Source organism: Leptothrix toolikensis (SeqCode) (assembly GCF_057922285.1).
On the sequence record NZ_JBYSVC010000006.1, the window covers coordinates 1 to 56,354 of the forward strand.

Below are 56,354 nucleotides of genomic sequence, written 5' to 3' on the forward strand. Positions count from 1 at the left end.
GTAGTGCCTGAGCCGAATCTCCTGACGCACCCGGTCAAGCAAACGCACGGGCTTAAATCGCCACCTATCACGCTCACACCATCCCCAAAAAGTTGGCCCCCGGGGGGCTTTTCAGAGGTCTTTCAATCACTTACGATGCCACCTCAGGGAGCATCACCAGCGTGATAGGCCTCATCCCGCAGGCCCGCAGGTGATGTCTAAATGTAGTTATAGGTTTATATGACACAGGGTACTTGCAAGGTTTTGATGGTCATTCTGTTTGGGATTATCTGCGCCACCGGAGCTACAGGCGGAGGTCTTCTTTTCGGCCTTTCTATTCTTGGTCTAGTTGGGTGCTTTGCAATCATTGATCAACTACCGAAAGACGATTGATATGCACACTCCGACTCTCGGGTACGAGGACGACACGCGAATAAGCAAGAGCGAAATTGCGCAAACGCAACTCAAGGAGGCCATCGCGTTGTTCTTGGAACATAAGTTCTTATGCGCCATCACGCTTGCTGGCGCAGCGGAGGAAGTTCTTGCGCGCCTGCTGAATGCGCGTGGCGAGCAATCAGTAGTCGAAGAGTCCGTCGGAACAATTCAAGAGCTTCGAGAAAAAACTGGCCTTCCTCTCATGGGGAACCGGCCGAAGAAGGAAATATTCAATCATTGGAACAATGCTCGAAACACGATCAAACATCACGGCGACAAAGACCAAGAAACGGTAACGGTCAATCTCTTTGACGAAGCGTACTGGATGATAAAGCGTGCGCTTGTAAACGCATCAAGACTCGGCGTACCAATTTCCAACGGAATGGATTTTGAAAACTGGTGCATTCTTGAACTCCACCTCTAACTCTGCGGTCCACCGGACGCTGCGCGATAAAGCCGCGCAGCGCCGGTGACCTCCACGTTAGGCGTCAGAATTCGATCTTCTACCTCCCACCAATATAGCCAAATTCATGCCCTCCACCGCCGCGACTAAGCTATCCACTAACCTTCGTGCAATGGCAGATCGCATCAATGCGATCCCGCAGGCTACAAAGTTCTCGGACCAGTGGGGTTGGCAGGCGTTTCCTCTAGACAAGCGCGACTTGGCCTACATGGCCACACTCATTGCCGGAAAAATCGAGTCCGTGACCTGGGAAGAATCTGAAGACACGGACGGCGTTTTCAACGATCTCGCGCCCAAGGTTGAAGCTGCGACACAAACGGTAGTTCCTCAGCTCTTCGGAGGCCCCCAAGCGTCTGACGCAATAGCCGCATTTCTTTTTAGCGTGGACCTGCAGATTGAAGCCCAGGTAGCACCTGGCCAGATTCGGAATTCACTCTCTTTGCCATCTGCCTTGCATAGACATGTAAATGTGGCGAATGCACGCCTCAAGGCAGCAACAGACTCGATGCAAGGCATCGAAGATAAGATTCGATCAATCAACAGCGCATACGACGCAGCCGACAAGCTGCTAATTACGCAAGAAGACCTTGCACAGGCTATGCGCGAAATCGAAGTATCAAAAGCTGAGTCTGTCAAACTAGACACTGCAAATCGTGTCACCTCTGATATTGCCGATCAACTCAAGCAGAAACTTCAAGCCACAAACGAACAAGCTGATTTGGTGCTGTCGAAGGTTAACTCAGCCTATCGAGCCGCAACATCCCAGGGGCTAGCGCAGGCGTTCTCTGAAAAGGCAGAATCCCTTAACAAATCCATGCTGATTTGGGTGCTTCTGTTGCTTGCTGCGCTGTTCGCAGCGGGTATCCTTGCTCACTATCGATTTCCGGACATATTGAAGGCCGTTTCCGGAAAGCCAGATTGGGGAATTGTTCTACTGAATATTGTGCTTGGCGTAATTTCGGTTGCACCACCCATCTGGATTGCTTGGGTTGCAACAAAACAGATTGGTCAGAGGTTTCGCCTTGCTGAGGACTACGGTTATAAAGCAGCCTTATCAACCGCGTATGAAGGCTACAGGAATGAGGCGGCAAAGCTTGATCCACTGTTCGAGGCCCAGCTATTCGCAACAGCATTAGGCCGCCTCGATGAAATTCCATTGCGTCTGGTCGAAACGGATGTTCATGGAAGTCCGTGGCACGAGTTGCTCACCTCTGAAGAATTCAAGAACGCCGCCGCATCATTTCCAACTTTGAAAGACAAGGTGATTTCTATACTTCGTCCAACCGCAAAGCCAAATCAGAAGAAGGCTGATGCCGGTGACAGCGGCGCTGACGCCTAACCCCTCTACAAGGACTTCCCCATAAGTCAACTTGAGTTCAACCCTCAAGACGAATTCAATCATCGATCAAACGGGTGCGATGGTTTCAACACCAGCACAGAGAACAGACTGCACATCGATAAACGGCCTTGTTGCACCTTTCTTCGGTGCGGGCCCAGATTCGAACCGCTCAGCAGGACTCCATTCGTTCGTCGTCAAAGATCCCCCTCGGGATTAGCCTCTGACATCGGGTTAGTCGAGCTCACCTGCTGCCGGTCTGACCTGTGTGATGGATCTCTATTCGCACGTCTTCGAGAGATGCTTGTCTTCGCCCAACGCTTCAAGCCGGACTATTTGGCGTGGGTGTTCTCGTTGACCAGATCGACCCCAACTCGTGTAATCTCGCTCGCGGTCTTCTCCTGTTCGATTTCAGATGGACTCTCGCACCTTCATCTTGGCACTTGATGCCGTTCTTCGAATGGGAGAAGTCCCTTCGGATTCTTTCAACCGGACGCGCTACGGCAGGCCACATACAACCAGGTCGGCGGTCGAGTTCCGCCTGGGGGGAAAACGCGCTGGCCAGTTTGAGCCTCCTCTGTTCCTGGGGCGATTCACCATCAACTCATCACCAACTGAAATTCACCCCAAACGAGATCAAACGGGGCAGTTGGTTGACGGGCTCGCGAGTTTGGTAATCGGCGCTGTAGTTGTAGCCCGAGAGGTTTTGCCGGCCGTAGGTGTTGATGGATTCCAAGAAGAACTTGAGGCGCGCTGAGACGATGCGGTCCACGCGGAGGTCGAGGCGGTGATAGGGCGGCAGGCGCTCGCTGTTGATGGGGCCGTAGATGGGTCGGGCGCGGCCGTCGGGGAAGGTGCCGGCACCGATGATCGGCGTGATGGGTGAGCCGGTGTGATACGTCCACTTGCCGCCCCACTGCCAGCGGTCCTCGGGCTTGTAGGTGCCGACCACGGTGGCGACCACCGGCTGATCGAACTCAAAGGGAAAGAGCGCGCCGGTGACATCGTTGTGGCGCTCGGAGTGGGACAGGCTCAGCGCCATCCAGCCTGAAAAAGCTGAGCCTGCTGGGTCTTTTTTGAGCAGCACTTCCAGCCCGCGCGCCGTGCCGCTGGCACCGTTGATGTAATTGCGCAGCGGGTCGGCCACCACAAAGTCGTCAAATTGCTTGTGATAGGCCTCGGCCGACCAGGACCAGCCGCCCTCGCCTTTTTGCGCCAGCCCCAGCACGCTGTGACGCGCCCGGATCTGACTCAACTGCGGGTTGCCAAGCCCGCCCACAATCTGATCACCCGGGGGCATTTGGTGGTGCAGGCCCCAACCGGCGTGCAGCGTGGTGCGGCTGGACCAGCGCCAGTCCAGCCCCAAGCGCGGCTCGGTATAGCGGGTGTGCAAATAGTCCTCGCCGCTGTGGCGCGCACCCAGCGCCAAGCTCCAGTCCCGATCCAGCTGCCAGCGATCTTGGGCGTGCAGCGCCCAACCTCGGGCATGGACCACCTCACTGACTTGCTGGCGCGGCGCGCTGGTGAGATCGCAATTCGGGTCGAACGAGGTGCATCGCGCCGCGTTCACGTCCAAGTTGACGTCGATGCGGGTCAGGTCCAGCGTCGCGCCGAGCGTCAGATCGTGGTGCTCGTTCGGCTGAAGGGACAAGGTCTCGCGCACAAAAACGTTATCGACCGCCACCCCCACCTGACTGGCCGAGGCGATATGGACGTTTTGGCGATTCAAGGTGTGGCCCAGCGCCAGCTGGTTACGGGCATCGGCGCTGAAAGCGGCGTCCCACACCAAGGCTTGGGTGCCGTAGGCGGTTTGAATCTCGCTGGTGCCCACCAGCACCGGCTGCTGGGTGCCCAAGTTGGAGTCCCCGGCCAGCTTGAACGACAACTCGTCGCCCGCGCCGTTGACGTTCAGCGACACGCGCTGATCAGCGTTGAGCCGCCAGAGGTACTTGGCTTGGTAGTCGGCGTAGCGCGGCAAGGTCAGCGTCACACCGGATTTTTTGTCTTCGACGCTTTTAAGCAGCAGGTCGATGTAGCTGCGCCGCGCGGCCACATAGAAGGATTGATCCTCGCCCACCGGGCCTTCCACCACGCCATCGACACCGAAGAAACTGGCGTTGAGCGTGCCGCCAAGCCGGTCGGTGCGGGGCTTACGCAGCGTCACATCGAGGGCTGCCCCGATGGCGTTGCCGAACTGCGGTGCCCACGCAGCGCTGTAGAGCTCAAAGCTGCGCACCAGATCGACCGGCAAGACACTCACCAAGCCGCCGACGTGGAACAGGTAGCCGACCGGCAGCCCATCCACGGTATAGGTGTTGTCTTTGGGACCACTGCCGCGAATGGCTGGCTCGCCGTTGGCGTCGCTGGCGGAGGTCACGCCGGGCAAGGCCTGCAAGCCTTTCATCGGGTCACCGCCCGAGCCCGGCACCATACGCAGCTCAGCCCCACTGATCTCGGTTTTGCCCGCTTGAGGCTGAAAACTCGGGGCTTTGCGCGTGATCACCACCGTTTCAAGGCTCGGGGGCTCGGGGGGGTCAGCAGGCTCAGTTTGCGCAAGCACGCTACCCACTGAGAGAGAAAGAATCGGCCCAGAGCCCCACACACGCATCCAACAACGGGAAAACATAGCTACCCACAGGTTCACAACAACAAGGCAGGCATTGTGCCCGCCCCCTCAATATCCCGCAGCCAACCGCATAAAACGCGCAAAACGCGGCTGGCCCTTGGCGGTCAAGCCTTGGTGGACATAGGTCACGACTGACCCGATGGGCGGGGGCTCGTCGCGCTCAGCGTCGGTAAAACCACTGCCAATGCTGAACTCGCGTCCATCCGAGGCCCGCACGCGCAAGGCCCCCAGTCGGCCCTCATGGCGGCCCTTGCCGGGCAGATGAGCGATCACCACCGCTTCGGCGTCATCAAAGGGCTTGAGCTTCAAAAGAGCCTCGCTGCGCCCGGTGTGATACGGCGCATCCAAGCGGTGCAGCATCAAACCCTCGCCGCCCGCTTGCAAGACGGCTTGCAAACGCGCTTGCAGCTCGGTCCGGTCGGCCACCCGGCTCTGATCGACCGCCGCCAGCTGATTCCACCCCATGTTTTGGACGACGCCTTGAAGACGCTCTGCACGCTCGGCAAAGGTGCCCGCTGCCTCTGGCAGCTCGAAGCACAGGTAGCGCAGCTCGCGCCAATCGGCGTCCACCGGCACTGCGCGGCGTAAGAGCGCAGAAGTCGCCTCAAAACGCCCGCGTCCCAGCCAAAGCTCACCGTCCAAGGCTTGTGCGGGTAACCGCTCGATGAACCAACTTGGCGCGGGCACCGTGTTGCCGCTGCGAAAGCGCAGGCGCTCGCCGTCCCAGACAGCGCGCACGCCGTCGAACTTTTCGCTCACCAAGTAATCGGCTGGGTCCACATGGGGCCCGAGATGGCGCGCCAACAGCAAAGGCAGATCGGCGGCTTCAGCCTCAAAACCCCAAGGGATCAAGGTGAGCCCCAAACCCAGCGCCAGCACATGGCGTCGTTGCAGTCCTTGCATGATTCACTCCCTGCGGCAGCGCAAAAGGGCTACCGATGGCGATCAGCCTAAGGCGGGAACAGGCGTCAAGAAACGACCCCGAAGGGGGTGTTGCACGACTTTTTGGGGGGATGGGGGTGGGACGGGAAATGATGGTGCGCCCGGCTGGAATCGAACCAGCGACCCTTGGCTTCGGAGGCCAATACTCTATCCACTGAGCTACGAGCGCAAAGGGGCGCATTCTAGCCTTATTTCTTCCGGCCCTAGAATGCACCGCATCCGTAGTCGTCCAGAAAGCCTTGTCATGCCCTCATCCCAGGACCCATCGACCCCCACGTCTACCCTCAGCATCGTGCTGGCTGTCAGCCTCGCCCTGCTGATCAGTGCCAGCGCCATCTGGCTGCTGACGCCACCGTCCAAGCCCAAAGTCATCGCCAGCAGCGATACCGATCAAGAACTGGCTGAGCGAATTCGGCCCGTGGGCCAAGTTCGCTTGGCGAGCACAGAGACCCCCTCATCCTCCGGCCCCAAAACAGGCGAAGACGTCTTCAAGGCCCGCTGCGCCGCCTGCCACGCCACCGGCGCGATGGGTGCGCCCAAGTTCGGTGACACCACCGCTTGGGCACCGCGCATCAAAACTGGCGTAGACGCGCTGGTCCTTTCAGCCTTGAAAGGCAAAAACGCCATGCCCGCCCAAGGCGGTCGTGAGCTGAACGATGCCGAAATTCGCTCAGGTGTGATCTACATGGCCAACGCGGGTGGGGCCACCTTTGCCGAACCAAAAACTTCTGGCAAACCGTAAATTCACACGACGAACATCATTTGTCCATGACAAAAATGGGACTTTTGATGCGCCATCTGATTTTTTAACCGATTGATTTACGATGGACTCCACCGCCGACCCCCTTGGCCGGCACTTTGCAAGGAGTGTCATCGTGGCTCAAGTTCTTGATCGTTCATGGCATGGCGAAGCCCCCCGCGCCCTCCCGACCATTCACAGTGTGTCGATGGATCGACCATGGGTGTGGTTGCGCCAAGGCTTCAAAGACATGCGGCGCAGCGCGCTTTACAGCCTAGCGCATGGTTGTTTGGTGATGAGCATGGGCATGCTCTTGTTGGTCGCAAGCTTGAAAGTGGAGGAGCTTATTCCTGCTTGGATATGCGGCTTTTTCTTGATTGCGCCTTTCTTGGCCATGCCGTTTTTTAAAGCCGCCAAAGCATTAGAAAACGGCCAATCCACGAAACATCTAACCACGCTGTCAGCTTGGCGTGACAACACCAAGTCAATCGCGCTGTTTGGACTGATGCTTGCCATCATGCTGATGGTGTGGATGCGCACTGCCGTCATCATCTTTGCCCTGTTTGATGGCAACGTTGTCCCGGACTTGGACACATTGATGAGCGACATCTTGTTTTCTGGGCAATACACCGGGCTGGCTATGACCTACATCAGCTCAGGAGCGGTGCTGGCCATGACGGTTTTTGCACTCAGTGTTGTGAGCGGCCCGATGCTGCTTGACAAGACAGAAACAGACCTCTTTACCGCCGTCAGCACCAGCATCAGGGTGTGCCTAGCCAACCCGAAAGTCATGCTCCTATGGGCAGCGCTGATCGTGGCTCTGACCGCTGTTGGCTTTGCCACCGGGATGGTGGGCCTGATCGCCATCTTCCCTTGGATCGGTCATGCCACTTGGCATGCCTACCGCGATTTGGTGGATTGACCCGCTGCTTCGTTGAAGACGACATTCAAGGCCTGAATCCAGGCCTTTTTTTGTTCTTCGGCCACAAAGCTGGCCTCAAAGCTGTTGCGCGCCAGCTGATAGGCCTCTTGGGGCCCGAGCTGCGGCAAAGCGGCAAACGTTGCCTCAAAGTTTTTGAGGATGTAGCCGCCAAAGTAGGCCGGATCATCGGCGTTGATCGTCGCCACCAAGCCTGCTGCAAGCAGCTGCGGCAGCGGGTGATCGGCCAGATCGTGGACCACGCGCAGCTTGAGGTTCGACAGCGGGCAGACCGTGAGCGGCACGCGCTCCACCGCCAAGCGCTGCATCAGCGCGGGGTCTTCGACGCTGCGCACCCCGTGGTCGATGCGCTCGGCGTGCAGCACATCCAGCGCGCTCCACACATAAGCGGGCGGACCTTCCTCACCCGCGTGGGCCACCGCGTGCAAGCCCAGCTCGCGGGCGCGGGCAAAAACGCGGGCAAATTTTTCTGGCGGATGGCCGCGCTCCGAGCTATCCAAGCCCACGCCGATGAACAGCGCCCGATGGGGCAGCGCCTCCTCCAGCGTCTTGAAGGCCTCGTCTTCGCTCAAGTGACGCAAGAAGCACAGGATCAGCGCCGCGCTCAGACCCAGCTGCGCCTGGGCTTGGGTGCAAGCGCGGTGCAGCCCCCGAATCACCACCTCGAACGGCACACCGCGCTCGGTATGGGTTTGCGGATCAAAAAACAGCTCGGCATGCACCACGCCGTCCGCATGTGCGCGCTCAAAGTACGCCCAAGCCATGTCGAAGAAGTCCTCTTCCTTCCACAAAACGCTCGCCCCAGCGTAGTAAATGTCGAGAAAACTTTGCAAATCGGTGAACGCATAGGCCGCCCGCAAGGCCGCCACACTGGGATAAGCCAGCGTGAGGCCATTGCGCTGCGCCAGCTTGAAGATCAGCTCCGGCTCCAGAGAACCCTCGATGTGCAAATGCAACTCCGCCTTGGGCATGCGCGCCAACAACAGCGGTAACTGCGCGCGCGGGATGGCGCTGAAGTCGATGGCGGGGGGAAAAGCGGAAGAGGTCATGTTGTGCATGGCGGGTGCTCCTGAAAGCCGGTTTTTGCGCCGGGCATTCTCCTATGATCCCGGCCCACCATGCCCATCGGTTTCAGACCACCGTGATCCGTCTCCCCGTTCGGGATTTGCGGCTCGGTGCAGGTTTCATCGTCAAGCCCGGGGAAGCCAAAGCGCTCATGGCCTTGCCCTCACCCCAACCCCTCTCCCACGACGTGGGCGAGGGGCTTCAGAGCCGCATGCCTCCCCTCGCCCGCTACAGCGGGAGAGGGGCTGGGGGTGAGGGCTGCGTCATCCGCGCCTACCGCAACGGCCGCGATCAGAACAACCGCGCAACCTACCGCGACTCTTGACGCCAGCGTGCTGCAAAGCCTGAGCGCGCAGCGTCTGAGGCCGCCGGGACCATCCACTGGCTGCGGCCCGCCCTCCAAAACCCAGCACCGATCCCGCTCCAAACCGAACTTCTTCCCTCTGCCGTTCGGGCTGAGCCTGTCGAAGCCCCAGCCCTTCGACAGGCTCAGGGCGAACGGAAGAAGCAGGCTCAGTGCGAACGGGAAAGCAGCGTCAAGCGGCTTACTTGTTCCCTGGCACCTGACCGTCCACGCCCTTGACGTAGAACTTGATGCCGCCCAAGAGGGCGTCATCGGCGACAGTACCGCTGGCCAAGACTTCCTTGCCGGTGTTGTCCACCAGCGGGCCCTTCCAGATCACGAACGTGCCGTCCTTCAAGCCGGCCTTGACGGTTTCGAGCTTGGTTTTGATCTCCGTGGGCACATCGGCAGCTAGAGAGACGAAGTCGATGGCACCTTCCTTCACGCCCCACCAGGCTTTGCCGGTGGCCCACTTGCCTTCAAGCGCGTCGCGGGTGGCCTTGATGTAGTACGGCGCCCAGTTGATCACTGCGGAGCCCAAGTGCGCCTTGGGACCGTAGGCGGTCATGTCGCTGTCCCAGCCGAAAGCACGCTTGCCTTTGTCCTCGGCGGTCTTGAGCACGGCGGGTGAGTCGGTGTTTTGCATCAGGATGTCAGCCCCGCCGTTGATCAGCGCGGTGGCGGCTTCGGTTTCCTTGGGCGGGTTGAACCATTCGTTCACCCACACCACCTTGGTCTTGATCTTGGGGTTCACGCTTTGCGCGCCCAAGGTGAAGGCGTTGATGTTGCGGATCACCTCAGGAATAGGGATCGAGCCGACCACGCCCAGCGTGTTGGTCTTGGTCATGCCGCCGGCCACCACCCCCGCCATGTAGGCCCCTTCATAGGTGCGGCTGTCGTAGGTGCGCAGGTTTTCAGCGGTCTTGTAGCCGGTGGCGTGCTCAAACTTGACGTCCTTGGCGTCAACAGCCACCTTGAGCATCGGCTCCATGTAGCCGAAGGTGGTGCCAAAGATCAGCTTGTTGCCTTGGCCGAGCATGTCGCGAAACACGCGTTCAGCGTCGGCCGATTCGGGCACTTTTTCGACAAAGCTGGTGACAATCTTGTCGCCAAATTCCTTCTCCAGCGCCTTGCGGGCGTTGTCGTGTGCAAAGGTCCAGCCGCCGTCGCCCACGGGGCCAACGTAGGCAAACGCCACCTTCAGCGGCTCGGCCTTGGCGGCGGAAGCCGAGGCAGCCACCACCGGGGCTTCGGGCTTCTTGCCGCAACCCACCAAAACGGTGGTGGCAGTCACGGTGGCCACGGTCGCCAAGGTCGTTAGCGTGCTCAACGTCATCAAGCGGGTCTTCTTCAAGGTCATGCTCTCTCTCCGGTTGGTTAGAAACATCAGGAACTCAGTGCCCCGGCACAAAGGGCTTGCCCAACGAGGCGGGCATGTTGGCGCGGATCCAAGCAGGGTTGCGCGAGATCAGCACCAGCACCACGATGGTGGCCACGTAGGGCAGCATGGTCAGCCACTGGCTGGCGATCTGCACACCCTCGCCTTGCAGATGGAACTGCACCATCGTGACCAAGCCAAACAAGTAGGCCCCGAGCAAAATCCGCGCCGGCCGCCAGGTGGCAAAGGTGGTCAGGGCCAAGGCGATCCAGCCTTTGCCCGCCACCATGCCCTCGACCCACAGCGGGGTGTAAATCACCGACAAATAGGCCCCCGCCAAGCCACACAGCGCCCCACCCGCCACCACGGCAGCCAAGCGGATGCGCCGCACGGGATAGCCCAGCGCGTGGGCTGACTCAGGCGACTCGCCCACCGCGCGCAGCACCAGCCCAGCACGGGTGCGGTACAGGAACCACGCCAGCCCCACCGCCAACGCGATGGTGAGGTAGACCATCGGGTGCTGCTTAAAAAGCGCCGGACCGATGAAGGGCAGATCGGCCAAGCCGGGAATCTCAAACTTCATGCGCGTGGGCAAGCGCTCTTGGGTGTAGCGGATGCCGACAAACGCTGAAAAGCCTGCGCCGAACAGACTCAGCGCCAAGCCCGTGGCGTATTGATTGGTGCCGAGCCAAATCACCAACAGGCCCAGCACAGCAGCCAGCAGCGCCCCAGCCGCCGCACCGGCTGCAAAGGCCAGCACGTCCGAGCCGGTCTGAACGCCAGTGGCAAAACCCGCAATCGCGGCCACCAACATCAGGCCCTCGGCCCCCAAGTTGATGATGCCGGCGCGCTCGTTGATCAACAGGCCCAAACCGGCCAGCGCCAGCACGGTGCCAGCGCTCAAGGTGGCCGCCAAAAGTAAAGCCAGCGAGGATGCATCGGTCATGACTTGGCTCCGACAAAACGCAGGCGGTGATGCACCAAGGTGTCACAGGCCAGCAGGGCAAACAGCAGCAAACCTTGGAAGACGCCAGTCAGCGCCTTCGGCAGCCCCAAGCGCGACTGCGCCAGCTCCCCGCCGATGTAGAACATGCTCATCAGAAGCGCCGAAAAAACGATGCCCACCGGATGCAAGCGCCCCACGTAGGCCACGATGATCGCGGCGAATCCGTAGCCCGCTGGCACATAGGGCGTGAGCTGCCCCAGCGGCCCGGCCACTTCCAGCGCCCCGGCCAAACCGGCCGCGCCGCCTGAGATCAAGAGCGCCATCCACAGCGCCCGGCGCGAAGAAAAGCCGGCGTAACGCGCCGCCGCCGGGGCCAAACCACCCACTTGAAGCGCAAAGCCCTGATAGGTGCGAAACAAAAAGGCCCAAAGGCCCAGCACCGCGCCCAAGGCGATCAGCGCGCCCACGTTGAGCCGCAAGCCGTCCACCAGACGCGGCACCTTGGTCACGGCGTCAAAGCTGATGGTTTGGGGAAAGTTGTAGCCGTTCGGGTCTTTCCACGGGCCGTAGACCAAGTAGCCCAGCACCTGCTCGGCCACGTAAACCAGCATCAGGCTGACCAAAATCTCGCTGGCGTTGAAGCGGTCGCGCAGCCAAGCCACCACCCCCGCCCAAGCCATGCCGCCCAGCACCCCGGCCAGCAAAATCACCCCCACCACGCCCCGGCCCATCCACGCCCAGCCGGTTTCGGGCCCGGCCTGCATCGCCACCCAACCGGCGGCCAAGGCACCAAAAACGAACTGCCCTTCGGCCCCGATGTTCCAGACGTTGGCCCGAAAGCACACCGCCAAACCCAGCGCGATCAGCACCAGCGGCACCGCCTTGACCGATAGCTCGGACAAGGCATAAGCACTCTTCAAGGGCTCGACAAAGAAAGCCGCCAGCCCTTTGAGCGGGTCGATGCCCAGCGCGACAAAAAGCACCACACCGATCAACACCGTGATCGCCAAAGCGAGCACCGGCGAGGCCATCGACATCGCCTTGGACGGCTGAGCACGGGGTTCAAGCTTGAACATGGGGGGTCTCCTCCCAAAGCCCGGACATCCAGGCGCCGATCTGCTCGATGGTGGCCTGGGCGGTCGGGATAGCTGGCGAAAGCCGCCCTTGGGCGATGACCTGCAAACGGTCGCTGATCTCAAACAATTCGTCCAACTCCTCACTGACCACCAACACCGCGCAGCCTTGATTGCGCAGTTGCAGCAACGCCCCCCGGATCTGCGCCGCTGCGCCCACGTCCACCCCCCATGTGGGCTGGGAGACGATCAGCAGCTTGGGGTTGGCGTCGATCTCGCGCCCGACGATGAACTTTTGCAAATTGCCGCCCGAGAGCGACTGCGCGCTGGCCTGCGGCCCACCGGCCTTGACCTTGTAGCGCTCGATCAGCGCCGCCGCCAAGCGCTGGGTGGCGGCCAGATCAAGCCAGCCGGTTCGGCGCGCCACCGCTTCGGTGCGCGTCAGCAAGGTGTTTTGCGCCAGCGACAGGCTGGGCACCGCCCCGCGCCCCAAGCGTTCTTCGGGCACAAAGTGCAGGCCCAAGGCGCGGCGCTTGCGCGGGCTGGTTTGGGCGATGTCGCTGCCATCCAACGTGATGCTGCCTTGAGGGGCGCGCGGGTCTTCGCCCGACAACGCCGCCATCAGCTCTTGCTGACCGTTGCCCGACACCCCGGCGATGCCAAGGATCTCGCCCGAGCGCACCTGCAACGCCATGGCTTGGAGCGTCACGCCAAAGGCGTCTTGCTGCGGCAAGCTCAAGCCTTGCACGCCCAGCACCACCGCCCCCGTGCGCGCTTGGCGCGGCGTGAGCACCGGCGGATCGGCCCCGATCATCAGCCTTGAGAGGCTGGCGTTGCTCTCTTGCGCCGGGTCCACCTCGCCGCTGACTTTGCCCGCACGCAGCACCGTGCAGTGGTGGCACAGCGCGCGAATCTCGTCGAGCTTGTGGCTGATGTAGAGGATGCTGCACCCTTCGCTGCTGAGCTTGCGCAGCGTCACAAAGAGCTTTTCGACCGCCTGCGGCGTCAGCACCGAAGTCGGCTCGTCCAAGATCAACAGCTGCGGCTCGGTCAGCAAGGCGCGCACGATCTCGACGCGCTGGCGCTCGCCCACGCTCAAGGTATGCACCGGCCGCAGCGGGTCCACGTCCAAACCGTAGCCGGCCGAAACCGCGCGGATGCGCTCAGTCACTTGCGCCAGCGAGCGCGATGGAGCGAGCGAGGGGTCCAGCCCGAGCCAAACGTTCTCGGCGGCCGTGAGCGTGTCAAACAGCGAAAAGTGCTGGTAGACCATGCTGATGCCCAGCTTGCGGGCTTGCGCTGGGCTGGCGATCTGCACCGGCTGGCCGTTCCAGCGCAGCTCACCCGCGTCGGGCCGGGTGGCGCCGTAGATGATCTTCATCAGGGTCGATTTGCCGGCGCCGTTTTCGCCCAACACCGCGTGGATCTGGCCGGGCGCGACGTGGAGATGCACGTCGTCGTTGGCCCGCACCGCCGGGTACTGCTTGGTGATGCCGCGCAGTTCAAGCCGCAACGGCGGCGAGCTGGGTGCGCCTTGGGCGGAAGAGGAAGAAAGAGGTCGATTCATGAACTCCGCCGATAGCGCTCAACCCCGGCCACCCGGGTACACACCACATGGTCTTCGCCGGCCACAGTCAGCCAAGCAAAGACCGCTTCATGCAAGTCTTGCGCCACCGCTTGGCGGCGCTGCTCCACAGGACTGCGTGCGCGGTCCCAGACCACCACGTCGGCGAGGGTGCCGACGTCAAAACTGCCGATTTCATGGCCCAAGCCCAGCGCCTCGGCCGCACCTCGGGTCGAGGCATAAAGAAGATCCCACGCCGTGACCCGCCGCCCGGCCAAGGCCTGCACCTTGTAGCCGTCGGCCAAGGTGCGCAGCATCGACAAGCTGGTGCCGCCGCCCACGTCGCAGCCCACGGTGACGGCGCAGCCGCTTTGACGCGCAGCCCGCCAATCAAACAGCCCGCTGCCCAAGAACAGATTCGAGGACGGACAAAAGGCCAGCGCCGCACCACGTTCGTGCAACAAGGCCCGATCGCTGGCGTCCAGCCAGATGCCATGCGCCAACATGGCGCGCGGCCCCAGCAGGCCAAAGCGCTCGTAAACGTCCAGATAGCTGCGCGCCTCGGGAAAGAGTTCCGCCACCCAGCGTACTTCGTCGCGGTTCTCAGCCACATGGGTTTGCATGTAGAGCTCCGGCCGCAGCGTCATGAGTTCGCCCGCCATGGCGAGCTGCGCGGGCGAAGAGGTGGGCGCAAAGCGCGGCGTCAGGGCGTAGCTCAAGCGGCCCTGGCCGTGCCAGCGCTCGATCAGATCCCCACAGTCGCGCTCGGCCTGCACCACGTCGTCGCGCAAGTTGCCCGGGGCATGGCGATCCATCAGCACCTTGCCGGCGATCAGGCGCATGCCGCGCACTTCAGCCGCCTCAAAGAGGGCTTCGACCGAGCCCTTGTGGACGGTGGGAAACACCATCGCCGCCGTGGTGCCGGCGGCCAGCAAGGCGTCCAGAAACAAGCCCGAGATGAACGCGGCGTGGGCTGGATCAGCCATGCGCGCTTCGGCCGGAAAGGTGTGGCGCTCCAGCCAGTCGAGCAAGGCCGCTCCCCAAGCGCCGATCACGTCGATCTGCGCCGCATGCACATGGGTGTCGATGAAGCCCGGCAGAATCAGCCGGCCGGGATGGCGCTCTTGGGTCCAGCTGGCGTCGGGTTCTTCGGCTTGGACCGCGTGGATGCGCCCCCGCTCCATCAGCAACCAATGCGCCGGGCGATAACGTGGCCCCAAACTTGCGGGATCTTCAAGCGTCGGCTGAGCCACCATGTCCAGCACATCGCCGTACAAAGCCTGTCGATCAGGGGGTGCGGAGAAGGAGGGTTTCATGGGTGGCTCAGCTTGAACTCATTTGTAACTGGTGCCGCATCGTATTACGCTCCAAGCCATGAACGCTCCGATTCGATTCATTTTTCGCGGTCAGGTGGTTGAAGCTGCCAATACCGACCCCACCCGCACCCTCTTGCAATGGCTGCGCGAGGACGCCCGCACGTTGGGCGGCACGTTGGGCGGCACGTTGGGTGGCATGTTAGGCGGCACCCTCGGCACCAAAGAAGGCTGCAACGAAGGCGACTGCGGCGCCTGCACGGTCATCGTCGCTGAACTCGAAGACAACAACGTGGGCAGCAACGTGAGCAACGTTCGGTTGCGCACCCTCAACGCCTGCATCCGCTTTTTGCCCACCTTGCACGGCAAAGCCCTGCTGACGGTGGAGGATCTCAGCCCCGCTCCACCCACCGATCCCACCCAACCACCCCGGCTGCATCCGGCCCAAGAAGCCTTGGTGCGCTGTCATGGCTCGCAATGCGGGTTTTGCACCCCCGGCTTTGCGATGTCGCTGGCACTGAGCTTCGAGCGCCAACGCCTTCAAGGCCGCTGCGCCAGCCGGGCCGAATTGGCGGATGACTTGGCCGGCAATCTGTGCCGCTGCACCGGCTACCGACCGATTCTTGACGCGGCCGAACAGATGGGCCACGTTCAAGAAGATGGCTATTTGCCGGAAGGCTTGGCGCTTGGCCCGCTCAAAACCCAATTGAAAGCGCTGCGCCAAGACGCCCCGCTCGACAGCCCCACTTGGCACGCGCCGCGCAGCCTGCCTGAACTGGCCGAGCTGCGACTGGCACACCCCCAAGCCCGGCTGCTGGCTGGCGGCACCGACATCGGCTTGTGGGTCAACAAACAGCTGCGCGAAACCGGCCCCTTGATCCACTTGGGCGACGTGGCTGAGCTGCGCCAACTGCGCCGCGAAGACACCGGCGTGCATACCAGCTTGCACATCGGCGCGGCCGTGACCCTGGAAGACGCTTGGCAAGCCTTGGTCCAGCACTGGCCGAGCTTGAGCGAGATCCACCGCCGCTTTGCCGGCCCGCCGGTGCGTCACGCCGGCACCTTGGTCGGCAACTTGGCCAACGGCTCGCCCATCGGCGACGCCGCCCCGGTGCTGATGGCCTTGGGGGCCAAGCTGCTGCTGCGCCGAGGCACGGTGCAGCGCGAGCTGGCGCTGGATGCGTTTTACGTCGATTACATGCAAAACCGTTTGGAAGCCGGTGAGTTCATCGAAGCGGTGCAAGTGCCGTTACCACCGTCACCCCAGGAAAGCCCTTGGCACATCCGCGCTTGGAAGATCTCGAAGCGTTTCGACTGCGATATCTCGGCCTTGAGCGCGGGCATGGCGATTCAGCTTGATAGCGCTGGCGTGGTCACGGGCGTCAAGCTGGCTTTTGGCGGCATGGCGGCGGTGGTCAAGCGGGCGGCGGGCACCGAAGCCGTGCTGCTGGGCCAGCCGTGGAACGAAGCCACGCTGGAGCGTGCGCTGGCCGCGCTGGAGGCCGACTTCACACCGCTGAGCGATCTGCGCGCCAGCGCCAGCTATCGCCGGGCCGCCGCACGCGGCCTTTTGATGCGTCTGTGGCTCGAAACCCGCCCCGATCAACCCCTGCCCGCCGCGCAGTTGCGGGTCTTTGAAGGCACCGTTTAACACCATGGATGCTCCCGCGCTGCGCAGCCCTTTGGGCCAGTCCTTGCCGCATGAATCGGCCCACCTGCACGTCAGCGGCCGCGCCGCTTACATCGACGACATCCCTGAACCCGTGGGCACCTTGCACGCCGCCTTGGGCCTGTCGCCCGTCGCGCATGGGCGCTGGCTCGGCATCGATCTGGACGCCTTGCGCGCCCTTGACGGGGTGGTGGCGGTCTACACGGCGGCGGATTTTCCGGGGCCGAACGATTGCGGTGCCATCGTTCACGACGAGCCGATCTTGGCCGAGCCGCCCAGCGCCGCAGGCCCCGGAACGCTGCGTTACTTGGGCCAGCCGGTCTTTGCCGTGATCGCCACCGACCGCATGGCGGCTCGGCGGGCGGCGGCCCACGCCAAGCAGGTGCTGCGCATCGAGCCCCTGCCGGCGGTGCTGGACGTGCGCGCTGCCCACACCGCAGGCGACTATGTGGTGCCGCCGATGCACCTGAGCCGCAGTCACCATCCCGGCGGCGTGGCCGGGGCGATCCACGGCGCAGCGCATCGGCTCGAAGGCCGTTTCAGCCTGGGCGGCCAAGAGCAGTTTTATCTCGAAGGTCAGATCGCTTTGGCCTTGCCGCAAGACGACGGCGGCCTCTTGGTTCACTGCTCCACCCAACACCCCAGCGAAATGCAAGCCGTGGTGGCGCACGCTTTGGCGCTGCCCACGCACCAAGTGCAGGTGATGTGCCGGCGCATGGGCGGCGGCTTTGGCGGCAAGGAGTCGCAATCCGCCCCCTTTGCCTGCGTCGCCGCCTTGGCCGCCCAACGCTTGGAGCGGCCGGTGAAGCTGCGACTTGACCGCGACGACGACTTCCTCATCACCGGGCGACGCCATGGTTTCGAGTTTGATTGGGAGGTCGGCTTCGACGCCGAGGGCCGCATCCAAGGCCTCGACGTCAGCCTGATCGGCCACGCTGGGCATTCGGCCGATCTCTCAGGCCCGGTGCTCACCCGAGCGCTGTGCCACATCGATAACACTTATTGGTTGCCCAACGTGGCCCTGAACGGCTACATGGCCCGCACCCACACCCAAAGCAACACCGCCTTTCGCGGCTTTGGGGGGCCGCAAGGGGCGTTGCTGACCGAGGTGGTGCTGGATCACATCGCCCGCCATCTGGGCGTTGATGCGCTGGCGGTGCGCCAAGCCAACTGGTACGGCGTCGAGAGCCAAAACGTCACGCCCTACGGCCAGACGGTGCGTGACAACGTGATCGCGCCGCTCACCGCACAGCTCATCGATCAAAGCGCTTACCACGCGCGCCGCGCCGCGCTGCAAGCCTTCAACGACGCCAGCCCGATCCTCAAAAAAGGCTTGGCGCTCACGCCGGTCAAGTTCGGCATCGCCTTCAACGTCAACCACTTCAACCAAGCCGGGGCGCTGGTGCATGTCTACCAAGACGGCTCGGTGTTGGTGAACCACGGCGGCACCGAGATGGGCCAAGGCGTCAACACCAAGGTGGCGCAGGTGGTGGCGCATGAGTTGGGTCTGCCGCTGAGCCGGGTGCGTTGCAGCGCCACCGACACCAGCAAGGTGGCCAACACCTCGGCCACAGCCGCCTCGACCGGCTCGGACCTGAACGGCAAGGCGGCCCAAGACGCCGCCCGGCAGATCACGCAGCGCTTGGCGCAGTTGGCGGCGGACCTTTGGGGCGGCGCGGTGCGCGCGGAGCAAGTGCGTTTTGCCGGCGGCGCGGTCCACGGCCCGGACGGCCAGAGCATCGCCTTCAGCGCGCTGGTGCAAAAAGCCTATGTGGCCCGGGTGCAGCTTTGGAGCGACGGCTTCTACGCCACGCCCGGCTTGTCGTGGGACCGCAGCACCTTGAGCGGCCACCCGTTTCACTACTTTGCCTACGGCGCAGCGGTGAGCGAGGTGCTGCTCGACACCCTCACGGGCGAATGGCGCTTGCTGCGCAGCGACTTGCTGCACGACGTCGGCCGCTCGCTCAACCCCGCCATCGACATCGGTCAGATCGAGGGCGGCTTCATCCAAGGCATGGGCTGGCTGACCAGCGAAGAGCTGGTTTGGCACCCCCGCAGCGGCGCGCTGCTGACCCACGCGCCCTCGACCTACAAAATCCCCACCGCCAACGACGCCCCTGCGGTTTGGCACACCGCGCTGTTTGACAACGCCAACGTCGAAGACAGCATCCACCGCAGCAAAGCCGTGGGTGAGCCACCGCTGCTGCTGGCCTTTTCGGTCTTTTTGGCCCTGCGCGACGCGGTGGCCGCCTGCGGCCCAGCCGGTTGTCAGCCGCCCCTGAAAGCCCCCGCCACCCCCGAAGCGCTCTTGATGGCCATCACCGCCGTTCGCTCAACCGTTCGCCCTGAGCCGCTTTTTTCTTCCGTTCGCCCTGAGCCTGTCGAAGGGCCTCTCCCATCCGCCACAGCGCCGTCCTGAACCATGCTCGATCTGGCCCAAGCCCGGCAGTGGCTCCTGAGCGGCGCACCGGCGCTGATCATCACGGTGCAGCACACCCGTGGCTCGGTGCCGCGCAATGCCGGCACGCGCATGCTGGTCGGGCTGGACGCGGTGGCCGGCACCTTGGGGGGAGGCCATCTGGAATGGCAAGCCATCGCCCGCGCCCGCCAAGCCTTGGCGGCTGATTCCCGCCATCCTGCCCCCTTCGACTGGCGCGTGGCCCTTGGCCCCTCACTGGGTCAGTGCTGCGGCGGCGAAGTCACCCTGCACTTCGAGCCCCTCAACGCCACCGCCTTGGCCGCCTGGCCCGCGCCCGCAGTGCGCTTTGTGTTGCAGCTCTACGGCGCAGGCCACGTCGGCCAAGCCATCGTGGCGGTGTTGGCGCACATCCCCTGCCGCGTCCTCTGGCTCGACGCCCGCGAAGACGCCTTCCCGCCCCCATCCACCCCTTTGCCCACACCCCTGCCCAGCCACATCGAACGCCTGTGCTCTGACCCCCTCGAAGCCGAAGTCGATCTGGCCCCGCCCGGTGCCTTCCACCTCGTCCTGACCCACGACCACAGCCTCGACCTGCGTCTGGCCCAAACCATCCTGCACCGCCAACGCCACCACGCCGACATCGGCTGGTTCGGCCTCATCGGCTCCGCCACCAAACGCGCCCGCTTCCACCACCGCCTCACCCATCACGGCTTCGCGGCCGCCGAACTGGCCACCATGCACTGCCCCATCGGTTTGCCCGATCTTCTTGGCAAGGAACCCGGCGTGATCGCCGTGTCGGTGGTGGCGGAGATGTTGATGGTCACGCAACCCACCATGGCACCGAAGCCCAACTCGGCTCCGTTCGAGCTGAGCCCCCTTGACCGTTCGGGCTGAGCTTGTCGAAGCCCCGCCCGTTTGGCCTCAAGCCCTTCGACAGGCTCAGGGCGAACGGGTTCGTGATGCGACCCATGCCGTCCCCCCATTTAAAAAGGCCATGGGTGGTTTCAAGCGAAACACCCACTGCACCCACCATGACACCCACGACACCCACCCTCCTCATCCACCACGCCACCCTCATCGCCACCATGGACGAGCAGCGCAGGGAGGTGCGGGATGGGAGTGTGTTGATTCGGGGCGGGGTGATTGCGGCGGTGGGGCCGGCGGCGGAAGTGGCGGGCATGGCGCAGCAGTGGGTGGGCGAGGTGGATGAGGTGATTGATGCGCGGGGGCATGTGGTGGTGCCGGGGTTGATCAATACGCATCACCACATGTACCAAAGCCTCACGCGGGCGATTCCGGCGGCGCAGAACGCGGAGTTGTTTGGGTGGCTGAAGACGCTTTATCCGATCTGGGCCGGCCTGACGCCCGAGATGGTGCAGGTGAGCACCCAGGTGGCGATGGCGGAGTTGCTGCTTTCGGGCTGCACCACCAGCTCCGACCACCTCTACCTCTACCCCAACGGCGTGCGGCTCGACGACTCGATCGAAGCGGCGCAGCAAATAGGCATGCGCTTTCATGCCGCACGCGGCAGCATGAGCGTGGGTGAATCCAGCGGCGGGTTGCCGCCCGACAGCTTGGTGGAGCGCGAAGACGCCATCCTCAAAGACACCCAGCGCCTGATCGAAACCCATCACGACGAAGGGCGCTACGCCATGCTGCGGGTGGTGGCGGCACCCTGCTCGCCCTTCAGCGTCAGCCGCGACTTGATGCGCGAATCGGCGCAGCTGGCGCGGGCATACCGCACCCGCATGCACACCCATCTGGCCGAGAACGACCACGACGTGGCCTACAGCCGCGAAAAGTTCGGCATGACGCCCACCGAATACGCCGAAAGCCTGGGCTGGCTGGGCGACGATGTTTGGCACGCGCACTGCGTCAAGCTCGACGCCCCCGGCATCGCCCGCTTTGCCGCCACCGGCACGGGGGTGGCGCACTGCCCGTGCAGCAACATGCGCTTGGCCTCGGGCATCGCGCCCATCCGCCGCATGCTCGACGCTGGCGTGCCGGTGGGCTTGGGCGTGGACGGCAGCGCCAGCAACGACGCCGCGCACCTGCTGAACGAAGCGCGCCAAGCCATGCTGCTGGCGCGGGTGGGGCGCTCGCTGGAGCCCTTCGGCTGCGACCACGGCCCGGCCGAGATGACCGCCCGCAACGCCCTTGAAATCGCCACCCGAGGCGGGGCTCGCGTGCTGGGCCGCGACGACATCGGCCACCTCAGCGTCGGCATGGCCGCCGATTTGGCGATCTTCGACACCCGCACCCTGGGCTTTGCCGGCGGTGCCCTGCACGACCCCCTCGGCGCTTTGCTGCTCTGCGCCTCAGCCCAAGCCGCCTACACCATCGTCAACGGCCGCATCGTCGTCCGCCAAGGCCAACTCACCACCGTGGACCTCGGCCCGCTGGTCGAGCGACATAACCGGCTGGCGGGGGTGTTGGTGGGGGGTTAAAAACGCTCAGCCCTTCGCCCGCCCGATTTCTTCCGGGACCGCTTCATCCTCAATGCCAAGGTGGCGCTCGATTTCTTGTTCGATGAAACGGGCTTGTTCGGCGTTGCGCAGGTTAGGCACCAAAACCACGACGGCGCGATCACGGGTGATGACACGAACCTGAAAATTGGACGTATCACTTTCATCATCGTCCCGAGCCTTGGTGATCTCTTCCCGGGCAAAGAGCTGGAGGATGTCTGCGATCAACAGATCTTTCTCGCCCGGAGACGGCACAGGTCGGTACCTCACGGTGATCCGATCTGGCCCCACGACGATGAAGGTGGTGTTGAGCCAAAACGCTGCCACAACATACGTAAGCCCCAACGTTGCAAGCGGCAAAACTATCCTGCCAAGACCATCGTAATTTTCGATGTTGATCTGGCCCAAGGCTTCGAGCGCTTGGATGGTCACCAGAAAAACCAGCCCCAAACTGAACAGCACAGCCTTGTAATCAAACCAGCGCCAAGCCATTTCCAACGTGCCCAAACGCCGCCGCAGGGTCATGCCGCGTGGAAGGGGAATGGGTGGGTTGAGTCTCATGTGGGTCATCCTAGAGCACGAAGTACGTGGCTTGGGATACCCTCGGCGACCGCCTCTGATACAGATCAAAACCCTTTTGAAAGCTGCCCCATGACCCTGGAGATTGGAACCACCGCCACCGCAACGCTGACCGTCGATGGTGGCGATTTGGCCACTGTGTTGAATCAACAGGCCACCGACGGCTTTCCGGCGGTGCTGGCCACGGCACGGATGATCGGTTTGATGGAATTGGCCGCCTCGCGGGTGCTGCATCCGCTACTCAAGGCCGGTGAGTTATCGGTGGGTGTGCGGGTCGATGTCACCCACAGCGCCGCCACCCCGGTCGGAGCCTTGGTCACGGCCGAAGCACGCTACGTGGGCCGAGAAGGCAAGCTGCATGTGTTTGAAATCACCGCCCGTGATCCCGGTGGCGAAATCGGTCGCGGCAGCCACCAACGCGCCATCGTCAGCGCCGAGCGCCTGCTGGGCGGAGCAGCAAAGCGGTTGGGGACGTAGAAAACCCCCTTTGACAAGGGGGCGGGGGATTTACTCCGCCACGGCCTGAGTGGCCAACCACTGCTCCAGCGCCTGCGCCATCACGGCGTTGAGGCCGCCGTCTTGGGTAACGGCGCGGTCACGGACGCGGTTGAGGAGGTCGGCGGGCAGGCGGCAGGCCACGGGGATGAGCTTGGGCGCGGCGGGGCGCTGCTCACGTTTGTCGGCCGATGGGGCTGCTGCTTGGGCTGAGCCTTGGGCGAAGCGGTGGGGCACGCCCGTGGCCTTCATCTTGCCCTCAAGTTTTTTGGCGAGGTTTTTGACGAGGCCGGTGTTTTTTAAGCTCATGCGCTATCTCTTGAAGTTTCTGAAACGTGGGGTGCATTGTCCGCTTTATCCCCCACGTTACCCCCCACCCATCGCCTTCCACAGCGTCAGGCGGTTGAGCTGTTCGGCCAAACGGGTTTGGACGAGGGCTTGTTCGGCGGCGAGGAGGTTGCGCTGGGCGTCTTGGCGTTCGAGCTCGCTGGCGGCACCCCGGCTGGCGCGCAGGTCGGTCAGGCGGGCGATCTCGCGGGTGGCGCGCAGTTGCAGCTCTTGAGCGCTGCGCTGATCGCGCCAACTGGCTTGGGCTGCCAAGGCGTCGGCCGTGTCACGGAAGGCGTTTTGCACCGCCTTTTCGTACTGCGCCACCGCGATCTCGCGGTTGATCTTGGCGATCTCTAGATTGGACTGGTTGCGGCCGGCATCGAAGATCGTCATCAAGGCCTGCGAGCTGAGCGTCCACGCGAAATGACCCGGCTGGAGCAGATCGCTGAAGACGTTGGCGACCTGACCGGCGCTGGCGGTCAAGGTGATGCGCGGGAAAAACGCCGCCCGGGCAGCACCGATGTTGGCGTGGGCCGCGATCAGCGCTTGCTCGGCTTGGACCACGTCGGGGCGGGCCAGCAAGGCCTCGGACGACAGCCCACCGGGCACTTCGGCCAAGCCGCCTGCCTCAGCAGCCTGCGTGGCTTCCATGGCATCGGTCGGCACCGGGCCGCCCACCAGCACGCTGAGGTTGTTCAGCTCTTGGGCACGCGCCCGGCTGAGTTGCGCGACCGCACTTTGGGCTTGAGCCACCAAGCTTTGGGCCGAGACCAGCTCAAGCTGGGTTGCTGCGCCCACATCGGCCTTGAGCTGCGTGAGCTTGAGCGTGTCGCTGCGGCTGGCCAAAGCACTCTCGGCCATGGCGAGCTGCTCGATGTTGGCGGCCAAGTTCAGGTAGCTCGTCACCACCGCAGCCACCAGCGTCAGCTCAGCACTACGCCGACCGGCTTCGGTGGCGAGCAACTGGGCTTTGGCGGCTTCGCTCAAGTTGGCGATGCGGCCGAAGAAGTCCAGCTCCCAAGCGTTGAACTGCACCCCGGCGTTGATCAAGGTGACTTCCTTGCCCGTCACCAGACTCGGGCTGCGCGTGGCCGAGAGCCCCGCGCCCAAGGTCGGATAACGATCCGCCTGCACGACGCCCAACTGAGCCCGGGCGCGCTCGACGCTCAGCAGCGCCACACGCACATCGCGGTTGTTCGCCAGCGCCTGCTGCACCAAGGGCCGCAACTGCGCTGAACGGATCAAAGCGTCCCAAGCCAGCGGGGCCGACGTTGTGTTGGCCGAAGCCGATGAAGCGGCGGGCTCAGCCGACATCACCACCGTGGAGGGCACAGCCGGGCGTTCATAGCTCGGGGCCAGATGGGTACAACCCGCCAAACCGGCCAAGGTCACGGCGGTCAGGGCCGCGACCCAAGATGAGCCAAGGGCTTTTTTCATCAGTGTTTCCCTTCTTGCTGGGCCGGCTTCAACATCACCGCCACCGCATCGGTCGCGGGCGAGGACAGCGCCGTGGCGTGCGGTGCGACGTGCTTGCTCGGAAACAAGCGCCGAATGACAACAAAGAACACCGGCACCAAAAACACCGCCAGCACGGTGGCGGTGATCATGCCGCCCATCACGCCCGTGCCGATGGCCCGCTGACTGGCCGAGCCCGCGCCGGTGGCAATCGCCAGCGGCAGCACGCCCAAGATGAAGGCGAAGCTGGTCATGATGATCGGCCGAAAGCGCAGGTGGCAGGCTTCGAGCGTGGCTTCGAGCAAGCCCTTGCCTTCGGCCTGCAAGTCCTTGGCGAACTCGATGATCAGGATGGCGTTCTTGGCAGAAAGACCAATGATGGTGATCAGCCCAACCTTGAAGTAAACGTCGTTGGGCATGTCGCGCAGCCAAACGCCCGTGAGTGAGCCCAGGATGCCCAGCGGCACCACCAGCAACACCGCCACCGGGATGCTCCAGCTCTCATAGAGCGCGGCCAGACACAGAAACACCGCCAGCATCGAGAACGCCATCAAGACCAGCGCTTGCGCGCCCGAGAGCTTTTCTTCGCGCGATTGGCCAGTCCACTCATAGCCAAAGCCCTGCGGCAACTGGGTGGCCAGGCGTTCCATTTCGGCCATCGCGTCCCCCGTGCTGAAGCCCTTGGCGGCGTCGCCGGCGATCTTCATGGCCGAGTAGCCGTTGTAGCGCACCGTCTGCACCGGGCCCTTGATCCAGCGCGTGCTGGCAAAGGCCGAGATCGGCACTTGCTGGCCCCGGTTGTTGGGCACGTGCAGCTTGAGCAGATCCTCGGGCTGGCTGCGCAGCGTTGCATCAGCCTGGACCACCACGCGCTGCATGCGCCCGGCGTTGGGGAAGTCGTTGACGTAGGTGGAGCCAAAAGCGGTGGCCAGCGTGCCGGCGATGGCGTCAAACGGCACGCCCAAAGCGGCGGCGCGTTCGCGGTCGATGTCGAGCTTGAGCTGCGGCGCGTCTTCCAGACCGTCCGGTCGCACCCCCGCCAGCACCTTGCTTTGGCTGGCCATGCCGAGCAACTGATTGCGCGCCGCCAGCAAAGCGTCATGGCCCAGACCGGCGCGGTCTTGGAGCCGGAAGGTGAAGCCGGTGGCGGTGCCCAGTTCAGGAATCGGTGGCGGCGAGAGCGGAAAGATAAAGCCATCGCGCACTTGCATCATCGCGCCAAAGGCCCGGCCAGCCACCGCCTGCGCGGTGTGCTCTGCGCCCGGACGCTCGCTCCAGTCCTTCAGCGGCACGAAGGCCAAGCCAGCGTTTTGGCCCGCACCGGCAAAGCTGAAGCCCATCACGCCGATGATCTTTTCGACCTCGGGCTGCTTCATGAAGTAGCCCTCGACTTGCTGCATGACCTTTTCGGTACGGTTGACCGACGCGCCCGGCGGCAGCTGCACGTTGACCAGCAGATAGCCTTGGTCTTCGTTGGGCAAGAAGGAGGTCGGCAGCCGGTTGTAGAGGAAGGCCACCGCGCCCAAGACGGCGGCGTAGATCACCAGATAGCGCCCCGCCTTGCGAATGATGCGTGCCACCAAGCCTTCGTAGCCGTGGGTGGTGCGCTTGAAGGCGCGGTTGAAGGCACCAAAAAAGCCCTTCTTCGCGTGATGGCCCGGATCGACGGGTTTAAGCAGCGTGGCGCAAAGCGCCGGCGTGAGCGACAAGGCCATCAGCGCTGAGAACAGCATCGACGACACCATCGAGAGCGAGAACTGGCGGTAGATGTTGCCCACCGAGCCGCTGAAAAACGCCATTGGCACGAACACGCTCACCAGCACCACGGTGATACCGATGATCGCCCCGGTGATCTGGCCCATCGCCTTGACGGTGGCATCACGCGGCGAGAGCCCTTCTTCGGCCATGATGCGTTCGACGTTTTCCACCACCACGATGGCGTCGTCCACCAAGATGCCGATGGCCAGCACCATGCCAAAGAGCGTGAGCACGTTGATCGAAAAGCCGGCCGTCAGCATCACCGCAAAGGTGCCCATCAAGGCCACCGGCACCACGATGGTCGGGATCAGCGTGTAGCGCAGGTTTTGCAGGAACAAGAACATCACCACAAAGACCAGCGCGATGGCCTCAATCAGGGTGTGGATGACCTTCTCGATCGAGATGCTGACGAACTTGGAGGCGTCATAGGGCACTTCGAAGCTCACGCCTTCGGGAAAGTACTTCTGCAACTCAGCCAGCCGGGCCTTGATCGCGGTAGCCGTGGCCAGCGCGTTGCCGGTGGGCGAGAGCTGAATACCGATGCCGGTGGCGGTCACGCCGTTCAGGCGCGACGAGGTGGCATACGCCGCGCCGCCGATCTCGACCCGCGCCACGTCACGCACCCGCACGGCCGAGCCGTCGGGGTTGGTGCGCAGCTGGATCTGAGCAAACTCAGCCGGGGTGCTGAACTGACCGGCCACGTTGACGGTGGCGAACATGCTCTGTTCACGCGGGCTGGGTGTGCCGCCCACGGTGCCGGCCGAGACTTGCAGGTTTTGCGCCCGGATCGCCGCCACCACGTCGTTCATCGACAGGCCATAACCCACCAACCGGGCCGGATCGACCCAGATGCGCAGCGCACGCTCAGTGCCGAACAGCGTGGCTTGACCGACACCGGCAATCCGCAGGATTTCAGGCTGGACGTTGCGCGCGGCGTAGTCACCCAAAGCAATCGGGTCAAAGGCCGGATTGCGCGAGGTGATCATGGCGATCATCAAGAAGTTGGAGCGGGCTTTGTCCACCCGCACGCCCAGCTGCGTGACCACTGCGGGCAGGCGCGGCGTGGCGCGGCTCAGGCGGTTTTGCACCTCGATCTGCGCAATCGCCACGTCGGTGCCGGGCTGGAAGGTCGCATTCAGCGTGCCCGAGCCGTTGGCGTCGGTGCTCGACTCCATGTAGATCAGGTTGGGCGCGCCGTTGAGCTCTTGCTCGATCACGGCCAACACGGTGTCTTCCAGCACCTGCGCCGAAGCGCCGGGGTAGTTCATGCTGATGACGATGGAAGGCGGGGCCACCGTCGGGTACTGCGCCACCGGCAACTTGGTGATCGCAGCGGCCCCCAAGACGAGGATGAACAGCGCAATCACCCAGGCAAAAATCGGCCGGTCGATGAAAAAACGTGAGGACATGGCTCAGGCCTCCGGGTCAGCGGCTGGCAGCCGAAGCAGCAGGGGCGGACGGTGCCGCGCCGACCGGGGTCCACGGCACCGGGCGCACCGGCGACTTGGGCCGCATCTTCTGGAAGCCGTCCACGATGACTTGCTCACCCGGCTTCAAGCCGTCCAGCACCACCCACTGCGAGCCTTGGGCCGAGCCGATCTTGACCGGACGCGGCATGGGCATATCGCCCTCGCCCACCACCAGCACCGTGTCGCCCGTGGCGGCGCGGGTCACCGCTTGTTGCGGCACCAAGATGCCGGCATCGGTGCGCGCCAGCGCCAGCCGCACCTTGACGAACAAGCCCGGCAGCAGCACGCCATCGGGGTTGGGCACTTCAGCGCGCAGCGTCACTTGGCCCGAAGTGGCATCGACCGTCAGATCAGAAAACAGCAGCTTGCCGGGGTGCGCATATTCGCTGCCATCGTCCAGCACCACCTTCAGTTCGGCCCCGCCGCCGCCCGCAGCGCCCACGCGCTTGAGCTGACCGGACTCGAAAGCGCGGCGCAAGCGCAGTACTTCAGAGGCCGGCTGGGTGAAGTTGACGTACATCAGGTCGGTCTGCTGGATCGTGGCCAGCAGCGTGGCCTCGCCCTGCCCCACCAGCGCCCCTTCGGTGACCAGCGAGCGGCCGATGCGGCCATGAATCGGCGCTTGCACGGCGGCGTATTCAAGATTGAGCTTGGCGGTTTGCACCGTGGCCTTGGCGGTGGCCACGTCGGCCTCGGCCAGCTTCAACGCGGTCTGCGTACCCACCCATTCAGTCTGGCTGATGGCCTTGGCCGCCACCAGCGGCTCGTTGCGCTCAAAGGTGGCGCGGGCCTGCGCCAGATTCGCTTCGGCCTTGGCCTGCGCGGCCTGTGCGCTGTCAAGCGTGGCGCGATACAGCGAAGCATCCAGCTGGAACAGCGACTGCCCGGCCTTGACCATGCCACCCTCATTGAACAAGCGCTTATGCACGATGCCCGGCACCCGAGCCCGCACCTGCGCCGTGCGCCAAGCCTCCAAGCGACCCGGCAGATCGGTCGCCAAGGCCACCGAGGTCGGCTGCACCGTGATCACGCCCACAGCGGGCGGCGGCGGCATGGCCGGTGCCGAAGCCCCGGCACCCACCTGCGGCCCCGCCGAACCCCCGCCCCCACACGCCGCCAAGATCAACGCCGACACCACCAGCAAGGCGCGCCCGGCGTAGGCCATTCGAAACGAAACGGGGAGATGAGACAGGGACATCGGGGGCCTCGACTGGGAAAACAGGGCTGGAAAGGGGTGGCATCTTACATACAATCGTGCATGTATGTTTGAAGGGCCGCCATGGTTCGCCGCACCAAAGAAGACGCCGCTGCCACCCGCGAGCAGTTGCTCGACACCGCTGAAACCCTTTTCTTGCACCAAGGCGTGGGCCGGACCTCGTTGCACGAGATCGCCAGCGCCGCCGGGCTGACACGCGGTGCCATCTACTGGCACTTCAAAGACAAGGCCGATCTGTACTGCGCCATGATGGACCGGGCCACCCTGCCCTGCGAACAAGCCGCCCAAGCCATCATCGGCCAACGCGCCAGCACCGACCCGGCCGCCGCACTGCGCGAACTGGCCCAAATGCCCCTGCAACGCCTGCGCAACGACGCACGCACCCGGCGCGTGTTCTGCATCGCCATGCACCGCACCGAACACAACGAAGAACTGGCCCCCTTGCGCCAACGCCAACTCGACGGCGTCGCCCGCTACACCCAGCGCCTGCGCCAACTGATGGCCGACATCCACCCCACCGCCCCGCCCGCAACCCTCGACGCTGCCGCCTTGGGCCTGTACGCCCTCGTCGATGGCCTGCTCAAACACGCCACCCAAATGGATCACCCCGACCCAGTCCTGACCGCCGGCGAGCGGGCGCTGGAGATTTATGTGGCGGGGTTAACGGGTTACTTGGCTTGTTCGGGGTGAGCTTGTCGAAACCCATGCTCGGGGGCTAACGGGTCATCCACAGGGAATCGACAAGGCATCAACGGGGATAGGATCGCCCCCATGCCAACACGTCCTGCGCCCACCCCCGCCCTCCTCGCCTCTTGGCTCTCCGAAGCTCAGTCTGTCGCTCGGCAGGCGCTGGCTGGTGGGCATCATCCGTTTGGGGCGGTGTTGATCGGGCCGGATGGGTACACGGTGTTGTTGCGGCAGGGCAATGTGAGCACGGTCAATCATGCGGAGGCGGTGCTGGCACGGGCGGCGGCGGAGCGGTTTGAGGCCGACCTGCTTTGGCAATGCACGCTGGTGACCACGGTGGAGCCGTGCGCGATGTGTGCGGCCACGCAGTATTGGGCGCACATCGGCCGGGTGGTTTACGGCATGAGCGAGGCGCGCTTGCTGCAACTCACCGGCAACCACGCCGACAACCCGACGCTTGATCTGCCGTGCCGCGAGGTGTTTGCGCGCGGCCAAAAGGCCATTGAGGTGATCGGCCCGGTGGCGGCGATGGAAGAGGAGATCGCGGCGCTGCATGTTGATTTCTGGACGAATCGCCCCCAATCGGCGTAGTCTGGGCCTGTCTAAAACTAGGCTCTCTCATCATGATCAGTCCCGTCTCCAAGAGCAGTGCCCGTGCGACCCGTTCCCAGATCGCGATCCGCAACCTTGCCTTGGTCGGCCCGAGTGCGGCTGGCAAGACCACCTTGGCGGAGGCGCTGTTGCAGGCCGCCAGCATGATCGGCGCGGCGGGGTCGGTGGAACGGAGCAACACCGTCAGCGACTTTGATGCGCTGGAGCAGCGCATGCAGCACTCGCTGCTCACCAGCGTGTTGCACCTCAGCCATCAAGACACCCGCATCCATTTGCTCGACACGCCCGGCAGCGCCGACTGCCTTGGCCAGTCGCTACCCGCGCTTGAAGCGGTGGAAACCGCCGCCATCGTCATCAACGCCGCCACCGGCATCGAGCCCATGGCGCTGCGCATGATGACTTGGGCGGCAGAGCGCCAGCTCGACCGCCTCATCATCGTCAACCGCATCGACACCGTCGGGGTGGATCTGCAAGCGCTGCTGGCCGACATCCAAGCCACCTTTGGCCGTGAATGCCTGCCGCTGAACCTGCCGGCGCGTCAAGGTCAGGAGGTGGTCGATGGCTGGTTGACCCCTGAGGCCACCGCCGGTCACGAGGCCGATTTTTCCTCCGTCGCTGCTGCGCACCGTGCGCTGGTGGAACAGGTGGTGGAAGTCGATGGCGATTTTGTCGAGCGCTACCTCAACGAGGGCGACGTGCCCGCCACCGAACTGCACGCGCCGCTGGAGCAGGCGCTGCGCGAGGGTCATCTGATCCCCGTGGTGTTTGTGTCGGCCAAAACCGGGGCGGGCGTGAAGGCGCTGCTCGACGTGATCGTGCAGTTGCTGCCGGACCCGTCGGAAGGCAACCCGCCGGCCTTCCTCAAGGGCGAAGGCGAAGCCGCCACGCCGATGGTGGCGCGTGTCGATGCCAGCGCCCATATGCAAGTCCATGTGCTGGCCCATGTCTTCAAGGTCAGCATCGACCCCTACGTCGGCAAGCTCGGCGTCTTGCGCGTCCACCAAGGCACCGTGACACCGAACAGCCAGCTCTACATCGGTGATGGTCGCAAGCCCTTCAAGGTCGGGCACCTGTTCCGCCTTCAAGGCCGGGAGCATGTGGAGGTGAACCAGGCTGGGCCGGGCGACATCGTGGCCATCGCCAAGGTCGATGAGATCGCCTTCGACGCGGTGCTGCACGACGCCGCCGAGGACGATCACATCCACTTGAAGCCCCTGCCCTTCCCGGTGCCGGTGCATGGTCTGGCGCTGAAACCCCAGCGCCACGGCGACGAGCAGCGTCTGGCGGAAGTGTTGGCCAAGCTAACCGCCGAAGACCCGTGCCTGAAGACCGAGCACGTCGCCAGCACGCACGAAACCGTGGTCTACGGCTTGGGAGAACTCCATCTGCGCGTGCTGCTGGAGCGCCTGCGCGAAACCTATCGCGTCGAAGTCGATACCGCACCGCCGCGCATCGCCTACCGCGAGACCATCACGGTGGCCGCGCAGGCGCAGTACCGTCACAAGAAGCAAAGCGGCGGCGCGGGCCAATTCGGCGAGGTCCACCTGCAAGTCGAGCCGTTGCCGCGCGGAGCGGGTTTCGAGTTCGTCAGCGCGGTCAAGGGCGGTGCCATTCCGGGGCAGTTCATGCCGTCGGTCGAAAAGGGCGTGCGCTTGGCAATGGCAGCCGGCGTCATCAGCGGTCACCCGGTGGTGGATGTGCGCGTCACGGTGCTCGACGGCAAACACCACAGCGTCGATAGCAAGGACATCGCTTTTGTGACCGCCGGCAAGAAAGCCTTCATCCAAGCCCTGCGTGAGGCCACACCCGTGGTGCTGGAGCCCATCGTCGATGTCGAAATCAGCGCCCCCGAGGCCGTGCTAGGCGACGTGACCGGCGACCTATCCTCGCGCCGTGGCGAGGTGCGCGCTACGGATGCGCTGACCACCGGCCAAGCCGTGGTTCGCGCCCGCGTCCCCTTGGCTGAACTCACCAGCTACCAAACTCGCCTGAACGCCCTCACGCGCGGCGAAGGCCACTACACCTTGGCCCTATCGCACTTCGACGCCGTGCCGCCGAACGTGCAAGCGGAGATGGTGAAGCACTTCCAACTCAAAGATGAAGATTGAGGGCTGCTGGTCATGTACCTCCCATCCCCCTTCCACGAAACCCGCCTTGAGGTCTTGCACGCGCTGATGCGCACTCACCCGTTGGCAACGCTCATCACGGGCAGCACACCGGGTTTTGATCCCCTTGACGCCGATCACCTGCCTGTGTCGCTAATCACCCAGCCAGCGGCGAATGCAGCAGCGGATGACCTCGGCGTATTGCGTGCTCATGTAGCGCGGGCCAATCCGCTTTGGCAAAAGATCGCCCAAGCCCCGGCTGGGGTGATGGATGTTTTGGCGATCTTTCATGGCCCCGAGGCCTACGTCACGCCCTCGTGGTATCCCAGCAAGGCCGACAACGGCAAAGTGGTGCCGACATGGAACTACGCGGTGGTCCACGCCCACGGGCAGGCGCGTGTCATCGACGACCCGGCTTGGGTTCGCGCCCAAATGCATGCGCTGACCCATGGCCAAGAGCAAGCTCGGCCCGCACCGTGGCAGATGCTGGATGCACCCAGCGATTACATCGAGCGCATGGTGTCGGCAGTGGTGGGCATCGAGATCACCATCACGCGACTCACCGGCAAGTTCAAGCTCAGCCAGAACCAAACTGCACCCAACCGTGCTGGCGTGATCCAAGGCCTGGACGCTCAAACAGCGCCCGCACAGGACGCGAACGAGGCCCTGACAAAGCTCATGCGCAACGCTGGGTAGTGCTTACCAACATTTCGCATTACGGGAAATCCTTGAGAAGAACAGAGCGCGGAGGCGGTTACGCTCGGGCCGCTTTCAGGGATCTGTCAAAACGTCCTGACCAACAGACGTGGCCGCGACAGACCGTCCACGAGACGGCGTGCCACCTCGGAGAGTCCGATGCTCAAGTTTTTCCTTCTCATCCTGATCGTCGTCGTCGCGTTGCTGATCTACACAGCCACCCGACCCGACACCTTCCGCATTGCGCGTGCCACCTTGGTCAAAGCCAGCCCGGATACCCTTTTTGCCCTGATCAACGACCTGCGCCGCCACGCCGCTTGGGGTCCGTGGGAATCGCTGGATCCGTCGATGAAACGGACTTACAGCGAAAACACCCAAGGTCTCGGAGCCAGTTATGCCTGGGTCGGCAACCATCAAGCCGGCACCGGCCGCATCGAGATCACCGAGTCCGTGCCCCACAGCCGAGTGCGCATGAAGCTCGATTACCTCCAGCCTTTCGAGGCCCACAACAGCGTCGAATTCACCCTCGACCGCCAAGGCGAGACCACCTTGGTGACGTGGTCCATGCAGGGCACGAACAATTTCATGGGCAAGTTGATGGGTCTGCTGTTCAGTGATCGCCTGATCGGCGGCATGTTTGAAAAGGGCCTGAGCAACCTCAAGGCCTTGGCCGAGAGTGCGACGCCGGCGGTGCTGGCGCCGTGAGTTGAAGGGCTCGTGATAGATTCAATGGATTCATGAATCTATTCATCGAGCTATTCACTCGCCCCGGCCAAGCGTGACAACCCACGACGACGACCTTCGACGATATCTGGCACAAGGGCCGACCAGCCCACGCCAACTCCTTGAAAAAACAGGCATCAGCCAGCCGACGCTCTCACGAGCCATCACCGCCATGGGCGATGCCGTCGTGCGTATCGGTGCGGCCAGATCCATTCAATACGTTCTGCGCGACGCACAACGCGGACTCAACGACATCCCCGTCTACCGCGTCGGCACGGACGGCACGATCCAGCCACTGGGAGAACTGATCCCCGTTCGCCCCGATGGCTTCGTCATGCGCCAAGCCGACGGCATCACGCTGCATAGCGACAGCCTGCCGTGGTGGCTGCTCGATATGCGCCCCCAAGGCTTCCTTGGACGAGCCTACGCGGCACAACATGCCGACATGCTGGGCCTGCCGACCAAACTATCCGACTGGAGCGATGCCGACGCGTTGCGCGCCCTGATGGCGCACGGTCACGATGCGGTGGGCAACGTGCTGTTGGGCGACCGCGCCCGGGACCATTTTCTGAGCGCCCCGCCTCCGGCAGCGATACCGACGCGTCAAAAGGGTGCGATCTACGCCCGTCTGGCCCAAGAAGCCACCAGCGGTGATCGGCCCGGCTCATCGGCTGGCGGCGAACAGCCCAAGTTCACCGCCTTGGTTCAAACCCCCACGAACCCTTGCCATGTGTTGGTCAAGTTCACCTTGCCAGAAGCCAACCCCGTGACCGAACGGTGGCGTGACCTGCTGTTGGCTGAACACCATGCCCTTGAGACGCTGCGCGCCGCAGGCTTGCCGGCGGCCCGCTCTGGCGTCATCGACCACGCCGGCCAGCGCTTTTTGGAGCTTGAACGCTTTGATCGGGTCGGCACCCAAGGGCGGTGCGGTCTGTGCTCCCTCAGTGCCCTCGAAGCAGAGTTCGTCGGCGACGCCACCGCACCGTGGCCCGCCCTCGCGGCACGACTGGCAGCCGGCCGGCACATCCGGCCCGCAGCGGTCCACGATGCAGCGCGGCTCTACGCTTTTGGGACGCTGATCGGCAACACCGACATGCACAACGGCAATCTCTCCTTCGTCAGCCACCACGGTCGCCCCTACGCGCTGGCCCCGGCCTACGACATGCTGCCCATGGCCTTCGCCCCCCGGGCGAGCGGCGGCATGCCCCATGATGTGCCGGCGGCCCACCTGCACGCCAGCGTCCCCCACCCCATTTGGGGCCAAACGCTGGGTTGGGCCAGCGATTTTCTGGCTCGCCTTCGGGCTGATTCCCGGTGCTCAGCCAACTTCCAGCCTTGCCTCCAAAGCCTCGCCCGACATCTTGACGTCGCCAGCACAACCATCGCCCGTCTCGGGTGATCTCCCCCCCGCCACAACCCCATGACCCCATGAGCCGATTGCAGACCGAATTTCAGCGCCTCTACCGTCCTCTTCGACCCACCACGGTTGAGACCCTCGATCAAGGATCGGTGGCCGTCGCCCGCGCCATGGTGTTCGAGCTGGCCGGGCCGGCGGACTGGCAGCAGCTTTCGACGGTTTGGCGCGGGGTGCAGAGTGATTTGGATCTGCCCGCACCCGCCATCGCCGCCTCAGGTCTCGACGGCCTGCAACTTTGGTTCTCGCTCAGCGAGCCGGTGAGCTTGGCGCAGGCCCAAAGCTTCCTTGAGCATCTGCGCCACCGCTACCTGCCCGACGTCGCTGCTCGGCGTATCAAGCTGATGCCCACCGTGGATACCCCGGACGACACCGTGGCCGTCCCAGCCCTCCAAGTCACCGGCAACTGGTCCACTTTCGTCGCCCCCGACTTGGCCCCACTGTTTGCCGAAACCCCTTGGCTCGACATCCCCCCGGGCCGCGATGGCCAAGCGCACCTGCTCAGCGCCCTGAAAAGCATCCAGCCCGCCGCCTTCAGCACCGCCTTGGCCCAACTTCAAGCCGATCTCCAAGTCGATGAAGCTGCCGCGACCGCCGCTGCACAGCCCGCAGAACCACCGCCCACCGCAACCCAACCCCGCGACTACGGCCCCAACCTCGCTCCCCAAACCTTCTTGCTGGCCGTCATGAACGACCCCACCGCGCCTTTGGCACTGCGAATCGAGGCGGCGAAGGCGTTGCTGCCTGCGGAGAATATGGCCACAATCACCGCATGAAATGCGGCGATAACACGGGTAACACATACATTTGGCAGGCCAGCGACTGGCCAAGTTGGCGCTTCGACGTGGCGGCTTTGGCCCAGCCCTTGGCCAACGTCAGCCGCGCTCAGGGCCTGTTGATGGGCCGACTGGCCGATGTCGGCATGGCCTTGCGCGATCAAGCCAGTCTGTCGGCACTCACCGATGACGTCATCAAAACCAGCGAGATGGAGGGTGAGCAACTCAACGTCTTGTCTGTACGCTCCTCCATCGCCCGCCGCCTTGGCGTGGACATCGGTGCCTTGGCTCCGGTGGATCGACACGTTGAAGGTGTGGTCGAAATGGTGCTCGACGCCACAGCGCACTGCGATGCCCCCATCACGCGGGAGCGCTTGTTCGGGTGGCATGCCGCGCTCTTCCCCACAGGCTATGCGGGCTTGGTCCGCATCAACGTGGGCTGCTGGCGTGACGACGCCACCGGACCGATGCAGGTGATCTCTGGCCCTCTGGGTCACCCAAGTCGGCAGCGTGTGCATTTTGAAGCGCCCCCCGCTGACCGACTGGCCACCGAGATCGACCGTTTTCTGGCTTGGGCCAACAGCACGTCGGGCGAACCGGCCCTGATCAAAGCCGGCCTAGCCCACTTGTGGCTCGTCACCTTGCATCCGTTTGATGACGGCAACGGCCGCATCGCCCGCGCTATCGGCGACCTGTTTTTAGCTCGTGCTGACGGCAGTACCCAGCGCTTTTACAGCTTATCAGCGCAAATCCAGCGCGAGCGCAAGGCCTACTACGACATCCTAGAGCGCACCCAGAAAACCTCGCTGGATGTCACCGAGTGGTTGGCTTGGTTCCTCCACACACTCCACTTGGCCGTCGATCAGGCACAGCACACGCTCAACGCGGTACTTGCCAAGGCCCAGTTCTGGCAACGCTGGGCGACACCCGGTTCGGCACCGCCCAACGAGCGACAGGCGAAGCTGATCAATCGACTGCTCGACGGCTTCGACGGCAAACTCACCAGCAGCAAATGGGCCGCCATCGCCAAATGCTCACCCGACACCGCCCTGCGCGACATCACCGATTTACTGGCTCGTGGCGTCTTGCAAAAATCAGAAGCAGGTGGGCGTAGTACCAGCTACGAACTGAGCGACAAAGCCTCCTAAGGCTGCCACACGTGTTGGGAATGCCTACTCATCTCTCGCCACCCTCGCTGTCATGAACGAAACCCCTTGCCTTGGATGCTACGAGTCAAAGATGTGAACACGTTGCCGCCCCGTCATGAGAGAAAAGATGGTGCAGGTAGCGCGCCGAAATGTGAACAAAAAATGTTTTTTCGGGTAGAGTCGTCCTCACTCAAAACTTGATATAAAAATCGTATGCGTACCGTCACATACAACCTTCAACAAATTTTGGCCGAAGTCAAGCGCGGGTATTATGTAATACCTCGCTTCCAACGGCAATTTGTTTGGAATAACGCACAAGTAAAATTGTTAGTTGACTCTATTGCCAGAAATTACCCTATTGGGTCATTGCTTCTTCTACATGAAACATCACCTAAAGATCCATTTTTAAGTTCGCGCCCCATCGACGGGCTTATAAAGATGGCCGAAGTTGATCCTGATGACGACGATGGCACTAACGAAATCATCAGCTCTTCTGAAGAAGAAAGAACATCTTTTTATTATGTTCTTGATGACCAACAGCGCCTAACATCTATTGCTCGTGTTTTCTTGCAACTTGGAAGTGACAATTATTTTTATTTTGATCTAAAGAAGTTGCTCGGGTTTGATTCCTCAGACAGACCATCACCAAACTGGGTCGTCAAAAGGAAGTCAACCGTTAAGATGTCAAGTCAATACATCCGAAGCGATGCTATTGCCGACTCGGAGCGCTGCCAAGTATTAGTTGATGAATATTTTGAATCTGCCGAAGATTCCATGAAAGGCAATCGACCGGCACAGAGAAAAGCATCAGCAAAAGTCAACAAGATATTTGAAACCATCAGAAACTATCAAATACCACTCGTTGTTATTGATAGAGGCGACTCAACAGAAGCTATTTGTCGAATATTCGAAACCATAAATTCTACGGGCACTCGACTTACAACTTTCGACTTGGCGGTAGCAAGATTTTTCCCCAAGCCTGATCTGCATGAACTGTGGCGAGAAAGTCGAGATAAGTTCAAGATACTTGAACGATTTGACGTCGATGGTGAGCGAGCGCTACAAATCATTTCTCTGTCCCATGGCTACAAGACAAGCGGCTCTCTTGAGGCGACAAGAAGCGCCTTGTTCTCCATGTCAAAAGAGAATATTTCCCTGGGCTGGGATCGAGCGGTACGCGCCTTGGCGGATGCTTATTTGTGGGTAGAGAACCGAGGCCTTGTACCAAAGTTCATGGCGAATGAAGTATTGCTAGTTCCTCTTGCTTTTTTTCTTTCGGAAGTTACAGATGATTGGAAACATAAAAATCCAGGCTATGAAGTAACTCTGGAAAGATGGTATTTTTCAAATGTCTTTCAGCAAGGTGCAGTTCAAGCATCAAATTATCAAATCACTCTCCTTGCTTCTTCTCTAAGAGCTTGGCTTGAACAGGGAAAACCACCTGAGGCGCAAATAGTCAACATAACAGTTGATGACATACTTCGACTGCATCGAACCGACAACAGATATAGAGGAATTCAGTCTATTCTCAGATGGAAGGGTGGCAGAGATCTTTGGACGGGAGAAGTACTTGATCCTGACGATGTTGAAGATCATCACATTTTCCCCGCAGCCTATGCAAATCGTAGCGCCATCAAAAGAAAAGATCTTGATTCGATTGCAAATCGAGTTTTGGTCTCCACGATAACAAATCGCAAACTAAGCGATAGAATGCCTGCAGATTATTTCAGAGAAATGCTTGATTTTCATAGAGCAAACGGAACCATCGATCAAAAAAATGCGCTTTTGAAATGCGCCTGCATTCCATTTCATGATTCAATAGAAGAAACCATAGCTTCTTTTGATCAAAGTCGCATACCAGCATTTTTACGAATGCGCGCCGAATTGATGCTTGATCTTATCAAGTCAATATTGGGTGATTGCATGAAGACAGAAAAATTAAGTAGTTCTGATGATCTGCCAGATTCTGATGATTAATCGAATTAGCATCGCTCTTCGATAAATCAATTGCCATCCAGAAATCCTGTGCGTGAACTCGCCTCTCTCACCCCCTCACAAACCCAAACCGCTGCGGCAGCTCTGCGCTGTGGAGGGTGGTGAAGGGCCAAACCAAGGCTTCTAGGGCGTCCAAGGCGGCGTGCATGTCCATAGAGCGGACGAGGCCGAGGCCGTGTTCGGTGTGGAGGTAGAGGCGGCCTTGTTCGTCTTGGATGGCTTGGTGGACGTGGGCCACAGTCAAGCCGGTGTGGGTCTGGATGAGGGTGTGGCTTGGTTGCTGCTGCACGCCCAGCACCCACGGGGCGGCTTCGAGGGTGACGTAGACCCGTTGCGGGCCGTTTTGGAAGAACCATGCGCCCTCGGCATCGACGCTGTAATTGCGCTCAATGAAACCAAGCAGCTTCTCGTGGCGGATTAGGCTGCCCTTGACCTGCGGAAAAGGCCCTGCCGCTTGGGTGGCGTCGTCACGCATCCACCACTGGCCGCGCATGTCCAGCGCCAGCCAACCGTAGCAGGCCGGCACGTGGGGCCATTTGCGCAAAGCGGCTTCAACGATTTCATCCATGGCGCGATCTTGCCACCCCCATGGGGTGAGCCCACCCCACCCAGTCCATCACGGCCTGCGGCAGCGCTTGGGGGTCGCGCGGGAAACGCGCAGCGGGGAAGCCCACATGGCCGCCGTGGCGCGGCTGGCAAAGCGTGACTGCGGAGCTGACCTCGGCAGGCTTGGGCAAGCAGGCCGCTGGCACAAAGGGATCGTTGAGCGGGTTGAGCACCAACGTTGGCACGTGGATGCGGTGCAAATGCGGCTTGGCCGAAGAGCGGTGCCAGTAATCGCGGGCATCGGCAAAGCCGTGCAAGGGCGCGGTGAACACGTCGTCGAACTCGCCCAAAGTGCGCGCCGAGCGCAGCCGCTGGGCGTCGAAAAGTCCGGGATACTGCGCCAGCTTGGCCAAGGCCTTGGGTTTCATGCTGCGCAGGAACATCGGGGTGTAAGTCCAGCGCCCCAAGCCCCGGCTGATGGCTGCCGCGCTGGCAGCCAGATCAAGCGGCGCGCAGATGGCGGCCACCGCGTCCACCCGCTCAGTCGCCGCTGAACCGGCCTCAGCGGCCCAGCGCAGCAAGGCATTGCCACCCAGCGACACCCCCACCGCCACCACCCGGGTCACACCCGCGCTTTGGCAGGCATGCGCCAGCAAAGCACCAATCTCAGCGTGATCGCCCGAGTGATAGGCCCGGGGCGCGCGATTGAGCTCCCCCGAGCAACCCCGGAAATGCGGTACCACCAAGGCCCAGCCGTGGCTTTGGGCCCAGGCGGCAAAAGCGCGGGCGTAGTGGCTAGCGGAGGAACCTTCCAAGCCGTGAAACAGCACCAAGCAGCGCGCAGCTGCTGCGTTTGCCGAGCTTGTTGAACTGATTGCGGGCGGATCGAACCAATCGGCATCGACGAAATCGCCGTCAGCCAAAGTCCAGCGCTCGCGTCGCCAAGCCAAGGCATGGGTGGGGCCAAGCAGCGCGGGGATGATGGTTTGGGCGTGGCCCCCGGGCAGCCACCAGGGTGGAGCCGAGGGGGGCTGCATCAATGCAGGGTGGAAGGGGACTCGCCGCCCTCGTGATGCTCACGGCCCGTGCCCGGGCTAGCGTGATGCACCACCAAACGCCAACCTTCGGGGGTTTTGAGGTAGAGATGCGTGGCCAGCACCCAGATCAGGCGCGGACCTTCGGCGGTTTCGACCCGCACCCGCTCGACCACATGGTGTAGCACCGTGCCACCACCGGGCAGCGTGACGCGCTGCACCGACATGGGTCGCACATCCACACCGTGACCTTGGCTGAAGAGCTGCTCGTAAGCGGCGCGGATCGCACGCTTGCCACTCAAACGGCCCGAGCCGGGGTGGATGCAGCAAGCGGCTTCATCGTCATCCAGCCAGACCGCCATCATGCGTTCCAAGTCGCCATGCTGAAGGGCTTCATAGAACTGGGCTTCGGTATCGTCCGGCGTGGCCAGCAAAACGGCCTGGAGATGGGTCTTGGGCATGTTCATCGCAGCACCACCGTTTTGCGGCCATTGAGCAGCACCCGGTGCTCGATGTGCCAGCGCACCGCGCGCGCCAGCACCACACATTCGACATCCCGCCCCACGGCGGTGAAGTCTTCGGGGCTGAGGGTGTGATCCACACGCTCCACGTCTTGCTCAATGATCGGACCTTCGTCCAGATCGGCGGTGACGTAATGGGCCGTGGCACCAATCAGCTTCACCCCGCGCTCGTGCGCTTGGTAATAGGGCTTGGCCCCTTTGAAGCTGGGCAAAAAGCTGTGGTGAATGTTGATCGCCCGACCCGCCAAGAACTTGCAGAACTCGGGGCTCAAGATCTGCATGTAGCGCGCCAGCACCACCAAGTCGATGGCCTCGGCGTCGATCAGCGCTTCAATCTGCTGCTCTTGGGCGCGCTTGGCTTGGGCGGAGCTGCCGGTCGGCAAGGGCAGATGGTGGAAAGGGATGCCGTAGCTGGCGGCCAGATCGGCAAAGTCGGGATGGTTGGAGACGATGGCCGGAATATCCAGATCCAGCTGACCGCTGCGCCAGCGGAACAGCAGATCGTTCAAGCAGTGCCCATGCTTGCTGACCATCAAGAGCAGGCGCGGCTTGCGGGTCAGATCGTGGATCTGCAAACGCATCTCGAACTGATCGCGCACCGAGACGAACAAACGCTCCAGCGTCTGGCGATCAGCAAGATGCACAGGCGCTTCGAAATGCACCCGCATGAAAAACAAGCCGGTCGCATCCTCGCTTTGCACATCACCAAACTGCTGCGAGTCGATGATGTTGCAGCCCGCTTGATAAAGCAGACCAGAGACGGCGTAGACGATGCCTTTGGCATCGCGACAGGACAGGCTAAGGACGAATTGACGTTGACTGGGCATGGTGGCCGGGGATTCTACGCAGGCCCATGCGTTTCGACTGTGCCCTGTTACCGGATCTGACCCTCTGCCATCAACGAGAGGGTGGAGGCAGGGCTGTATCCAACGCCGACAACACCCGCTCAGGGGCGACTTCGGTCAGGCAGCGGTAGTGGCCGAACTTGCAGGTGCGCTCAAAACATGGGACGCAATCGAGTTGCAATTCGTCTTTGAGCCAAAGCACCCGGGCGCGCTCGTTGATGGGGGGCGTGTGATGCGGGCTGGTGGAGCCAAACACCGCCACTTGCGGCAACCCAAAGGCTGCGGCCACGTGCATCAGGCCGGAATCGTTGCTCACCACCCCGCGTGCGCCGGCAATCAAGGCCATAGCGACATCAAGCGAGGTACGCCCAGCCAAGGCGATGCAGGCCTCGGGGGCTTCAGCGGCGATGCCGTCGATCAGGGCCGCTTCCTTGCCCGAGCCCAGCAACACCACTTTGGCACCGTCACGGGCGTGCAAGCTGCGCGCCAAAGCGGCGTAATGGGCCGCAGGCCAGCATTTGGCTGGGCCATATTCAGCGCCCGGTGCAAAGACCCAATATGGCGGGTTCAAACCCTGCTCGCCGCCCAAAAAAGCCGCCAACAGGGCCGCCGCTTCAGCCCGGCGTTCAGCCGACACCTGCATCTGCGGACGCAAGACACCCGGGTCGAGCGTCGCCTCGGTCAGATCCGCCCGGGGGCCGAGCGAGGCCAAGGAGGCGTAGAACGGCACCATCGGCGGCCGCCCTTGCGGACTGGGCAGGCGCCGGTTCAACAAACCCCAGCGACCTTCACCGTGGTAGCCGATACGCACCGGCACCGCCGCGAACCAAGGCAGCAAGGCCGCCTTGATGGAGTTGGGCAGCACGTAGGCCACATGGAAGCGACCCCGCAGGGATTGACCCAAGGCGCGCCGCGCCGCCCAGTCGAGCCGGCCGTGGGCAAAGGGCAAGGCGATCACCTCGGCCACTTCGGGCATGGCACGGTACACCGGGGCCACCCACGGCAAGGCGGCCACGGTGATCACCTCACCGCGCCCGGCCAGGATGGCCATCAGGGGCTGAGTCATCACTGCGTCGCCAATCCACTGCGGCGCAATGACCAAGGTTTGCATCCGGGTCATCGGAATATCCGGGCAACGACTCAGTGATGGCCGGCGATCTTCTCGCCAGCCTTGAGGTGGTAGCCCGTGCCGCAGTAAGGGCAGCGACCCTCACCGTGATGGCTCAAGTCGATGAACACCTTGGGGTGCGAACTCCACTGAGTCATCTTCGGGTTGGGACAGAAGACCACACCAGGGCCTTGCAGATCAGCCGCAGTCACTTCGATGGAGGGCGAAGCCGTGCGGGCCGTGGAGACGGGAGAGGTGCTCATCGGGATTTTTCCTTCAAACCAAAGTCAGCCAATCGGCGTACTTGGGGTTGCGACCGTTGACGATGTCAAAGAAGGCCGCTTGGATCTTCTCAGTGATCGGGCCGCGTGAGCCCCCATCGCCCCGGTTGCCGATTTCGATCCGGTCGAGTTCGCGAATCGGCGTGACTTCAGCGGCCGTGCCGGTAAAGAAGGCTTCGTCAGCGATGTAGATTTCGTCGCGGGTGATGCGCTTTTCCACCACCTTCAGGCCCAAATCGGCGGCGATGGCGAAGATGGTGTTGCGGGTGATGCCGTTCAAAGCACCGGCCGACAAGTCGGGGGTGTAGACCACGCCGTTCTTGACGATGAACAGGTTCTCGCCGGCACCTTCGGACACAAAGCCGGAGGCGTCGAGCAGCATCGCTTCGTCGTAGCCGTCATCGGTGGCTTCGAGGTTGGCCAGAATCGAGTTGGTGTAGTTGCTCACCGTCTTGGCCTGCGTCATGGTGATGTTGACGTGGTGACGTGTGAAGCTGCTGGTCTTGACGCGGATACCGCGCTTCATGCCTTCTTCGCCCAGGTAAGCACCCCAAGTCCAAGCGGCCACCATCAGATGCACTTTGGCACCCTTGGGGCTGACGCCGAGTTTTTCTGAGCCCAGCCAAACCAGTGGACGGATGTAGCCGCTTTCGAGCTTGTTTTCGCGCACCACGGTGCGCTGCGCTTCCATCACCTCGTCAAAGGCGAAGGGGATCTTCATGCGCAAAATCTTGGCGCTGTTGTAGAGCCGCTCGGTGTGCTCGCGCAGCCGGAAAATCGCTGGGCCCTTCTCGGTGTTGTAGGCCCGCACGCCTTCGAAGGCGCCGCAACCATAGTGCAGTGTGTGGGTCAGAACGTGGATCTTGGCATCGCGCCACTCCACCAATTGACCATCCATCCAGATCTTGCCGTCACGGTCGTCCATCGACATGAGAAACCTCAGTATTGCTAACTTGCAAAGGCGCGAATTCTAGTTCGGCCCAGTCCACATGCCGCCAAAGACCGCTTTAAGACAGGTCGCGATCCTGCCACTGCTTGATGACCAGCACGGCTTGGGTGCGTGAATTGACGCCCAAAGCGCGCAGCACCGCCGCCACATGGTCTTTGACGGTCTCGACTGAAATCGTGAGCTCGCGGGCGATGGTTTTGTTGGTCGCCCCTTGAAGCAGCAGCCGCATCACATCCTTTTGCCGTGGGGTCAGCCCCAAGGTTTCCAAAGCCATGCTGTGCTGTGGTGCGGGCTCGACCGTGCCCGACTCGCGGCTGAACACTGAGCTTTGCCGCGCCATACCGCGCAAGCGCGCCGAACGCGACTCGATCGACAAGGTGCCCTCCAACGTCCCCGGCGTGCCAGCCGGCATGGGCGGCACATAAATCCCACCCGCCATCACCAAATGCAAAGCTTCGAACAGCATCTCGTTGCTAGCCCGTTTGGGGACAAAACCAGCGGCCCCCGCATCCAGCACCCGAATCACATCGCTGACCCGGTCCGAGGCCGAAACCACCACCACTGGCAAGGTGGGATGGTCGTGGCGCAGTTCGGTCAAGAGATCAAACCCATCGGCATCGCCGAGTTGCAAATCAAGCAACACCAAGTCGAGATCGGTTTGAGTGCGCAACAACTCGCGCGCCTCGTGTGCTGTCTCCACCCCCATAACGGTCTCCACGCCTTCCAACCCACCCACAATATTCTTCATGGCCGACAGGATCAGCGGGTGGTCGTCGATGAGCAGCACGTTCATTTTTATCCTCTTTCTTTTAATGTAACGTTCAACATCGTACCGCTTCGGGGTTCATTTTCTGGGCTAACCCAGCGCGCTTCCTATACTTACGGCCATGAAAAATCTTGCCGACATGCGAAAGAGCTACGAAGCCGGGGCCTTGGAAGAAACACTCGCGGCGTCCGAGCCGCTGCGCCAGTTCCAGACTTGGTTTGATGAAGCCATCGCCGCCAAAGTGACTGAACCCAACGCCATGACCCTGGCCACGGTCAATGCCAACGGGCGGCCCTCAACCCGCGTGGTGCTGATCAAGGACTTCGATGCGCGGGGTTTCGTCTGGTACACCAACTACGCCAGCCGCAAGGGCCAAGAGCTGGCGCAAAACCCGTGGGCCGCGCTGCAATTCCATTGGGTGAACCAAGAACGGGTGGTCCGCATCGAAGGTCGGGTCGAGAAAACGTCAAGCGAAGAATCCGACCTTTACTACGCCTCACGCCCGCTTGACTCGCGCCTCGGGGCTTGGGCGTCGCCCCAAAGCCAAGCCATCAGCTCACGCGCCGTCCTCGTCACCAACGCGGCCAAAGCAGCGGTGACCCACGGCTTGCACCCACCCCGCCCGCCGCACTGGGGCGGCTACCGCCTGATCCCCGACCGCTTCGAATTCTGGCAAGGCCGGCCATCACGTCTCCACGACCGCCTCGTCTACCAATTCGACGACCAAGGTGTGTGGCACAGGGAGCGGTTGGCCCCTTAACAAGGGCTCAACCACGCCATTGACAAACTCCAGTCACAAACTCACCCGCACGCCCATCGCCAGCGCACGACCCGGCAAGGGGGCGAGGCTGCGGACGGTGGGGACGGAAGCGGCGTTCCAAGCCAAGACATTGCCGAGGTTGTTGAGTCGCAGGAAGAACAGCCCGGTGCCAGAGCTACTGACCTCAAAGCGGCGCGTGAGTCCGAGGTGGAGCAGGCCGTAACCGGGGGTCGCGGTGTCGTCTTGGGGGACTTGGGTTTGGCGAGCCGCCCAGTCGAGTTCAAGGCGCGTGCTCCAGACTGACGCAGACAAGACGGTCGCCACGTTGCCGTGCCAAGGTGCCAAGCGCGGCAGGGGTTGGCCGTCGCTGAGGTTGAGGCCGCGCAGGCCCTCTGCGCGGGCTTCGGTGTCCAGCGTCAGCCCAGCGCTGAAACGCACCCGCCGGTGGCCGCTGAGCTCCACGCCGCTAAGCTGGGCCGGCACGGCTGAGAAGACGGACTCGGGCAGGCTGTAACTCAAGCCGTTGGCATTGAGCAGCATCACGGATCGGCCCGTAGCACCCAAAACGATGTAGTTGGCAAAAGCGCTGTGCCAAAAACCCAGCTTGACGCTGGCATCCGGGCTACGTTGTTCCAGCGCGGCAGAAACGTGCCCCCCTTGTTCCTTGGGCAACTGGCTATCACCGCGCTCAAACATCGCCGTGGCCACGTGGACGCCATTGGCAAACAGCTCGGCGTGGTTGGGGGCCCGCTCGCTGTGGCTGAGCTCAAGGTGGCTTTGCCAGCCGCTGGTGAGCTTATCGGTGCGCTCTAGCGACGCACTGAGCAAGTCAAAACGGCGCTCGCTGGCCGGACCGAATCGCCCCACCGTAAGACCCTGATCCCCATCCGAGGCGATCTGAGCTTGCTCGACACGCAAGCCGGCCGACCACAGGCCCCCGGCTGTCGGCAAGCGCTCAACCATGAACAGGGCTTGCTGCTTGCTCTGGGTGCTGGGCACAAAGGCTTCACTGCCCAAGGCTGAAAAGGCCGAACTCTCCCACTGCACGCCCAACACGCCCTCAGCACCGAGAAGCATGGGGCGGTGCTCCACCTCGATACGGCCGGCGTGGCCTGCGTTGTGGAAGATGGTTCCAATATCCGCACCAGCGATCTCCTCATGCTGGTAGTGCGATTCATCGAACCGGGCACGGATCTTGGATACCGCTGGAAGCACTTCACGCCACTCACCCGCCAAGGCAGAGCTGGTGCGCTGCATGTGGATGGTGACGTCGGGCTCGACCACCGTGCCGTAACGGCTCTCCCACTGGTCCACACTCAGCCCCAGCCAATGATGCTCACCCAACCAACTTCCGCCCACTGAACCGCCTTGGGAGTTGCTGGCCGAATTGAGCACCCGGTCGGTCGAGGCTGTACCCGGTTGTGAGTTGGGTTGTGGGTTAAAACGCGGCACATGCAGATCGTCCGTGACACGGCGCATGGCATCAACGTGCAAGGCCCAGTGCTCGCTGCCCTGCTCCAACACCGCCACCCCTGCGCGCTCTTGGGCTGCGCCACCCAGACGCACCTCAGTCCGACCAGAGAGCCCATCGGCCACCTCGTGCGGGATGCGTTGATCCGAACTATTGATGACACCGCCGATGCTGTTGCTGCCGTAGCGTAAGGCGTTCGGGCCACGCAGCACCTCGATGCGATCCGCCACCAGTGGATCCACCGGCACCGCGTGATCGGCGGAAAGGCTGGCCGCATCGAGCGAGGCCCCCGCGTTGCTCAGCGTCTTGACGCGGTCCCCGTCTTGGCCACGCAGGGCCGGGCGATTGGCGTTCGGGCCGAACCAGCTCTGCGCCACCCCGGGCACGCCGGAGAGGGTTTCGGCCAAGGTGGCCCCCCGTCGCAAGACCAACGCATCACCACTCAGACTTTCAGTGGCTGAGCCTGCGGTCGGTGACGCCGGCTGAGCGGTGATCACCACGGTCTCCAAGGACGGCACACTTTGCGCCCACAAAGCCGGAGAAACGGCAACCCACGCCAAGCCCGCAACCCAAGGCCGAGAAGTTTTTTTCATCATGAAAATCCACGCCAACAACACACCAACGACACACCAACCTTCGCGTGGCGTCACCACAGGCGAAGGGTCTTCAGCGAGCGTAGGCAGTGCGTGGGGGTGCTCGGGCCTGAGCGTGATGGGTAGGCCGCCACCCAAGACGCCCCCGTCTCGGCGGGCTGGGACGCAAAAAAGCGCCAAGGCGGGGCAGTCCGAACAGTGCAGGGATCGTCCAGACGCCCAGCGCGGCGGTCGCCAAGGCGTCGAACAGCCGGCAATCACTGCCATCCTCGCGGTGCCCATCAAAAAGCGCCGGATGACCGGGAGAACTCGCCGTGGCGGTCGCCCCCCCTACGGACGCCGTATGGAGCACCCGGTGCCAAAACCCAAGCGCTTGGGCGGCCAGCAAGGCCCCGATCAGCACCCAAGCCCAAAGGCTGCGACGACAGCGATCAGGGCACGAGGACGGCATCGCTCAGGCGGTAATAAAGCCCCGTCGGATCACTGCTGAGCAGTTGCAAGCGGCCTTCGAGCAACACGGCCTCGATGCCCACCTTGATGGCCGTTTTGCTATGCACTTCCATCAGCCCTTCAGGCCCGGCTGGGATGCAAAAAGCGCAAGAGGTCGGCACCGAAGAGAGCAAGAAATGCTTCTGTGTCGTGCCCGGGTCCAGCGGCATCACGAAACCCTGGACCTTGACGCGAGCATTGTTGAAGGCTTGCAACTCAGCCGGGAACTGCGGCACCACCCGGTTCTTCTCGATCTTGGGCCGAACTTGACCAAAGAGCCGCCAGCTCAACACCCCGGCTTTTTCAGCCAAGGGCGGCACGGCACTGCGCGGATCGTGATAACCCGGCATGCCGGGGCCGGCCACACCGGCCGAGGCGTTGCTGCCCACGGTGCCAAAGGCGGGCGGCCCGGGCGGCGCAGCCCAGCTTAACGTCCCCGAAACCCACACCAGCCCCCCCAACAACCCGGTCAGAATCGTGCGGAGGTAAAACGTAGGGGTGGTGTTCATGCGGTCGCCATTGTGCGGTAACAAAAAGCAAACCTCAACGAGGGGTTTGCAGCAGCACGGTCACATCGAGCCGATAGGCGGTGCGTGCTGGCAGCGCCGCAGCGATCAAAGCGACCAAGGCGGCTGCGGGGATCAACCAAAGCAACTCAGGAGGCCACACCCCGGCCATCACGCTCAAAGAGCGGTTCTGCGCCAACCAGAACCCCAGCAAGGCCGTGAGCCCCTGCGCCAAGGCCAAGCCCAGCACCAGCCCCATACCGACCAAGAGCTGCGCCTCGGCCAGCACCAAGGCAGCGACCCGACGCGGTGAGGCTCCGAGCATGCGCATCATGGCCAGATCGGGCAGACGCTCGCGCACGGCATGGATCAAACCCACCAGCACCGACAAGGCCGCCACCACCACCAAAGCCACGCTGAAGCCGCGCATCACCTCGGTGCCCACACTGATCAGTCGGCCCAAGCGCATCAGCTCGACCGCTGGCGACGCTGCCTGCCAAGGGGTTTGGGTCTGAACATATCGCGGCAAGCTCACCGCCGCCAAGGGGCTGCGGTACTTGAGCAGCAAGAGTGTGACTTCGCGGTCGTCGTGGTCGGCGTGCTCATCACCGTGGTGGTGCGCTTCATGCACCGCCCAGACCGATTCGAGCCCGGTCAGCGCCAGCCGGTCCAACACCGTGCCGGTGCGTGGCAAAAGCCCGACCACTGTGTAAGGCGCATCCTCGTGCTCTGCGCCGCCCGCGCCCAAGCCATGCGAGCCGGCGAAACGCTGGCCCAGGCCCCATCCGGTCTGACGCGCCACATCCACGCCCAGCACCGCTTCCAGCGGTTTTTGCCACAAACGCCCTTGCCCCGGCACGATCTCCGCCCCGTAATGCGCCAAATAGGCCGCCTCGGTGCCGACGATGCGAAACCCCTGCACGCTGTCCCCCAAGGACATCGGGATCACCTCACGCACCAAGGGCTGGGCGCGCATCGCCGCCAAGGCACTCAACGGGATGTTGCCCGTGGACACATCAAGGTGATAAACGCCCGCCAACATCAACTGCAAAGGACTGCCCTTGGCACCCACCACCAAGTCAATGCCTTGGACATCGCGCTGCAAACCGTCCTCGATCTGGCGGCTCACGAGGATCACAAAAGACACCGCCGCCAAGCCCAGCGTCAGCAAGGCCAAATTCAGCAGACTCACCCCCGGCCGAGCCCAGAGCTGGGCCCAAACCAGCCGCCAAAAACCGATCGACGGGTGGCTGTTCATAGCTCGATCTCCCGAGCCCGAGCACCGAAAGCGCGGCTCACCCGCGCGTCATGGGTGGCGATCAGCAAGGTCGCACCGTAGCGAGTGGCGGCGCTGTCCAGCGCAGACAAGGCTGCTGCGGCCGCCTCATCATCCAAACTTGCGGTCGGTTCATCCACCAACAGCAACGACGGTTGCGTCACCAAAGCCCGCGCCAGCGCTGCGCGCTGCGCCTGACCGCCGCTGAGCTGATGGGGACGACGCTGTGCAAACTCGGTCAAGCCCAAGGCATCGAGCAAGGCTCGCACACCCGCTTCGTCCGGCGGCAACCCCGCTGCCCACAACGCCAAGGCCACGTTGCGCTCGACGCTCAAAGCATCGATCCAATGCAAGCGCTGCGGCAAAAACCCCACGTGGCGCCCACGCCAACGATCGCGTGCCGCACCTTTCAAAGCACTGACGGCCACCCCATCGACATGGATCTGTCCCGCTGAAGGGCTGAGCAGCCCGGCCAACAGCGCCAGCAAGGTCGATTTCCCCCGCCCGGAAGCGGCGCGTAGCACCCAAACGGAGCCCCGCTCAACGCTCAAATTCGGAAAACAAATCGCCGTTGAGCTGCCCGGCCAGACGTAGCTCAGATCGCGCGTCTCAACCATGTCAAGCCAACAGCTGCGGCAAGGCGGCCCGCAGCTTGTCGAGCTTGGGGCGGATCACCACGGCGCAATAGCCTTGATCCGGATGACGTTCGTAGTACCGCTGGTGATAGTCCTCGGCCGGCCAGTAGTTGGACAACGGTGCGACCTCGGTGACCAAAGGCTGGGTGAAGAATATCGCTTGCTCAGCCAGCACGGCGCGAATCACCGCTTCCTGCGCAGGCGTCTCGAAATAGATCCCGGATCGGTACTGCGAGCCGATGTCATCGCCTTGGCGATTCAAAGTGGTGGGATCGTGCAACGCAAAGAAGATGCGCAGCAGGGTTGTCAGATCAATGCGGTTCGGATCGAAGCCAATCTGCACCACCTCGGCATGACCCGAACCGCCGCCACAAACCGCGTCGTAATCGGGCTCCAACTCGTGACCATTGCTGTACCCACTCTCACAGTGGACGACCCCCGGGACCGCGCGATACGCCGCTTCCAAGCACCAAAAACAGCCGCCCGCCAAGGTGATAAGCGCAGCAGGGTTTTGAGCTTGAGTGATTGGCAAGATTTCAATCGGCTGAGCGTGCATGTTTTTCTCCTGTCTACCTACAGACAACGCGCATTATTGCCGTCCTATTCTGCAAGTAACACCCCTCCAGAGCAGAACCGCTCCGGCAGAATCAAGCGCTTGGGCGCTATGCGTCGTCCTTTTGCGCCTCATTGATCGAGGTCTTGCCTCCAACATGCTCGATTTGGCCAGTTGCAAACCTTTTTTCAGTGCGCTTGTGCTTCCCCCCGTACCGCTGATGGGCTGGCTGCTGGCCGGTGCCTTGATCGCCAAACACCGTCCGCGCACGGGGCTGGCGCTCAGCTTGTCTGGCTTGGTGTTACTTTGGTTGTCGTGCAGCTTGGCACCCGCCGTGCTGATCCAGAACCTCCTGCTCAGGCCTCCCGCTGCTTTAAGCCCGGCCACGCTTGAAACCCTGAGTCGCCTCTCCACCACCGAACATCCCGTGGCCATCGTCATGCTGGGCGGTGGACGGGATCCGCTGGCCTCGGATTACGGTCAAGCCAACCTGAGTGAAGTTTCCATGACCCGCCTGCGCTACGGTGTCTGGCTGGCGCGCCGCAGCCACTTGCCCATGGCTTACAGCGGCGGCGTGGGCTGGGCACAGGCCGGTGAAACCAGCGAAGCGGTGATCGCCGACCGCATCTTGCGCGATGAGTACAGCTTGGAGCCTCGCTGGCTCGAACCCCGTTCACGCGACACCGAAGAGAATGCCCGACTCACCGTGCCGCTGCTGATGGGAGACGGTGTGGAACGCATCATTTTGGTCACCCACGCCCTGCACATGCCGCGCGCGCTGCGCCAGTTCGAGAAAGCTGCGGCCGGTCAGATCCAGATCACGCCAGCGCCCGTGAGCGAGCTTTCGCTCGACGACATCCCGCTGTTGAACTGGATGCCCAGCGGCTCAGGCATGAAAGCCATGCACGCGGCCTTGCATGAACTCATTGGTTTATGGGTGACCACCTGACGTGCTCGGCTGACTGAGCCGAGTCCACAGATCCTCCATCCTTCGAGTCACCTCGGCATCCATGGTGATGGTCTGCCCCCACTCGCGATCAGTCTCCCCGGGCCACTTGTTGGTGGCATCCAAGCCCATCTTGCCGCCTAAGCCCGAAACCGGCGAGGCGAAATCGAGGTAGTCGATGGGGGTGTTTTGCACCAACGTGGTGTCGCGCCCGGGGTCCACCCGGGTGGTGATCGCCCAGATCACGTCAGCCCAAGAGCGGATGTTCACGTCCTCATCGACCACCACGATGAACTTGGTGTACATGAACTGCCGCAAGTAGCTCCACAACCCGAACATCAAGCGCTTGGCATGCCCGGGGTAGCTCTTCTTCATGCTGATGATCGCCATCCGGTAACTGCACCCTTCGGGCGGCAGGTAGAAATCGACGATCTCCGGGAACTGGCGGCGCAGGATCGGCACGAACACTTCATTGAGTGCCACACCCAGCACAGCGGGCTCATCGGGCGGCTTGCCGGTGTAAGTCGAGTGGTAGATCGGGTTCTGACGCAGGGTCATGCGCGAGACCTCAAACACCGGGAACCAGTCTTGCTCGTTGTAGTAGCCGGTGTGGTCGCCGTAAGGGCCTTCAAGCGCGTGCAAATAACCCCCGCGCTCACACAGAGGCACGCCCAACTCCGAGCGACCTTCAAAACCTTTCGGTGCCACCGGGATGTGCCCTTCGAGCACCATCTCGGCGCTGGCCGGCACTTGCAACTTCAATCCCCCCTCGCCCACCCCACTCTCAGCCAGTTCAGTGCGCGAGCCACGCAGCAAGCCAGCAAATTGGTACTCCGACAAGCTATCCGGCACCGGAGTCACTGCGCCCAAAATCGTCGCCGGATCGGCCCCAAGAGCCACCGCAATCGGGAACGCTTGGCCCGGATTGGCTTGAGCAAATTCGCGAAAATCCAACGCTCCACCCCGATGCGCCAGCCAACGCATGATGAGTTGGCGTCGCCCGATGAGTTGTTGGCGGTAGATGCCAAGGTTCTGCCGGGTGCGCGGCCGAGGCACCGACTGCGGCCCACGTGTCACCACCAACCCCCAAGTCAGCAACGGTGCCACATCGCCCGGCCAGCAATGCTGGATCGGCAGCTGCGTCAGATCAATATCCTTCCCCACCACGATGTCGTGCTGACACAACGGTTTGCGGACTTGAGTCGGTTTCATGTCCCACACCGTTTTGGCCATGGTCCAGAGCCGGCCGGCGTCCTTCAAGCCACGCGGTGGTTCGGGCTCTTTGAGGCTGGCGAGCAACTCACCGATCTCGCGCAGTTGACTCACATCATCAGCCCCCATGCCCAAGGCTACGCGGCGTGGCGTACCGAATAGATTGGTCAGTACCGGCATAGATGCGGTTTTGCCCTGATGTTGTGCGGCCGTGAAAAGCAACGCGGGCCCCTCACTGCGCAACACCCGGTCCGACAAAGCCGTCATTTCCAGATGGGTTGAAACGGGATCAGCCACCTCAAGCAACTCGTCTTGACGGGCCAATTCTTGGATAAATTCGCGCAAATCGGTGTATCTCATCACGAAACAAAATATAACAAGCATGCTGTTAGGTTGACTGGTTATTTGCACCCCCCTAGAATGGGGGCTAAGCTCTTGACAGCCGGGGGGTTGTCTACTCTCTCTTTACGGATCCTTAAATCCCGATCTTTATCCGCCCAACCAAGAGGCGTGATCGCGGATTTCGCCAAAAAAGTCACAAACGACACACAGGAACGAAAGAGAGCAGTGCGGGAGCATTATCGAGGTGCCGGACGTTACATCCCGGCACCGCTCCAGTAACTGCAAAGGAAGGAGTGTCGTATGGACACATTCCGATCGTGGACTCGAGCACCGTGGGCAGCTGTAACGTCAACTCGGGATGCTTTATCGGCCCGTGGGCGGCAGTTGCTTACCCTCAGTCACCATTCGATGGCCCTTTTGGGCGTAGGCGTCTTCGCAGTCGCTTTGGTCGTGTTCGGTCAATCTGACTTGGGCACTGAATTTGAAGCTGAAGCCCTGACTTGGCTGCAACAACGGCACGCTGCGCGCGCTGTCGCCGATGCTGGCAACAACACCGCTCAAGAGGCGGTCGATGCCTCATGGGGCGACTTGAACGCTGTGGGTCGTGCCACAGCGGCTGATCCAGCCAAACTCAATCACCAACAGGCTTCGGTGGCCAAGTGGCTGTCGCACCGCTACCGCGTAGCCCCTGAACCGATCAGCCGACTGGTGCAAGAAGCGTGGCGCATGGGTCATCGCGAAAAGCTCGAACCGACGCTCATCTTGGCGGTCATGGCCATCGAGTCAGGTTTCAATCCGTTTGCGCAAAGCGCCGTCGGTGCCCAAGGCCTGATGCAAGTCATGACCCGGGTACACGATGCCAAGTACGAGGTCTTCGGCGGCAATCACGCGGCTTTTGACCCCGTGACCAATCTGCGCGTGGGTGTGCAGGTGCTCAAAGAATGCATTGCACGTGCGGGCGGCTCGCTCGAAGGCGGCCTGCGGCGTTATGTCGGGGCCACGAATCTAAGCGATGACGGCGGCTACGCCACCAAGGTGCTGGCCGAGCACAAGTACTTGCATCAAATCTCGCAAGGCGTCTTTGTGCCCGTCTCCGCGCATTTGCCTAGCCCCGCAGCAACGCCCGAAGCGCCTGCGACCGGCCAGCGCAACACCCGGTTGGCCATGCGCTGAATCCGCTACACTCGCCGCCGCCGCGCAACTGGCGATCCAGAGGGGAGGCTTGGCACTTTTTGCCATCCCAACCCCCTCTCCGAGGTGGTCAACCACCGGGGAGCGCGGCTGCCGACCCGCCGAGACGGGATCTTGCATGACGCCGTGCGCCTGGGCAGTCGATGCAACCTTAGCCATGATCCACAGGACCGCCCATGTTTGACCGCGCCACCCATACCTTGGCCCACATTGATCCCGAACTCAACCGTGCTATCGACGCCGAAGTGCGCCGCCAAGAAGAGCACATTGAGCTGATCGCCTCTGAGAACTACACCTCCCCGGCCGTGATGGCCGCGCAGGGCTCGCAGCTCACAAACAAGTACGCCGAAGGCTATCCCGGCAAGCGCTACTACGGTGGCTGCGAACACGTCGATGTGGTCGAGCAACTCGCCATCGACCGCGCCAAGCAGCTTTTCGGCGCCGAATACGCCAACGTGCAGCCCAACTCTGGCTCGCAAGCCAACCAAGCGGTGTTCTTCGGTCTGTTGCAGCCCGGCGACACCATCATGGGTCTGAGTCTGGCCGAAGGCGGCCACCTGACCCATGGCATGCCGCTGAACATGTCGGGCAAGTGGTTCAAGGTCGTCTCCTACGGTCTGAACGCGGCTGAAGACATCGACTACGACGCCATGGAAGCGCTGGCCCACGCGCACCGCCCCAAGCTGATCATCGCGGGCGCTTCGGCCTTTGCGCTGCGCATTGACTTCGAGCGCTTCGCCAAGGTCGCCAAGGCTGTGGGGGCTTATTTCATGGTGGACATGGCGCACTACGCTGGCCTGATCGCTGCTGGCGTCTACCCGAATCCGGTGCCGCATGCGGACGTGGTGACCACCACCACCCACAAGACCCTGCGCGGCCCGCGCGGCGGCTTGATCTTGATGCGCAGCGAAGAGATCGCCAAGAAGATCAACTCGGCCATCTTCCCCGGCATCCAAGGCGGCCCCTTGATGCACGTCATCGCTGGCAAGGCTGTGGCCTTCCAAGAAGCGCTGCAACCCGAGTTCAAGGCTTACCAAGAACAAGTGGTGAAGAACGCTGCCGTCTTGGCCGACACCCTGACTGAGCGCGGTCTGCGCATCGTCTCCGGTCGCACCGAGAGCCACGTGATGTTGGTCGATCTGCGCCCCAAGAACCTCACCGGCAAAGAAGCCGAAGC

At 62.6% G+C, this 56,354-nt stretch carries 51 protein-coding genes, 1 tRNA gene and 1 riboswitch (1 of these 53 running past the window's edge); of the genes, 23 read left to right on the forward strand and 29 right to left on the reverse strand.

Annotated features, from left to right (window positions below; all coding sequences use genetic code 11):
* The first annotated feature begins 373 nt into the window (after nucleotides 1–373).
* Both AC3VI7_RS01855 and AC3VI7_RS01860 read left to right on the forward strand, forming a co-directional pair.
* Nucleotides 374–838, forward strand: a complete 465-nt coding sequence (locus AC3VI7_RS01855; RefSeq protein WP_489667667.1) for a hypothetical protein — start codon at nucleotides 374–376, stop codon at nucleotides 836–838.
* Nucleotides 839–944: 106 nt separating this feature from the next.
* Complete coding sequence (locus tag AC3VI7_RS01860; RefSeq protein ID WP_489667668.1) at nucleotides 945–2,216, forward strand: hypothetical protein; 1,272 nt, start codon at nucleotides 945–947, stop codon at nucleotides 2,214–2,216.
* Between the two features lie 604 nt (nucleotides 2,217–2,820).
* Here the strand turns inward: AC3VI7_RS01860 and AC3VI7_RS01865 are convergent.
* The 3 genes from AC3VI7_RS01865 to AC3VI7_RS01875 form a co-directional block, all read right to left on the reverse strand.
* Nucleotides 2,821–4,716 (reverse strand): TonB-dependent receptor plug domain-containing protein, encoded by a 1,896-nt coding sequence (locus AC3VI7_RS01865; RefSeq protein WP_489671376.1) that lies wholly within the window; start codon nucleotides 4,714–4,716, stop codon nucleotides 2,821–2,823.
* Between the two features lie 171 nt (nucleotides 4,717–4,887).
* Complete coding sequence (locus AC3VI7_RS01870) at nucleotides 4,888–5,742, reverse strand: DNA ligase (RefSeq protein WP_489667670.1); 855 nt, start codon at nucleotides 5,740–5,742, stop codon at nucleotides 4,888–4,890.
* A gap of 132 nt (nucleotides 5,743–5,874) precedes the next feature.
* Nucleotides 5,875–5,950, reverse strand: a tRNA-Arg gene (locus AC3VI7_RS01875).
* A 75-nt stretch (nucleotides 5,951–6,025) separates the two neighbouring features.
* Between AC3VI7_RS01875 and AC3VI7_RS01880 the strand changes: the two genes are divergently transcribed.
* Both AC3VI7_RS01880 and AC3VI7_RS01885 read left to right on the forward strand, forming a co-directional pair.
* A complete protein-coding gene (locus AC3VI7_RS01880; RefSeq protein WP_489667671.1) occupies nucleotides 6,026–6,523 on the forward strand; it encodes a c-type cytochrome in 498 nt (165 codons plus the stop codon).
* A 133-nt stretch (nucleotides 6,524–6,656) separates the two neighbouring features.
* Complete coding sequence (locus AC3VI7_RS01885; protein ID WP_489667672.1) at nucleotides 6,657–7,442, forward strand: DUF2189 domain-containing protein; 786 nt, start codon at nucleotides 6,657–6,659, stop codon at nucleotides 7,440–7,442.
* Here the strand turns inward: AC3VI7_RS01885 and AC3VI7_RS01890 are convergent.
* Nucleotides 7,421–8,509 carry an adenosine deaminase gene (locus AC3VI7_RS01890; protein WP_489667719.1) on the reverse strand — a complete coding sequence of 363 codons (1,089 nt, stop codon included), beginning with the start codon at nucleotides 8,507–8,509 and terminating at the stop codon, nucleotides 7,421–7,423. The two genes, AC3VI7_RS01885 and AC3VI7_RS01890, sit on opposite strands and share 22 nt — an antisense overlap.
* A 92-nt stretch (nucleotides 8,510–8,601) precedes the next feature.
* Here AC3VI7_RS01890 and AC3VI7_RS01895 point away from each other — a divergent pair, with 92 nt between their 5' ends.
* Nucleotides 8,602–8,850 (forward strand): hypothetical protein, encoded by a 249-nt coding sequence (locus AC3VI7_RS01895; RefSeq protein ID WP_489667673.1) that lies wholly within the window; start codon nucleotides 8,602–8,604, stop codon nucleotides 8,848–8,850.
* Nucleotides 8,851–9,070: 220 nt separating this feature from the next.
* Here AC3VI7_RS01895 and AC3VI7_RS01900 read toward each other — a convergent pair whose 3' ends face one another.
* From AC3VI7_RS01900 to guaD, 5 genes are read right to left on the reverse strand one after another with little or no spacing between them, the layout of a single operon-like run.
* Nucleotides 9,071–10,228 (reverse strand): BMP family ABC transporter substrate-binding protein, encoded by a 1,158-nt coding sequence (locus tag AC3VI7_RS01900; RefSeq protein WP_489667674.1) that lies wholly within the window; start codon nucleotides 10,226–10,228, stop codon nucleotides 9,071–9,073.
* Nucleotides 10,229–10,262: 34 nt separating this feature from the next.
* Nucleotides 10,263–11,192 (reverse strand): ABC transporter permease, encoded by a 930-nt coding sequence (locus tag AC3VI7_RS01905; RefSeq protein ID WP_489667675.1) that lies wholly within the window; start codon nucleotides 11,190–11,192, stop codon nucleotides 10,263–10,265.
* Nucleotides 11,189–12,268, reverse strand: coding sequence for an ABC transporter permease (locus AC3VI7_RS01910; protein WP_489667676.1), 1,080 nt, complete (start codon nucleotides 12,266–12,268; stop codon nucleotides 11,189–11,191). The genes AC3VI7_RS01905 and AC3VI7_RS01910 overlap by 4 nt, the downstream gene beginning before the upstream one ends.
* On the reverse strand, nucleotides 12,255–13,832 hold the full coding sequence (locus AC3VI7_RS01915; protein WP_489667677.1) for an ABC transporter ATP-binding protein: 1,578 nt from the start codon (nucleotides 13,830–13,832) through the stop codon (nucleotides 12,255–12,257). Before AC3VI7_RS01915 ends, AC3VI7_RS01910 begins: the two co-directional genes overlap by 14 nt.
* Complete coding sequence (gene guaD, locus AC3VI7_RS01920; RefSeq protein WP_489667678.1) at nucleotides 13,829–15,145, reverse strand: guanine deaminase; 1,317 nt, start codon at nucleotides 15,143–15,145, stop codon at nucleotides 13,829–13,831. Before guaD ends, AC3VI7_RS01915 begins: the two co-directional genes overlap by 4 nt.
* A 58-nt stretch (nucleotides 15,146–15,203) precedes the next feature.
* Between guaD and xdhA the strand changes: the two genes are divergently transcribed.
* The 4 genes from xdhA (at nucleotide 15,204) to AC3VI7_RS01940 (ending at nucleotide 21,677) form a co-directional block, all read left to right on the forward strand.
* Nucleotides 15,204–16,793, forward strand: coding sequence for a xanthine dehydrogenase small subunit (gene xdhA, locus AC3VI7_RS01925; protein WP_489667679.1), 1,590 nt, complete (start codon nucleotides 15,204–15,206; stop codon nucleotides 16,791–16,793).
* Between the two features lie 4 nt (nucleotides 16,794–16,797).
* Nucleotides 16,798–19,230: a xanthine dehydrogenase molybdopterin binding subunit gene (gene xdhB / locus AC3VI7_RS01930; protein WP_489667680.1), complete on the forward strand. Its 2,433-nt coding sequence runs from the start codon at nucleotides 16,798–16,800 to the stop codon at nucleotides 19,228–19,230.
* Nucleotides 19,231–19,233: 3 nt separating this feature from the next.
* Nucleotides 19,234–20,124, forward strand: coding sequence for a xanthine dehydrogenase accessory protein XdhC (gene xdhC, locus AC3VI7_RS01935; RefSeq protein WP_489667681.1), 891 nt, complete (start codon nucleotides 19,234–19,236; stop codon nucleotides 20,122–20,124).
* Nucleotides 20,125–20,261: 137 nt separating this feature from the next.
* A complete protein-coding gene (locus AC3VI7_RS01940; RefSeq protein ID WP_489667682.1) occupies nucleotides 20,262–21,677 on the forward strand; it encodes an 8-oxoguanine deaminase in 1,416 nt (471 codons plus the stop codon).
* A gap of 6 nt (nucleotides 21,678–21,683) precedes the next feature.
* Here the strand turns inward: AC3VI7_RS01940 and AC3VI7_RS01945 are convergent, their stop codons facing one another.
* Nucleotides 21,684–22,256 carry a hypothetical protein gene (locus AC3VI7_RS01945; RefSeq protein ID WP_489667683.1) on the reverse strand — a complete coding sequence of 191 codons (573 nt, stop codon included), beginning with the start codon at nucleotides 22,254–22,256 and terminating at the stop codon, nucleotides 21,684–21,686.
* 90 nt (nucleotides 22,257–22,346) lie between these two features.
* Here AC3VI7_RS01945 and AC3VI7_RS01950 point away from each other — a divergent pair, with 90 nt between their 5' ends.
* Nucleotides 22,347–22,751, forward strand: coding sequence for a thioesterase family protein (locus tag AC3VI7_RS01950; protein ID WP_489667684.1), 405 nt, complete (start codon nucleotides 22,347–22,349; stop codon nucleotides 22,749–22,751).
* Nucleotides 22,752–22,781: 30 nt separating this feature from the next.
* Here the strand turns inward: AC3VI7_RS01950 and AC3VI7_RS01955 are convergent, their stop codons facing one another.
* The 4 genes from AC3VI7_RS01955 to AC3VI7_RS01970 are packed head-to-tail and all read right to left on the reverse strand — an operon-like array spanning nucleotide 22,782 to nucleotide 28,979.
* Nucleotides 22,782–23,078, reverse strand: a complete 297-nt coding sequence (locus tag AC3VI7_RS01955) for a hypothetical protein (RefSeq protein ID WP_489667685.1) — start codon at nucleotides 23,076–23,078, stop codon at nucleotides 22,782–22,784.
* Nucleotides 23,079–23,135: 57 nt separating this feature from the next.
* Entirely contained in the window at nucleotides 23,136–24,536 is a 1,401-nt protein-coding gene (locus AC3VI7_RS01960; RefSeq protein ID WP_489667686.1) for an efflux transporter outer membrane subunit, read from the reverse strand.
* Entirely contained in the window at nucleotides 24,536–27,721 is a 3,186-nt protein-coding gene (locus AC3VI7_RS01965) for an efflux RND transporter permease subunit (protein ID WP_489667687.1), read from the reverse strand. The genes AC3VI7_RS01960 and AC3VI7_RS01965 overlap by 1 nt, the downstream gene beginning before the upstream one ends.
* A gap of 16 nt (nucleotides 27,722–27,737) precedes the next feature.
* Nucleotides 27,738–28,979 (reverse strand): efflux RND transporter periplasmic adaptor subunit, encoded by a 1,242-nt coding sequence (locus AC3VI7_RS01970; RefSeq protein WP_489667688.1) that lies wholly within the window; start codon nucleotides 28,977–28,979, stop codon nucleotides 27,738–27,740.
* An 81-nt stretch (nucleotides 28,980–29,060) separates the two neighbouring features.
* Between AC3VI7_RS01970 and AC3VI7_RS01975 the strand changes: the two genes are divergently transcribed.
* From AC3VI7_RS01975 to AC3VI7_RS02015, 9 genes are all read left to right on the forward strand, one after another.
* On the forward strand, nucleotides 29,061–29,687 hold the full coding sequence (locus AC3VI7_RS01975) for a TetR family transcriptional regulator (protein WP_489667689.1): 627 nt from the start codon (nucleotides 29,061–29,063) through the stop codon (nucleotides 29,685–29,687).
* A gap of 81 nt (nucleotides 29,688–29,768) precedes the next feature.
* Nucleotides 29,769–30,275, forward strand: coding sequence for a nucleoside deaminase (locus AC3VI7_RS01980; protein WP_489667690.1), 507 nt, complete (start codon nucleotides 29,769–29,771; stop codon nucleotides 30,273–30,275).
* Nucleotides 30,276–30,307: 32 nt separating this feature from the next.
* A complete protein-coding gene (gene fusA, locus AC3VI7_RS01985; RefSeq protein WP_489667691.1) occupies nucleotides 30,308–32,404 on the forward strand; it encodes an elongation factor G in 2,097 nt (698 codons plus the stop codon).
* A 12-nt stretch (nucleotides 32,405–32,416) separates the two neighbouring features.
* Nucleotides 32,417–33,097 (forward strand): FMN-binding negative transcriptional regulator, encoded by a 681-nt coding sequence (locus AC3VI7_RS01990; RefSeq protein WP_489667692.1) that lies wholly within the window; start codon nucleotides 32,417–32,419, stop codon nucleotides 33,095–33,097.
* Between the two features lie 159 nt (nucleotides 33,098–33,256).
* Entirely contained in the window at nucleotides 33,257–33,802 is a 546-nt protein-coding gene (locus tag AC3VI7_RS01995) for an SRPBCC family protein (protein WP_489667693.1), read from the forward strand.
* A 73-nt stretch (nucleotides 33,803–33,875) separates the two neighbouring features.
* Nucleotides 33,876–35,219: a type II toxin-antitoxin system HipA family toxin YjjJ gene (gene yjjJ, locus AC3VI7_RS02000; protein WP_489667694.1), complete on the forward strand. Its 1,344-nt coding sequence runs from the start codon at nucleotides 33,876–33,878 to the stop codon at nucleotides 35,217–35,219.
* A gap of 29 nt (nucleotides 35,220–35,248) precedes the next feature.
* Nucleotides 35,249–36,010 carry a hypothetical protein gene (locus tag AC3VI7_RS02005; protein WP_489667695.1) on the forward strand — a complete coding sequence of 254 codons (762 nt, stop codon included), beginning with the start codon at nucleotides 35,249–35,251 and terminating at the stop codon, nucleotides 36,008–36,010.
* On the forward strand, nucleotides 36,007–37,158 hold the full coding sequence (locus tag AC3VI7_RS02010) for a Fic family protein (protein WP_489667696.1): 1,152 nt from the start codon (nucleotides 36,007–36,009) through the stop codon (nucleotides 37,156–37,158). Before AC3VI7_RS02005 ends, AC3VI7_RS02010 begins: the two co-directional genes overlap by 4 nt.
* A 213-nt stretch (nucleotides 37,159–37,371) precedes the next feature.
* The gene (locus AC3VI7_RS02015; RefSeq protein WP_489667697.1) at nucleotides 37,372–39,135 is read left to right on the forward strand and encodes a GmrSD restriction endonuclease domain-containing protein; all 1,764 of its coding nucleotides are present in this window, start codon (nucleotides 37,372–37,374) and stop codon (nucleotides 39,133–39,135) included.
* Between the two features lie 67 nt (nucleotides 39,136–39,202).
* Here the strand turns inward: AC3VI7_RS02015 and AC3VI7_RS02020 are convergent, their stop codons facing one another.
* The 8 genes from AC3VI7_RS02020 to AC3VI7_RS02055 form a co-directional block, all read right to left on the reverse strand.
* Nucleotides 39,203–39,721: a DUF2946 family protein gene (locus AC3VI7_RS02020; protein ID WP_489667698.1), complete on the reverse strand. Its 519-nt coding sequence runs from the start codon at nucleotides 39,719–39,721 to the stop codon at nucleotides 39,203–39,205.
* Complete coding sequence (locus tag AC3VI7_RS02025; protein ID WP_489667699.1) at nucleotides 39,714–40,736, reverse strand: YheT family hydrolase; 1,023 nt, start codon at nucleotides 40,734–40,736, stop codon at nucleotides 39,714–39,716. The genes AC3VI7_RS02020 and AC3VI7_RS02025 overlap by 8 nt, the downstream gene beginning before the upstream one ends.
* Nucleotides 40,736–41,194 (reverse strand): YybH family protein, encoded by a 459-nt coding sequence (locus tag AC3VI7_RS02030; protein ID WP_489671086.1) that lies wholly within the window; start codon nucleotides 41,192–41,194, stop codon nucleotides 40,736–40,738. The genes AC3VI7_RS02025 and AC3VI7_RS02030 overlap by 1 nt, the downstream gene beginning before the upstream one ends.
* A gap of 2 nt (nucleotides 41,195–41,196) precedes the next feature.
* Nucleotides 41,197–42,081: a formyltetrahydrofolate deformylase gene (gene purU, locus AC3VI7_RS02035; RefSeq protein WP_489667701.1), complete on the reverse strand. Its 885-nt coding sequence runs from the start codon at nucleotides 42,079–42,081 to the stop codon at nucleotides 41,197–41,199.
* 70 nt (nucleotides 42,082–42,151) lie between these two features.
* Nucleotides 42,152–43,219, reverse strand: a complete 1,068-nt coding sequence (gene waaF, locus AC3VI7_RS02040) for a lipopolysaccharide heptosyltransferase II (RefSeq protein WP_489667702.1) — start codon at nucleotides 43,217–43,219, stop codon at nucleotides 42,152–42,154.
* A 20-nt stretch (nucleotides 43,220–43,239) separates the two neighbouring features.
* Entirely contained in the window at nucleotides 43,240–43,470 is a 231-nt protein-coding gene (locus AC3VI7_RS02045) for a zinc-finger domain-containing protein (RefSeq protein ID WP_489667703.1), read from the reverse strand.
* Between the two features lie 13 nt (nucleotides 43,471–43,483).
* Nucleotides 43,484–44,419, reverse strand: a complete 936-nt coding sequence (locus AC3VI7_RS02050; RefSeq protein WP_489667704.1) for a branched-chain amino acid transaminase — start codon at nucleotides 44,417–44,419, stop codon at nucleotides 43,484–43,486.
* 76 nt (nucleotides 44,420–44,495) lie between these two features.
* Nucleotides 44,496–45,230, reverse strand: coding sequence for a response regulator (locus tag AC3VI7_RS02055; protein WP_489667705.1), 735 nt, complete (start codon nucleotides 45,228–45,230; stop codon nucleotides 44,496–44,498).
* A 94-nt stretch (nucleotides 45,231–45,324) separates the two neighbouring features.
* Between AC3VI7_RS02055 and pdxH the strand changes: the two genes are divergently transcribed.
* The gene (gene pdxH, locus AC3VI7_RS02060; RefSeq protein ID WP_489667706.1) at nucleotides 45,325–45,963 is read left to right on the forward strand and encodes a pyridoxamine 5'-phosphate oxidase; all 639 of its coding nucleotides are present in this window, start codon (nucleotides 45,325–45,327) and stop codon (nucleotides 45,961–45,963) included.
* A gap of 33 nt (nucleotides 45,964–45,996) precedes the next feature.
* Here the strand turns inward: pdxH and AC3VI7_RS02065 are convergent, their stop codons facing one another.
* From AC3VI7_RS02065 to msrA, 6 genes are all read right to left on the reverse strand, one after another.
* Nucleotides 45,997–48,027, reverse strand: a complete 2,031-nt coding sequence (locus AC3VI7_RS02065; RefSeq protein ID WP_489667707.1) for a TonB-dependent receptor — start codon at nucleotides 48,025–48,027, stop codon at nucleotides 45,997–45,999.
* A gap of 73 nt (nucleotides 48,028–48,100) precedes the next feature.
* Nucleotides 48,101–48,478, reverse strand: a complete 378-nt coding sequence (locus tag AC3VI7_RS02070) for a hypothetical protein (RefSeq protein WP_489667708.1) — start codon at nucleotides 48,476–48,478, stop codon at nucleotides 48,101–48,103.
* On the reverse strand, nucleotides 48,459–49,025 hold the full coding sequence (locus AC3VI7_RS02075) for a DUF3299 domain-containing protein (protein ID WP_489667709.1): 567 nt from the start codon (nucleotides 49,023–49,025) through the stop codon (nucleotides 48,459–48,461). The genes AC3VI7_RS02070 and AC3VI7_RS02075 overlap by 20 nt, the downstream gene beginning before the upstream one ends.
* 34 nt (nucleotides 49,026–49,059) lie before the next feature.
* Nucleotides 49,060–50,280, reverse strand: a complete 1,221-nt coding sequence (locus tag AC3VI7_RS02080; RefSeq protein WP_489667710.1) for an FtsX-like permease family protein — start codon at nucleotides 50,278–50,280, stop codon at nucleotides 49,060–49,062.
* A complete protein-coding gene (locus tag AC3VI7_RS02085) occupies nucleotides 50,277–50,915 on the reverse strand; it encodes an ATP-binding cassette domain-containing protein (protein ID WP_489667711.1) in 639 nt (212 codons plus the stop codon). Before AC3VI7_RS02085 ends, AC3VI7_RS02080 begins: the two co-directional genes overlap by 4 nt.
* 1 nt (nucleotide 50,916) lies before the next feature.
* A complete protein-coding gene (gene msrA / locus AC3VI7_RS02090) occupies nucleotides 50,917–51,489 on the reverse strand; it encodes a peptide-methionine (S)-S-oxide reductase MsrA (protein ID WP_489667712.1) in 573 nt (190 codons plus the stop codon).
* A 196-nt stretch (nucleotides 51,490–51,685) separates the two neighbouring features.
* On the opposite strand from msrA, the gene AC3VI7_RS02095 reads away from it, so the two are divergent.
* Nucleotides 51,686–52,435 (forward strand): YdcF family protein, encoded by a 750-nt coding sequence (locus AC3VI7_RS02095; RefSeq protein WP_489667713.1) that lies wholly within the window; start codon nucleotides 51,686–51,688, stop codon nucleotides 52,433–52,435.
* Here AC3VI7_RS02095 and AC3VI7_RS02100 read toward each other — a convergent pair.
* Entirely contained in the window at nucleotides 52,418–54,004 is a 1,587-nt protein-coding gene (locus AC3VI7_RS02100) for a UbiD family decarboxylase domain-containing protein (RefSeq protein WP_489667714.1), read from the reverse strand. The two genes, AC3VI7_RS02095 and AC3VI7_RS02100, sit on opposite strands and share 18 nt — an antisense overlap.
* Nucleotides 54,005–54,436: 432 nt before the next feature.
* Here AC3VI7_RS02100 and AC3VI7_RS02105 point away from each other — a divergent pair, with 432 nt between their 5' ends.
* Nucleotides 54,437–55,159: a lytic transglycosylase domain-containing protein gene (locus AC3VI7_RS02105; protein ID WP_489667715.1), complete on the forward strand. Its 723-nt coding sequence runs from the start codon at nucleotides 54,437–54,439 to the stop codon at nucleotides 55,157–55,159.
* 14 nt (nucleotides 55,160–55,173) lie between these two features.
* A riboswitch (ZMP/ZTP riboswitch) is annotated at nucleotides 55,174–55,322 on the forward strand.
* A 31-nt stretch (nucleotides 55,323–55,353) separates the two neighbouring features.
* Nucleotides 55,354–56,354 carry the 5' portion of a serine hydroxymethyltransferase gene (gene glyA / locus AC3VI7_RS02110; protein ID WP_489667716.1) on the forward strand. 250 nt of this gene lie beyond the right edge of the window, so the window shows 1,001 of its 1,251 coding nt (coding positions 1–1,001); the start codon lies at nucleotides 55,354–55,356; its stop codon lies beyond the right edge, outside the window.

Excerpts from the sequence above, each read along its gene's own strand:
- AC3VI7_RS01950 (WP_489667684.1), top strand. The coding sequence starts at position 22,347 with ATGACCCTGGAGATTGGAACCACCGCCACCGCAACGCTGACCGTCGAT.
- waaF (WP_489667702.1), bottom strand. The coding sequence starts at position 43,219 with ATGACCCGGATGCAAACCTTGGTCATTGCGCCGCAGTGGATTGGCGAC.
- AC3VI7_RS01960 (WP_489667686.1), bottom strand. The coding sequence starts at position 24,536 with ATGAAAAAAGCCCTTGGCTCATCTTGGGTCGCGGCCCTGACCGCCGTG.
- AC3VI7_RS01880 (WP_489667671.1), top strand. The coding sequence starts at position 6,026 with ATGCCCTCATCCCAGGACCCATCGACCCCCACGTCTACCCTCAGCATC.
- AC3VI7_RS02015 (WP_489667697.1), top strand. The coding sequence starts at position 37,372 with ATGCGTACCGTCACATACAACCTTCAACAAATTTTGGCCGAAGTCAAG.
- AC3VI7_RS02065 (WP_489667707.1), bottom strand. The coding sequence starts at position 48,027 with ATGAAAAAAACTTCTCGGCCTTGGGTTGCGGGCTTGGCGTGGGTTGCC.
- AC3VI7_RS01945 (WP_489667683.1), bottom strand. The coding sequence starts at position 22,256 with ATGAGACTCAACCCACCCATTCCCCTTCCACGCGGCATGACCCTGCGG.
- fusA (WP_489667691.1), top strand. The coding sequence starts at position 30,308 with ATGATCAGTCCCGTCTCCAAGAGCAGTGCCCGTGCGACCCGTTCCCAG.
- AC3VI7_RS01860 (WP_489667668.1), top strand. The coding sequence starts at position 945 with ATGCCCTCCACCGCCGCGACTAAGCTATCCACTAACCTTCGTGCAATG.
- AC3VI7_RS01900 (WP_489667674.1), bottom strand. The coding sequence starts at position 10,228 with ATGACCTTGAAGAAGACCCGCTTGATGACGTTGAGCACGCTAACGACC.
- AC3VI7_RS02080 (WP_489667710.1), bottom strand. The coding sequence starts at position 50,280 with ATGAACAGCCACCCGTCGATCGGTTTTTGGCGGCTGGTTTGGGCCCAG.
- msrA (WP_489667712.1), bottom strand. The coding sequence starts at position 51,489 with ATGCACGCTCAGCCGATTGAAATCTTGCCAATCACTCAAGCTCAAAAC.
- AC3VI7_RS01940 (WP_489667682.1), top strand. The coding sequence starts at position 20,262 with ATGACACCCACGACACCCACCCTCCTCATCCACCACGCCACCCTCATC.
- AC3VI7_RS02085 (WP_489667711.1), bottom strand. The coding sequence starts at position 50,915 with ATGGTTGAGACGCGCGATCTGAGCTACGTCTGGCCGGGCAGCTCAACG.
- AC3VI7_RS01955 (WP_489667685.1), bottom strand. The coding sequence starts at position 23,078 with ATGAGCTTAAAAAACACCGGCCTCGTCAAAAACCTCGCCAAAAAACTT.
- AC3VI7_RS01990 (WP_489667692.1), top strand. The coding sequence starts at position 32,417 with ATGTACCTCCCATCCCCCTTCCACGAAACCCGCCTTGAGGTCTTGCAC.
- AC3VI7_RS02055 (WP_489667705.1), bottom strand. The coding sequence starts at position 45,230 with ATGAACGTGCTGCTCATCGACGACCACCCGCTGATCCTGTCGGCCATG.
- pdxH (WP_489667706.1), top strand. The coding sequence starts at position 45,325 with ATGAAAAATCTTGCCGACATGCGAAAGAGCTACGAAGCCGGGGCCTTG.
- AC3VI7_RS01870 (WP_489667670.1), bottom strand. The coding sequence starts at position 5,742 with ATGCAAGGACTGCAACGACGCCATGTGCTGGCGCTGGGTTTGGGGCTC.
- AC3VI7_RS02050 (WP_489667704.1), bottom strand. The coding sequence starts at position 44,419 with ATGTCGATGGACGACCGTGACGGCAAGATCTGGATGGATGGTCAATTG.
- AC3VI7_RS02030 (WP_489671086.1), bottom strand. The coding sequence starts at position 41,194 with ATGCCCAAGACCCATCTCCAGGCCGTTTTGCTGGCCACGCCGGACGAT.
- AC3VI7_RS01910 (WP_489667676.1), bottom strand. The coding sequence starts at position 12,268 with ATGTTCAAGCTTGAACCCCGTGCTCAGCCGTCCAAGGCGATGTCGATG.
- AC3VI7_RS02100 (WP_489667714.1), bottom strand. The coding sequence starts at position 54,004 with ATGAGATACACCGATTTGCGCGAATTTATCCAAGAATTGGCCCGTCAA.
- AC3VI7_RS02045 (WP_489667703.1), bottom strand. The coding sequence starts at position 43,470 with ATGAGCACCTCTCCCGTCTCCACGGCCCGCACGGCTTCGCCCTCCATC.
- AC3VI7_RS01970 (WP_489667688.1), bottom strand. The coding sequence starts at position 28,979 with ATGTCCCTGTCTCATCTCCCCGTTTCGTTTCGAATGGCCTACGCCGGG.
- purU (WP_489667701.1), bottom strand. The coding sequence starts at position 42,081 with ATGCCCAGTCAACGTCAATTCGTCCTTAGCCTGTCCTGTCGCGATGCC.
- AC3VI7_RS02010 (WP_489667696.1), top strand. The coding sequence starts at position 36,007 with ATGAAATGCGGCGATAACACGGGTAACACATACATTTGGCAGGCCAGC.
- AC3VI7_RS01965 (WP_489667687.1), bottom strand. The coding sequence starts at position 27,721 with ATGTCCTCACGTTTTTTCATCGACCGGCCGATTTTTGCCTGGGTGATT.
- xdhC (WP_489667681.1), top strand. The coding sequence starts at position 19,234 with ATGCTCGATCTGGCCCAAGCCCGGCAGTGGCTCCTGAGCGGCGCACCG.
- xdhB (WP_489667680.1), top strand. The coding sequence starts at position 16,798 with ATGGATGCTCCCGCGCTGCGCAGCCCTTTGGGCCAGTCCTTGCCGCAT.
- AC3VI7_RS01915 (WP_489667677.1), bottom strand. The coding sequence starts at position 13,832 with ATGAATCGACCTCTTTCTTCCTCTTCCGCCCAAGGCGCACCCAGCTCG.
- AC3VI7_RS01980 (WP_489667690.1), top strand. The coding sequence starts at position 29,769 with ATGCCAACACGTCCTGCGCCCACCCCCGCCCTCCTCGCCTCTTGGCTC.
- AC3VI7_RS01995 (WP_489667693.1), top strand. The coding sequence starts at position 33,257 with ATGCTCAAGTTTTTCCTTCTCATCCTGATCGTCGTCGTCGCGTTGCTG.
- AC3VI7_RS02005 (WP_489667695.1), top strand. The coding sequence starts at position 35,249 with ATGAGCCGATTGCAGACCGAATTTCAGCGCCTCTACCGTCCTCTTCGA.
- AC3VI7_RS01905 (WP_489667675.1), bottom strand. The coding sequence starts at position 11,192 with ATGACCGATGCATCCTCGCTGGCTTTACTTTTGGCGGCCACCTTGAGC.
- AC3VI7_RS01975 (WP_489667689.1), top strand. The coding sequence starts at position 29,061 with ATGGTTCGCCGCACCAAAGAAGACGCCGCTGCCACCCGCGAGCAGTTG.
- AC3VI7_RS01855 (WP_489667667.1), top strand. The coding sequence starts at position 374 with ATGCACACTCCGACTCTCGGGTACGAGGACGACACGCGAATAAGCAAG.
- AC3VI7_RS01890 (WP_489667719.1), bottom strand. The coding sequence starts at position 8,509 with ATGACCTCTTCCGCTTTTCCCCCCGCCATCGACTTCAGCGCCATCCCG.
- AC3VI7_RS02075 (WP_489667709.1), bottom strand. The coding sequence starts at position 49,025 with ATGAACACCACCCCTACGTTTTACCTCCGCACGATTCTGACCGGGTTG.
- guaD (WP_489667678.1), bottom strand. The coding sequence starts at position 15,145 with ATGAAACCCTCCTTCTCCGCACCCCCTGATCGACAGGCTTTGTACGGC.
- xdhA (WP_489667679.1), top strand. The coding sequence starts at position 15,204 with ATGAACGCTCCGATTCGATTCATTTTTCGCGGTCAGGTGGTTGAAGCT.
- AC3VI7_RS02020 (WP_489667698.1), bottom strand. The coding sequence starts at position 39,721 with ATGGATGAAATCGTTGAAGCCGCTTTGCGCAAATGGCCCCACGTGCCG.
- AC3VI7_RS02025 (WP_489667699.1), bottom strand. The coding sequence starts at position 40,736 with ATGCAGCCCCCCTCGGCTCCACCCTGGTGGCTGCCCGGGGGCCACGCC.
- AC3VI7_RS02070 (WP_489667708.1), bottom strand. The coding sequence starts at position 48,478 with ATGCCGTCCTCGTGCCCTGATCGCTGTCGTCGCAGCCTTTGGGCTTGG.